The organism is Streptomyces sp. NPDC048257 (assembly GCF_043201855.1).
Taxonomy (GTDB): Bacteria; Actinomycetota; Actinomycetes; order Streptomycetales; family Streptomycetaceae; genus Streptomyces.
The window spans coordinates 212,078-269,748 of sequence record NZ_JBICZI010000004.1; the positions used below are offsets into that span (position 1 = coordinate 212,078).

Consider the following 57,671-nt stretch of genomic DNA (forward strand, 5'->3'; position numbering starts at 1 on the left):
TTGCCCGACGGGGTCGTCTTCGCGATCTGCATCAGGAACTCGGCGTTCGACTTCGTCTGCTTCATCTTGTCGAGAAGCAGCTCGATCGCCTGCTGCGAGTCGAGCGCGTGCAGCACCCGGCGCAGCTTCCAGACGATGGCGAGCTCCTCCGCGTTGAGGAGGATCTCCTCCTTGCGGGTGCCCGACGGGTCGACGTCGACGGCCGGGAAGATGCGCTTGTCGGCGAGCTTCCGGTCGAGCTTGAGCTCCATGTTGCCGGTGCCCTTGAACTCCTCGAAGATCACCTCGTCCATGCGCGAGCCGGTGTCGACGAGCGCGGTGGCCAGGATGGTCAGCGAGCCGCCGTCCTCGATGTTGCGCGCGGCACCGAAGAAGCGCTTCGGCGGGTACAGCGCGGTCGAGTCGACACCACCGGACAGGATGCGGCCGGAGGCGGGCGCCGCGAGGTTGTACGCGCGGCCCAGACGGGTGATGGAGTCCAGCAGGACGACCACGTCGTGACCCAGCTCGACGAGACGCTTGGCGCGCTCGATGGCCAGCTCGGCGACGGTGGTGTGGTCCTCGGCCGGGCGGTCGAAGGTCGAGGAGATGACCTCTCCCTTGACCGACCGCTGCATGTCGGTGACCTCTTCCGGACGCTCGTCGACCAGGACGACCATCAGGTGGCACTCGGGGTTGTTGACGGTGATCGCGTTGGCGATCGCCTGCATGATCATGGTCTTGCCGGTCTTCGGCGGGGCCACGATCAGGCCTCGCTGGCCCTTGCCGATCGGCGACACGAGGTCGATGATGCGGGTGGTCAGCACGCCCGGGTCGGTCTCCAGACGGAGCCGGTCCTGCGGGTAGAGCGGGGTGAGCTTCTGGAACTCCGGGCGGCCGCGGCCGGATTCGGGCGCCATGCCGTTCACCGAGTCCAGACGCACGAGGGCGTTGAACTTCTCGCGGCGCTCGCCGTCCTTGGGCTGGCGGACCGCACCGGTGGTGTGGTCACCCTTGCGCAGGCCGGCCTTGCGGACCTGAGCGAGGGACACGTACACGTCGTTGGGGCCGGGCAGGTAGCCCGAGGTCCGGATGAACGCGTAGTTGTCGAGGATGTCGAGGATGCCCGCGACGGGGATCAGGACGTCGTCGTCGGCGACCTGCGGCTCGGCCGGCGCGAACTCGTCGCGGCCACGGCGGCCACGGCGGTCGCGGTAGCGGCCGCGGCGGCCACGACGGCCGTCCTCACCGTCGAAGTCGTCCTGGGGACCGTTGTCCTGGCGGTCCTGGCGGTCCTGACGGCCCTGCTGACCCTGGCCCTGGCCCTGGCCACGGCCGCCCTGCTGCTGGCGGTCCGCGCGGTCCTGACGGCCGCCGCCCTGACCACCCTGGCCACCCTGCGCGCCCTGGCCCTGGCCGCCCTGGCCCTGGCCGCCCTGGCCCTGGTCATCGGCCTTGGCGCCGCGGTCACGGCGGTCGCGCTGGCGCTCGGTGCGGTCACCGCGGTCGCCGCGGTCACGGCGGTCGCGACGGCCACGGCCCTCGCCGTCCTGGCCCTGCGCCTGGCCGGCGGAGACCGCGGTGGCGGCTTCGGCCTTGGCCTCGGAGGGGGCGGTGGCGGCGGGGACGGTCTCGGTCTTCTGCTCGACCTGCACGGCGACGGGGGCCGAGGACTCCGGGCTGCCGGAGGGGGCCGTGGCCCGACGGCGGCGGCGCTCGCCTGCCGGGGCGTCGTCGCTGGCCGGCTGGCCCGGGATCTCGATCTGCGCCTGCGTGGCGGGCTTCTCGGCGGGCGCCTCGGCGGCGGCCTCGCCCGTGCGGGCCTTGCTGGTGGCGCGACGCTTCGGCTTGGCCTCGGCGGTGTCTGCGGCAGTGGAGGCGGCGGCCTTGGGGGCACCGCTGCCCGCCTGCGCCTCCTTGATGACCTCGATCAGCTGGCTCTTGCGCATCCGCGCGGTGCCCCTGATCCCGAGGCCCGACGCGACCTGCTGCAGCTCGGCCAGGACCATGCCGTCAAGGCCGGTGCCGGTGCGTCGACGCTTGGGTGCGGCGCCCGCGGCGGGGGCACTGGTGTCGACAGAGGTGTCGGCAGCGCCCATCAGATCGGTGGTGTCGCTCACGAAGGGTCCTTCCCTGGAGCGGACGTCGGCCTGTCTGGCTCGGCGACCGGTTGTGCTGTCCGACAACAGTCCTAGGTGTGGACCGTGCCGGGGCGGTGGTCCGCCGGTAGAAATACGGCGGAGAGAAACGTGCATGGCTGGTTCCGGCGAGAAGCCCCCGAGCTGAAAGCGTGGGAATGTCACGCCGATTCCGGAGCGTGCTCGAAACTGCTGGAAGTGATCAAAGCAGTCGGGGAGGCTCCCGGAAGAAATGCGGTCCCGAATGGGGACACTGAGCACCGAGCCATGGCGGCTTCCGATGCGCACTTGAGACTAACACTACCGGATCCAATAGATATTCCCCCTCTCAATCACCGGCAATCGCGCCCTTCCGCGCGGACGGCCTGCCCAGGCCGCCCGCCCCTGACCGGCTGTGCACTGCAGAAATGCGGCCTCAGCCGCCCTGGGTGCCCAGCGGAAGCACGCTCGCGCCCGCGGCGTCGAGTGCGAGCCGGTTGGCCGCCCACCCCTCGCCCGCGAGCTGCGCGACCTTGTCGGCCGCGCCGTTGTCGACCAGCGCGAGGACCGTGGGGCCCGCGCCGGAGATGACCGCGGGGATCCCGTCCGCCCGCAGCCTGTTGACGAGTGCCACGCTCTCCGGCATCGCCGGCGAGCGGTACTCCTGGTGGAGCCGGTCCTCGGTGGCCGGCAGCAGGAGCTCGGGACGCCTGGTCAGGGCTTCCACGAGCAGGCCCGCGCGGCCCGCGTTGGCGGCCGCGTCCACATGGGGGACGGAGCGCGGCAGCAGGCCGCGCGCGGTCTCCGTGAGGACCGGCTTGGACGGTACGAAGACCACCGGAACGATGGATTCGGCGGGCTCCATCCGGATCGCCTTGGCACTGCCGCCGTCCATCCAGGCGAGGGTGAACCCGCCGAGCAGACAGGCGGCCACGTTGTCGGGGTGGCCCTCGATCTCGGTGGCGAGCTCCAGCAGCGCCGCGTCGTCGAGCTTGGCCTCGCCGCCTATGGTCACGGCGCGGGCGGCGACGATGCCGGCGCAGATGGCGGCGGAGGAGGAACCGAGCCCGCGGCCGTGCGGGATGCGGTTGGCGCAGACGACCTCGAGGCCGCGCGGCTGGCCGCCCAGCAGGTCGAAGGCGGTGCGCATGGAGCGTACGAGCAGGTGGCTCTCGTCCCGCGGGAGGGTGTCGGCACCCTCACCCGCGATGTCGATGTTCAGGCCGGAGTCGGCCACCCGGACGACTACGTCGTCGTAGAGCCCCAGGGCCAGGCCCAGGGCGTCGAAGCCCGGGCCGAGGTTGGCACTGCTGGCGGGGACGCGCACCCGTACGGCGGCGGCGCGGAACGCTGGACCGGCCATCGTCCGATGACACTCCTTGTGACTGTGCGAGATCTTCGCTCTTCGCTGGCTCGCTGCGAATGTACTGGAGAACGTACGACACCCGAAGGCCCTCGGGGCAGCACCGCAGTCATATGCGCGGTGGCGGATGTGGGTACAGCGTATCGAAGGAAGGTTCTCTCGCGACATAGGGCGCACAGGAGGCGCACGCTGCGTGTCGCGGAATTCGACCGACTTCGACCGACTTCGACCGCATTTTTGTTGTCGTACGGGGCGAGTTGCCGGGTTCCGGAGGGTCTCGAGAAGGCCTCGAAAGACCTTCGGAAGCCCTCCGGGACCCGGCTCACACGGTGTTGCGGTGGTGAGGTCAGACCAGACCGAGGCGCACGGCGGCGGCTTCGGCGTCCACCGGAACGGTGACCGGCTGCGGAGCGCCGGCGATCGCCCAGTCGGGGTCCTTCAGGCCGTTGCCGGTGACGGTGCACACGATCGTCTGACCGGGGTCCACCAGGCCCAGCTCGGCGGCCTTGAGCAGGCCGGCCACCGAGGCGGCCGAGGCGGGCTCGACGAAGACGCCCTCCTGGGCGGCCAACAGCCGGTAGGCGGCGAGGATCTGGCGGTCCGTCACCTCGTCGATGAAGCCGCCCGACTCGTCACGCGCCTGCAGCGCGTAGTCCCAGGAGGCCGGGTTGCCGATCCGGATCGCGGTGGCGATGGTGTGCGGCTCCTTGACGACCTCGCCGCGCACGATGGGCGCGGAACCGGAGGCCTGGAAACCCCACACGCGGGGCGTACGGGAGGCCAGGCCGTCGGCCTTGTACTCCTTGAAACCCTTCCAGTACGCGGTGATGTTGCCGGCGTTGCCGACGGGCAGCACGTGGATGTCGGGGGCGTCACCGAGCGCGTCGACGATCTCGAACGCGGCCGTCTTCTGACCCTCGATACGCACCGGGTTGACCGAATTGACCAGCGCGACCGGATAGTTGTCGGAGAGCGCGCGGGCCAGGTTCAGGCAGTCGTCGAAGTTGCCGTCCACCTGGAGGATCTTGGCGCCGTGCACCAGCGCCTGGCCCATCTTGCCGAGCGCGATCTTGCCGCGGGGCACGAGCACCGCGGAGACCATCCCGGCGCGCACCGCGTACGCGGCGGCGGAGGCCGAAGTGTTGCCGGTGGAGGCGCAGATGACCGCCTTGGCGCCCTCCTCCTTGGCCTTGGTGATCGCCATGGTCATGCCGCGGTCCTTGAAGGACCCGGTGGGGTTCGCCCCCTCGACCTTGAGGTGGACCTCGCAGCCGGTGCGCTCGGAGAGCACCTGCGCGGGAACGAGGGGAGTGCCGCCCTCGCGGAGCGTCACCACGGGAGTCGTGTCCGTCACCGGCAGGCGGTCCCGGTACTCCTCGATGATGCCGCGCCACTGGTGGGTGCGATTGTTGCTCATGGGTCCTTACTCCCCTTCAACACGCATGATGCTGGCGACACCGCGGACGGTGTCCAGCTTCCGCAGCGCCTCGACGGTCCCGGAGAGGGCGGCGTCGGGTGCGCGGTGAGTGACGACGACGAGGGAGGCCTCGCCGTCCTTGCCCTGCTGCCGCACCGTGTCGATCGACACGCCGTGCTCCGCGAAGGTGGTCGCCACCTGGGCGAGGACGCCCGGCTTGTCCGCCACATCGAGGCTGATGTGGTAGCGGGTGACGACGTCCCCCATGGGACTGACCGGCAGCTGGGTGTACGCCGACTCGCCGGGCCCCGTTGCCTCGGCGAGCTTGTTGCGGGCGACGGCGACGAGGTCGCCGAGGACCGCCGACGCGGTGGGCGCGCCGCCCGCGCCGGGCCCGTAGAACATGAGCCGCCCGGCGGCCTCCGCCTCGACGAAGACGGCGTTGTACGCCTCGCGGACGGAGGCGAGCGGGTGGCTGAGCGGGATCATCGCCGGGTGGACGCGGGCGGTGACGGACTCGCCGTCGGCGGCGCGCTCCAGGATGGCGAGGAGCTTGATGGTGCAGCCCATCCGCTTGGCGGAGGCGAAGTCGGCCGCGCTGACCTCGGTCATGCCCTCGCGGGACACGTCGTCCAGGCGGACGCGGGTGTGGAAGGCGATGCCGGCCAGGATCGCGGCCTTGGCGGCGGCGTCGTAGCCCTCGACGTCGGCGGTCGGGTCGGCCTCGGCGTACCCGAGGGCGGTGGCCTCGTCGAGCGCCTCCTGGTACCCGGCGCCGGTGGAGTCCATCTTGTCGAGGATGAAGTTCGTCGTGCCGTTGACGATGCCCATGACCCGGTTGATCTTGTCTCCGGCGAGCGACTCGCGCATCGGGCGGACCAGCGGGATGGCACCTGCGACGGCGGCCTCGTAGTAGAGGTCCAGCCCGGCCGCCTCGGCCGCGGCGTGCAGCGCGGCGCCGTCCTGGGCGAGCAGCGCCTTGTTCGCGGAGACCACGGAGATGCCCTGCTCGAAGGCGGTGGTGATGAGCGTACGGGCGGGCTCGATGCCGCCGATGACCTCGATGGCGATGTCGATGTCACCGCGTTTGAGGAGGGCGGTCGCATCGGTGGTGATCAGGGACGGGTCGACGCCCTCGCGCACCTTGGAGGGGCGGCGTACGGCGACACCGGCGAGCTCGACGGGCGCGCCGATCCTCTGCGTGAGGTCGTCGGCGTGCGTCGTCATGATGCGAGCCACCTCTGAGCCGACCACTCCACAGCCCAGCAGCGCCACCTTCAGCGGACGCGTACGCATCATTCGACCTACGCCTTTCGATCTTCCATCAGTACCCCGCGGGCGGTTTGCCCGCCGGGTGGAACCAGTCTCACTCAATGGACAGCAGTTTCCATCCTCGGTCCATTGAGTGAGACACCTATTTCATCATCCGAGGTCGAGACGCAGGAGATCTTCCTCCGTCTCGCGGCGGACGATCACTCGGGCCTGTCCGTCACGCACGGCGACGACGGGCGGGCGGAGCGCGTGGTTGTAGTTGCTGGCCATGGAGCGGCAGTAGGCGCCGGTCGCCGGGACGGCCAGGAGGTCGCCGGGCGCCAGGTCCGCGGGCAGGAAGGCGTCCTTCACGACGATGTCACCGCTCTCGCAGTGCTTGCCCACCACGCGCACCAGCATCGGCGCGGCGTCGGAGGTACGGGAGACGAGTGCGATGGAGTACTCGGCGTCGTAGAGGGCGGTGCGGATGTTGTCGGACATCCCGCCGTCGACGGAGACGTACGTACGCAGTCCCTCCAGCGGCTTGATCGTCCCCACCTCGTACAGCGTGAACGCGGTCGGGCCGACGATGGCGCGGCCGGGTTCCACGGAGATCCGGGGCGCGCGCAGCCCGGCGCTCTCGCACTCGCGGGCCACGATCTCGTGCAGGGCCTTGGCGATCTCGTGGGGCTCGCGCGGGTCGTCGTTCGAGGTGTACGCGATACCGAGGCCGCCGCCGAGGTCGATCTCGGGCAGCTCCACTCCGTGCTCGTCCCGTACGGCGGCCAGCAGCTGCACGACGCGCTTGGCGGAGACCTCGAAGCCGGCCATGTCGAAGATCTGCGAACCGATGTGGGAGTGGACGCCGAGCAGCTCCAGCGAGTCGTGCCCGAGCGCCCGGCGCACCGCCTCGGCGGCGGAACCGTCGGCGACGGCGATGCCGAACTTCTGGTCCTCGTGCGCGGTGGCGATGAACTCGTGGGTGTGTGCCTCGACGCCGACCGTCACGCGGATCTGGACGGGCTGGCGTGCGCCCAGCTCACGGGCGATGTGGGCGACGCGCGCGATCTCCTGGAAGGAGTCGAGCACGATGCGCCCGACCCCGGCGTCGACGGCCCTGCGGATCTCCCCCTCGGACTTGTTGTTCCCGTGGAAGGCGATCCGCGCGGCGGGCATTCCGGCCGCGAGGGCGGTGGCCAGCTCCCCGCCGGAGCAGACGTCGACGTTCAGCCCCTCCTCCTTCAGCCACTTCACGACGGCCTTGGAAAGGAACGCCTTGCCCGCGTAGAAGACGTCGGCGTCGGGGCCGAAGGCGTGCGCCCAGGCCCGGCACCGCGCCCGGAAGTCCTCCTCGTCGAGGAAGTAGGCGGGGGTTCCGAACTCCTCGGCGAGCTTGGTGACTTCGATGCCGCCCACGCTCACGACACCGTCGCTGCCGCGCGTGACGGTCCGGGCCCAGACCTTCTCGTCGAGCGCGTTCAGGTCGGCGGGCGGCGGGGAGTAGTGCCCCTCGGGCAGGACGTCGGCGTGGCGGGGCCCGGCGGGGTGCGCGGAACGGCTCATCGGTATCTCTCTTCGCGGGTCACAGGCGTGTCGGTGCGTCTATGCCGAGCAGGGCCAGGCCGCCGGCCAGCACCGTCCCGGCGGCTTCGGCAAGAGCCAGCCGGGCGCGGTGGGCGGCCGAGGGTTTCTCGTCACCTTGGGGCAGGACGCGGTACTGGAAGTCGAGCAGCGCGCCGGCCAGCTCGACGAGGTGCCGGACGAGCCGCTCGGGCGCGCGGTGGTGCGCGGCGGCCTCGAGGACGAGGGGGTGATCGGCGAGGGCGCGCAGCAACTCGGGAGCATCGCCCACGTCCCCGGCCTCGGGCCCGAACCCCAGCTGAGCGGCATTGCGTACGAGGTCGTGGGCGCGGGCGTGGGCGTACCGCACCCGGAAGAACTCGCTGCCCTCCCCTTGTACGAGCAGCGCGTCACCGAACGTGGGCGTCTCCTTGGCCGGGACGGCGAGCATGGCCCACAGGGCGGCGTCGCGTCCGTACCGGGCGAGGACGTCCCCGTCCCGCTTGGCGACGGCGGCGACGGCGAGGCCGCCGACGTCGCTTCGGGTTCCCTGGGTTCCCTGGGTTCCCTGGGTTCCCTGGGTCCTCTGGGTGCGCAGGAGCCGTAGCACACAGTCGCGCACGACCCGCTCCCGCAGTTCGAGGGAGGGATCCGCCGCCTCCGCGGGCGGGAGGAAGGCAGCCCCTCCCCTTACATCGCGGATGACGATGTCGTCGATGATCCCCCGCGAGATGACGTCGGGGGCGGTGGGCGCCGGCAGCACGAAACACAGGAATCCGGGGCCGGTGACCTCGACGCGCTCGATCCCGGGCTCCTGCGCGAGCCGACGGGCGAGCACCTGCGCCACGGCGTGGGGCGCGCGGCCGGCCCGCTGGGCGACCTGGAAGGCGACGGGGGTGGCGTAGTCCCCCACCCCACCGGGCCGGGTCCGCTCGACGACGATCCGCTCGGGCACGACGGCTCCGGCGGCCAGCTCCCCGTCGGCGACGGCGCAGCGCACGGCGCGTACGACGGCACGGGGGAGGTCGGCGGGGTTCACGGTTCCCAGCCTAGGGGAGACGCCCCCTCATCCCGCGAAGGGTTTCGCCATGTGAACAGGAGACGCGGGCAGCACACCGACAGAAGCGGAGAAGGACGGGAAACCTACCCCCTCCCCCTCCCGGCGGGCGCCCCTTTCCTCCCGTCACGCCGGTCCTTGCGCTCGATCAGCCTGTGCACGACCCGAACCAGCTCGGTGGGCTCGAACGGCTTCGCGAGGAAGGCGTCCACCCCGGCGGCGATCCCGGCCTCGACCTCCTGCTGCGTACAGGCACTGACGATGGCGACGGGCACGTCCCTGGTCCGTGGATCGGCCCGCAACTGCGCGGCCGCCCCGAACCCGTCCAGTCGCGGCATGACCACATCAAGGGTGATCACATCGGGAGCCACCCGATGCACGACGTCCAGACACTCGGCACCATCGTTCGCGGTCACGACCTCGAAGCCCTCCAGCTCGAGATTGACCTTGATCAGCTGCCGGATGACCTTGTTGTCGTCGACAACAAGCACCCGGCCCGAGACGCCTGGCACAACTCGAGAGTAGGTCGAGCCGGGCCCCCGCGTCCGGGTTTTTGCCACTTCCACCCCCTGCGGGCGAACCACCCCCTCCTCCCCCGCAAAGCAGTTCCTGATCACCCCATGGAAGCTGGTAGTGTTCAACCCGTCGCCGCAACACCAACGACGCGCCCCCGTAGCTCAGGGGATAGAGCAACGGCCTCCGGAGCCGTGTGCGCAGGTTCGAATCCTGCCGGGGGCACTTCGCAGGAAGTGCCCAAAGACCCCGCCATCAGCGGTAACGCTGAAGCCGGGGTCTTCGCGTATGCGCAGCCAACTGCCGCCCTGCGCACCCGTATGTCAGACGCTGTGGACTATTCGTGGACAGGATCTTGGTCCATCGCCCCAGGTCAGCGGTAGAAACGCGGAAGGCCCCTGGACAGGTCCAGGGGCCTTGCAGCGTATCGCCGACTAGCGATCACTCGTACTCGCGCAGCAGATCTTCGATCCGACGGTTGGCCACCTCCTGGCGCCCGTCGAGGCACTTCGCGTACCGACTGAGCAGCACCTCCACGCTGTTGCCGGCGCGCTCGGCGACCTCGGTCGGGTCGACCCCGGCATTGAGCCACGTGAAGAGCGCCGAGTTCCGCAGGTCATACGGACGGTGGGTGAGCGGCGAGGCGGCGACGGCCGGCGGCGCCGTTTGTCAGGTACGAAAGGCACAGGTCGCGGTGGTACTCGACGTACTCGGGCTCCACCCGGTGCTCGGGGATGAGGGTGAGGGTTCCGACCTGCTCGCCGCTCCTGGTGTTCCGGACCGCCCAGTCCACATCGATGTAGATGCCGAAGTGGTCGAACTGTTTGTGGTGGTTGGGGCAGAGGCAGAGCAGGTTCTCCAGTACGTCAGGCCCCAGGTGCGGGCTGGAAACACCCTGGATGTGCGCGGCCTCGCTGTAATGGCTGTCCCGTGTCTCCAGCTGCTGGCCGCACACCTGACACCGGTCCTCGTGCAGGATCTTGACCTCGTCGGGCAGACTGCGGTCACGGTCGGGCCGGGTGCCTGTCGCCGGGCGGCGAGCGACGGGGCCGGGTGCAGCCGGAGTGTCCGTACGCCGTCCACTGGCGCTGCTGTACCCGTCGAGGCCCACCCGGTCGAGAAGTACGTCCTTGTCGATGCCGGACTCGGCGAAGTACGTCGAGTGCAACCGGCGTACCGCCTGGGCCCGGGTGAGGGCACGCTTGAGACGCTTCGCCGCGTCGCTACTTAAGCCTGCTCGGGCCTTCGCTGCGCGCAGGGCCGCTGCTGTGGGCTTGAACCCGCTGTCTTCGACGCCCTGAACCTCCCACAGTCCGCTGCTCCGCAGGTGCCAGAACGGGTACTCGGGTGTCCTGCGGTCATGTTCCCCGCCGAACTCGTCCAGCAGGGAGCCGACTTCCGCCTCGAACTCCTCCCAGGGCGCGAGCCTCTCCTGCCCGGCCGTAAGCCGGCCGATCGCCCAGAGCAGGGCCAGCGGCTTGTGACGGGCGGGGCCGTCGGGTTGCGAGTAGGTCTGCAGGTTGCCGAGGATGCGCAGCAGGTCCTCGCTCCCGAGCCGGGGCGCGGCCCGTTGCCTCCGCTTCTGCTGCGGGATCACCGGCTGTTCGGGCAGCGCCAGTGTCTGATCATCTGGATGGTCCAGCAATGGGCGGAGGCGGAGCACATGTGCGGCCGCCACCTGGATCAGAGACTGGACGTGGCCACCCTTGTAGTCCAGCTTTGCCAGGATCCGCCGGGCCGGGACGCTGATCTCAACGACGTCGTCGAGGGCGACCATGTACTCCCAGGGATTGCCGTCCTTGTCCTTGTCCCAGATCTTCTCGGCCAGAGCTCGGTTCCTGAAGGCGGCCACGACCGTAGCCCGAGCGATGAACGACCCTCTGGCGTAGAACAGCACCTCGTCGCCCGGACGAGTACCGTCGATCGCCTTGTTCTTGCCGTGGCTCTCCTTTTTTGCCCGCACCGACCCCCAGAACCGAGCGCGCCCCCCGGGGAAGAGCGTCTTGAGTTCATCCGCCTGGTCGCCGAGCTCGGCCGCGTAGTCGGCGAGCTCCACTCCCTCCCGGACGGAATGCTCGAAGTGCTGGGGTCCGCGCTGGGCGGCCTGCCCGATCGGCTGCAGCAGCCACTTGATGTCCGTACCCTCGGCGGGCGCCTGTGTCATGTGCTCCCCTCCCACGGTGATCACATTAGTAATACGGTCCGACAACGAAGATGGGTTAGGTCAAGATCATCCAAGTCTGAGCCGTTACTGGATGCCACCCGATAGGATTCGAGGCGCGGAAAAACGCCCGCGAGCAGTCACAGACCCCCAAGAATCACCACAAAGAGGGAAGCCATACATGCGGGACGGCCGGTGGGTGTCGGTCACCGAATCCGAGTTTCCGCACGAGCAGCGCGGCCTCGAGGCCATCCGCGAGAAGCTCCGCGACAACGACCCTTGGCGCGCCTGGTCGAACTTCACGTTCACCGCGGGCACGGGCCACGTACGCGAGGTCGACCTCCTGGTGATCGCCCCCGGCGGGGTCCACCTGATCGAGCTGAAGGACTGGCACGGCAGCGTCGAGTCCCGCAACGGCACCTGGCTGCAGACCCTGCCCGGCCCGGGCAACCGGCAGCGCACCCACGGCAACCCCCTTCACCTGGCGAACAAGAAGGCCAAGGAGCTGGCCTCGCTCCTCAAGGACAACGGCGAATCGGTCTGGGTCTCCGAGGCGGTCTGCTTCACCGACAGCTCCCTGCGGACCCGGCTGCCCGCCCACGACCAGCACGGTGTCCATACCGTGGACCAGCTCATCCAGATGCTGGAGGAGCCCCCGCGCGAGGAGCGCCGCCGGATCGACGGCCCTCGCTCCCGGAGGATCGCCGCGGCACTGAAAGACATCGGGATCGCCCGCAGTGACGCCGAGTACAAGGTGGGCCCGTACCTGCTGAACCGGAAGTCCTTCGACTCCGGCCCCACCTGGGCCGACTACCAGGCTCAGCACAGCGAGCTGCCCGAAGCCGCCCGTGTCCGCGTCTACCTGCGCGAACGCGGCTCGGATGCCGCGCAGCGTGCCTCGGTCGAGCGCGCGGCCCGGCGCGAAGCGGCGGTGCTGCGCGGGTTCAAGCACCGGGGTGTCGTGCAGCTCAAGCAGTACGACCCGACCGGTCACTCCGCCGGCCCGGCCCTGATCTTCGACTTCGATCCGCGCACGCTCCGGCTGGACGAGTACCTGTTCCAGTACGGCGAGAAGCTGGACGTCCTGTCCCGCATGGCACTGGCCCGCCAGCTCGCCGAGACCATGCGCTCGGCGCACAGCCGCCGCCTCTACCACCGCACCCTGGCGGCCCGTGCCATCCACGTCACCCCGGGCGGCCGGGACCGCGGCGAAGCCGGCTGGCTGACCCCGCACCTGCAGATCTCGGACTGGCAGATCGCCGTCCAGCGCGGAGCCGGTCAAGAAGGCGGGCCGAGCGCGGGGGCCGAGCGCTTCGCTCCGACCACGTTCTCCAGGGCCGGGGCTCATCTCTCGGAGGGTGCCGACCCGTACCTCGCGCCGGAGCTGACCGCCCCCAAGGCGGATCCGGTCGCGCTGGACGTCTACGGCCTGGGCGTCCTCACGTACCTGCTGGCCACCGGCAAGGCCCCGGCCGCCAGCCAGGCCGAGCTCATGGCCCGCTACGAGGCGGGTGAGGGGCTTCGCCCGAGCGCGGTCGTGGACGGCCTCTCGGAGTACATCGACGAGCTGGTCCAGGCCGCCACCGCGTACCGCGTCCTCGACCGGCTGACCTCGGTGGACGACTTCCTGGAGATGCTGGAGGTCGTCGAGGACACCTTGACCGAGCCGCCTGCCCAGCCTGCGGTCGCCGAGCCCGTTGCTGCCGCCGAGCCGATCGTGCCCCCGGCCGTCGCCCCAGCGGCGCCCGAACCCGAGCAGAAGGCGGAGCCGGAACAGGCGCAGGAAGAGAAGGACCCACTCGAAGCAGTAGCGGGCGATGTCCTGGCCGGCCGCTGGGAGGTCCGCCGTCGGCTCGGCACCGGGTCGACCAGCCGTGCCTTCCTCGTCCGCGACCTCACCGCGGGGTCCGACGTCCCCTTCGCGAAGTCCTTGGCCGTCCTCAAGGTCGCCGTTTCGGAGCGGAGCAATGAGGTCCTCGTCCGCGAAGCCGCGGTCATGGAGCAGCTTCGCCCGCACTCCGGCATTATCCGGCTGATCAAGCCCGAGCCGCAGAAGATCGGCACGCGGAACGTCCTCGTCATGGAGTACGTCGGCGACGAACGCGACCCCGGTGACGAGCCGGCGGTACCCGGGTCGACCAGGAACCGCCGCCGCGAGGAGACCGTAGCCCGCCAGCTGCGCGAGTTCGGACGCCTCTCCGTGGACCAGCTGGAGGCCTACGGCGACTACCTCTTCGGGGCGGTCGACTTCCTCGAGGGCGAGGGCGTCTGGCACCGCGACATCAAGCCGGACAACATCGCGATCCGCATCCGCCGCAACCGCACGCGCGAGCTCGTACTGATCGACTTCTCGCTGGCGGGCTTTCCCGTGCAGGAGACCGAGGCGGGCACGGAGGGCTACCTCGACCCGTTCATCGGCACACTCACCGACCGCTCGGTGTACGACGCCCACGCGGAGCGGTATGCCGTCGCGGTCACCCTGCACGAGATGGCCTCGCGCGAGCTGCCCGTATGGGGTGGCGGACGAGTGGTCCCGCGCCAGACCGACCCGGAGGTGGAGCCGTACCCCGCGATCGCCGCCGACGCCTTCGACCCCGCGGTCAAGGACGGGCTGGTGGAGTTCTTCCGCACGGCCTTGCACCGGGACGCCGCTCAGCGCTTCTCGGACCTGAAGCCGATGCGGGACGCCTGGAAGCGGATCTTCCTGGCCATGGACCAGGCCAAGCCGTCGACGAAGTCGAAGCGGCCGGGCCAGCAGCCGGTGACGGCCCCTGCTCAGACAGCTGCCGAGCGCGGGCCGGCTGCCATCGCCGACGCCGAGGAAGAAACAGCGGAGGATCTACGTGACCAGCAGGCCGGCGCAGTGGACCGAGAGACCAACCTCTCGGCAGCCGGCCTGAGCCCGGCCGCCCAGTCCTTCGTGTTCGGGTTGGATGTGGAAACGGTCGGCCAGCTGCTGGACTACAGCCAGCGGACTCTGGTCAACGCGCCGGGTCTGGGTCCGAAGACCCGTAACGAGGTACTGGCCCGGATCAAGCAGTGGCGCCGGCTCCTCGCCGAACAGCCCGCCGCACCGCTCACCCCAGCGGGCCGCAAGGCCGCGAAGGAAGAGCTGTCGGCGGCGGAGTCGGCGGTCGCGGTCTCCCTCGTGGGCACGGACGCGGCACGGGAGCTGACCGAACGGGCCCTGCGGACCATCAGCCTGGACGCACTGGCCACGGTCTTCGTGCCGGAGCTGAAGAAAAACGAGTCGAACCGCAGCGAGTGCGAGGCGGTACGGCTGCTGCTGCGGCTCCCCGACGAGCGCGGTGTGCTGCCTCAGATCGGTGTCTGGCCAAGGCAGAAGGACGTGGCTGCGGCGCTGGGGCTCGATCCCAGCACCATCTCGAACCTGATCAAGGAGCAGCGCAAGCGCTGGGCCAAGCAGCCTGCCGTCCAGACGCTGCGTACCGAGATCCTGGAGTTGTTGCGCGAGCTGGGCCGGGTCGCCTCGGCCGCCGAGATCGCGGACGCGCTGGCGGTGCGCAGGGGCACGGAGCTCGCCGAGCCGGAGCAGCGGCGGGCCCTGGCTCTGGCGGCGGTGCGTGCGGTGGTGGAGGTCGAGGCAGCCGACCCCACCGACTTCCAGCACTCGCCCAACCGCAATGCCTCCGACGAGGCCATGGGAGGCGGGCTGCTGGCCTTGGAGGTCGCCGAGGACGATGCCCCGGACACCCCGTCGGCTCCTGGGCTGCTGGCGTACGCGCTGCGGCTCGGGAAGGTCGCGGATCGGCTGGCGAAACTGGACACGCTGCCGACGGCGGCGACCGTCCTCGGCGAGCTGAGCGATGTCCCGCAGCCGAGCGCGGCGGTGGACTGGGACGAGCGCCGCATGGTCGAGCTGGCGGCTGCTGCCTCGCGTAATGCGGCGGCCACCCCGCGCCTGGAGATCTACCCGCGCGACCTGCCCCTCGTACGGGCACTGCGACTGACCCAGGCGGGGCTGATCCGCCTGACCCCCGGCCTGGACCGCGACCGCCAGCCCGGCCTGGCGCCTTCGGACGTACACGACCGGGTCCGCGCCCGGTTCCCGGAGATCCTGGACGCGCGCGGCGGCCACACCCTGCCGGTGGGCGGTCCGCTGACCACAGCGCTGCGGGAAGCCGGATTCGACCTGGACCTGGAGACCCGGGCGGGCACCTCGGTGGTCCGCTACCTGCCGACGAAGCGCAAGGACGACTCGAACTTCCTCACCTTGGGCGACCGGCGGCAGCCGACCGCCACCCTGTCGGCGCACCGCTACGCGGACGACCCGCAGGTGGCGGAGGCAGTGGCGGCGCAGGAACGGCTGCTGTCGTCGGCGCCGCGGGACGGCTTCCGAGTACTGACCGTACGGACCGGGCTGGCGCCGGAGGCGGGGACGGCGCTGGTGGGCGAGCAGTTCGGCGCGGAGCCGGTGTCGGTGACCGAGCTGTTCCTGGGAGCTCTGCACGAGCTGGTTGACGAGCGGCCGCTGCCGACATGGGAGACGATCCTGCGGGCGGACGTGGCGGAGCCGGGCACCAAGGGCGCGCTGAAGTTCGCCGAGTACGCGCGGACGGCGTGGGGCACGGTGGAGCCGCGGCTGGCGGAGCAGCTGGAGGGAGGTCGTGCTGCCGGCGTCCCGCTGCTGCTGACCGACGGTGGTGTGCTGGCGCGGTACGACGCGATGGGCGTGCTGGAGCGGCTGGCGGAGCGGGCGCGGGGAGGCGGGCGCGGGCTCTGGCTGCTGTGCCCGCAGAGCGACCCGGCGCGTCCGCCTAGGCTGGGAAGTGTGGCCGTGCCGTATCAGGCGGGGCTCGGTGAGTGGATTCCGCTGCCGGACGCGTGGGTGAGCGATCAGCGCCGTTCGGGGCTGGGGGAATGATTTTCGTGGGACTTACGGGAGACGAGGCGAAGTGATCGACCGCGATGCGCTGAAGGCCGACCTGATCAAGCAGGTCAAGGCGGTCGAGTCCGACCTTGCGGCGCAGGTCGCCGACGGCGACAAGGTGGCGAAGCCGCTGCGCGCCGAGCACGCGAAGCTGCTGAAGACCGCTGCACCGGGGGCGAAGCCGGGCCAGTGGGCCGACTGGCTGGAGCCGCAGCTTGCGGGCATGCCGGACGACCACGCGGAGCGAGCTCGAGTGGCGGGCCGACTGCGTGCGGAGTACGACCAGGCGTTCAAGCTGGGGCGTACGGCAGCAACGTGGAACGAGTGGCTGAAAGATCGGGTCACGCAGGTCGCGGTGGCGTGGGTGTTGGGCACGGTGTTCGTGCGCTTCTGTGAGGACAACCGGCTGATCCCGGAGCCTTACCTCGCTGGCGTGGAGCCGGAGCGGCGCGACTTGGCAGAGGCGCGGTACGCGCAGTACGTCGCGGAGGAGCAGGACCCGACGTACCGCGGCTGGATGGAGCTTGCCTTCGAGGAGCTGGGCGCGGGCGACGCCGGCAGGCTGCTGTTCAGTAGGCGCCACAACCCGCTGTACCAGATCCCGCTGTCGCACGACGGCGCGCGGGCGTTGGTGGAGTTCTGGCGGGAGCGGGACGAAGCGGATGTCCTGGTCCACGACTTCACCGACCCGCTGAATGATGACGGTACGGAGGGGTGGGACACCCACTTTCTGGGTGACCTGTACCAGGACCTCTCGGAGGCGGCGCGTAAGACGTATGCGCTGCTGCAGACGCCTGAGTTCGTGGAGGACTTCATCCTCCAGCGGACGATGGACCCGGTGGTACGGGAGATGGGTGGCCTGGTCGGCGACCTGAAGATGATCGACCCGACGTGTGGGTCGGGCCACTTCGTGCTGGGCGCGTTCAAGCGGATGCTGAAGGCGTTGGAGGCGAAGGGGCTTGGGCAGGACCCGCACGAGCGTGTGCGGCTCGCACTGAACGCGGTGCACGGCGTGGACCTGAACCCGTTCGCGGTGGCCATCGCCCGGTTCCGTCTGCTGATGGCGGCGATGGCGGCGGCCAACATCCGGACGCTGAAGGCTGCGGCGCGATACGACTGGCCGGTACACCTAGCGGTGGGCGACTCGCTGATCAAGGCGCGACAGCTTGAGTTCGGCCTGGTGGGCGCCGGAGGCCAGGGCGAGCTGGAGTTCGTCGATTCGGAGGAACAGCGGGACGAGCTTGCGGAGTTCTCGTACGCCACGGAGGACGTGCACGAGTACAAGGGCATCCTGGACCAGGGGCGCTATGACGTGGTGGTGGGCAACCCGCCCTACATCACGGTCAAGGACAAGAAGCTGAATGCGCTGTACCGGGAACTATATAAGTCCTGCGCAGGAACCTACGCCTTGTCGGTGCCCTTCGCCGAGCGCTTCTTCCAGCTCGCAAAGACGGGAGAAGCAGAGGGGCGCGGCTATGGCATGACTGGCCAGATCACGTCAAATTCCTTCACGAAGCGTGAATTTGGCACAAAGCTTATCGAAGAATATTTCGCACATAAAGTTGAGATCACGGAAGTAATCGACACTTCAGGCGCATACATTCCAGGACATGGCACTCCCACCGTAATCCTTATCGGGCGGCGCCGATCAGGAAAAGCACGTCAAGCCACGGTCCGAACAGTGCGTAGCGTCCAGGGTGAGCCTTCCGCACCGGCAACGGGCGATCAAGGGCTCGTCTGGAACGCCATTTTGAATCAAATCGACAAGCCGGGCTCAGTGAGCCAGTGGGTTTCCGTGGATGATCTTGCGCGCGGACGATATTTTGGCAGTCAACCTTGGATCCTGGCCGACGGCGGCCTTGAGATGGTTGAGCAACTCGATCGAGCCCGCTCTCAGCACCTCAAGGCTGCCATCGAGCCGCCTATCGGGCGGGCCATCCGGGCAGGTGCGGACGAGGCATACATTCGCCCTCGCCGCAACAGCTACCGCACCGCGGCCGACCCGAACGGCTTGCTTCCCCTAGTGGTTGGAGAAGTCGTCCGCGATTGGGGTGCCCAACCCGAAGATTCGATTTGGTTTCCCTATGCCAAGGAGTTGAAGTCGGGGTCTTTGGAGACCGAATTGTGGCCGTTGAGACGCATGCTTGAAGTCCGGCGAACCTTCCATGGCGACATCGCCGATGCCGGGCTCAAGTGGTGGCACTACATGCAATACACCCCGTCGGCTCACGAAACCCCAACCTCGATCACATTCGCAGAAGTCGCTTCACATAACCACTTCTCCCTCGATCGTGGTGGAAAAGTATTCAAGCAGACGGCACCGATAATCAAGCTAAAAAAAGAAGCAACCGAGACGGACCACTTGCGTCTGCTGGGGCTTCTCAATAGCTCAACTGCCTGCTTCTGGCTCAAGATGCGCTGCTACCCAAAGGGTGGCGACCCGATGGGAAATGACGGCGCACGCGTCAGTGCACAGCCATGGTCTGACCGGTACCAGTTCAACGGCACGAACGTTGCCGAGTTTCCGGTTCCAGCCGAATATCCCATTCGCCTCGCCGCGGAACTTGACAGCCTCACTCAAGAAATTACACGCGCTAGCGATTTTGTGGTCGATGTCTCCGCCCCCACTGCCACCGCTGTTCATGATGCCCGAGATAACTGGAAATCAACCCGCGCACGGATGATCGCACTGCAGGAGGAGTTGGATTGGCAGGTGTACTCGCTCTACAACCTCCACTCCGAGGACCTGCGCGCGCCGGAAGGCGACGTACCTGAACTCGCACTGGGTGAGCGTGCCTTCGAGATCGTGCTCGCTCGACGGGTCACGGCCGGTGAGGCATCCGATGAGTGGTTCAAGCGGCACGGGTCGACCCCTATCACGGAGCTGCCCGAGCACTGGTCGGACGCCTACAAGGCCGTCGTCCAGAAGCGCATCCACGTCATCGAAACCAACCGGGCCATCGGCATGGTCGAACGTCCCGAGTACAAGCGACGCTGGGCAACCGAGGGCTGGGATGCGCTCCAGGACAAGGTTCTACGCTCGTGGCTGCTCGACCGGATCGAGAAGCGCGAGCACTGGTACGACGAGAACGGGCAGCCGGCCATGCTCACCCGCGCCCAGCTCACCAATGCGCTGTCTCGGGACGAGGACTTCGCCTCCGCGGCCGAGCTCTATGCACCCCGCAAGGAACTCGCGGACGTCGTTGCCACCCTCCTCGCCGACGAGCATGTGCCCTTCCTCTCCGCACTCCGCTACAAGGCCGCCGCTCTGAAGAAGCGGGCCGACTGGGAGCATGTCTGGGACCTCCAGCGCAAGGAGGACGCCATCACGGACGAGGAGGAGAAGCGGAAGATCCGCGACTCCATCCCCGTCCCGCCGAAATACGCCCAGGCCGACTTCCTCAAGCCGTCCTACTGGCGCGCCCGTGGCAAGCTCGACGTGCCCAAGGAGCGGTTCATCTCGTACGCGACAGGGGCGATCTCCGGTACCCCCGAACTCTTCGGGTGGGCCGGCTGGGATCATCGGGAGCAGGCACAAGCGCTCGCCGCCTACTTCACCAACCACGGCGAGCTGTCCACCGAGGAGATCACCCCGCTCCTCGCGGGCCTCCTCGAACTGCAGCCATGGCTCACCCAGTGGCACAACGAGTTCGACATCAACTACAGCGGCTCCCCCGCGGCCTTCTTCGAGGGCTACCGCGCCACCCAGCAGGGCGAGCGGGGCCTGACGGACGACGACCTGCGCAACTGGTGTCCCCCGGCCGCCCGCAGAGGACGGCGAGCAGCCACGAGCTGATAGCCGGAGTGTCCTCCTCGCTCCACCGGCGAGGAGGACACTCGGCCGTCAGCTACCCGGCTGCGTGCCGTAGAGGGGAAGACCTGACGTGGACAGGTTGCCGCCGAGCTCCTCGGGAAGCGGCACATCCTCGCCGTACTTTCCGTGAACGACACCCCTGTATTCACCTTCTCCGGGTCGGGTGAAGAGGGACCAGGTACCCGTGCGCGGGTCGACCTGCAGAAGCCGGGAGACTCCCGCCGCCGCGTACCACGCGGTCTTCTCGTTGATCCCTTTCAGTCGCTCGTTCGGTGAGATCACTTCCACCGCCAGCGCGACCTCGTCTGCATCGAGCAGCCAGTCGTCCTCTTTCTTGAACGCGTGCGGTCCGATGGTCAGGTCCGGAGTCGAGTAGTCGTCCGGATCGTCGAGGATCGGGACGGATACGTTCTCGTACGCCTCGCATTCGGCCGCGAGGCCGGTGCGAATTGCGTCGCGCAGGTCGATCACGATCCCGGCGTGCTTGCCGTTCTGACTCGGGACGATCACGAGTGTTCCACTGATGATCTCCACGCGCGTCCCCGTGGCCTGTTCGATCTTCTCGGCAGCTTCACGCAACCGTCCTCGGCGGACAGGGATCGTATGATGGGCAGGGGTGGTCAGGAGGACTCCTCCTTGCTTGCGAGGACGAGTCCACAGTGCGCCTGACCTCTGGCACTGGGGCCGTTGCCTGTGGTTCCGGCGCCCTCATCCGTACCGCGAGAGGCTCCCGGCCGGCACCCTCAGCGGCGGACCTTCGTCCAGCCCCAGCACGACCGCCAGCCCACCCGCAGCGTGCCGCTCCGACCTCACACTGCGGACCATGCGCCACGTGCCCCATGCCCGTACCGATTGCCCGGCCTGGACCGCGATCGCCGCGATCTCGCGCGTCACTGGTGCGGGAACGAGGTCGGGTGCCTTCAACTCGGACCACACCGTTTTACCGATGCCGCCGACACGCCCGCTCACGCCCCACCGGTGGCTGAGCGCCTCCACGACCCATAGGCCCCGGCCTTTGGTTTTGTCCGCCTCCGGGTGCCTGACCTCCGGCCTGCCCGTTCCTGCGTCGCTGACCTCCAGCCGTAGCAGCCCGTCCGTCGACGAGTGCGCGATGCGGACGCCGACCTGGCGGTCGCTGGGTACCCGTACGCGCAGGGCATTGGTGACCAGCTCGGAAAGCACCAGCTCTGCGGTGTGCAGCAGCTCACCGCACGCGCCCCAGTCCGCCAGCACCGCGTGCAGCGCCGACCGCGCTCTCGGCACGCTGCGTGGTCGGCGGGACAGCCGGAAAGAGAGGTCGATCAGTGCAGCCATGACAGCTCCCAGAGGATCGGTAGGCGCCGAGCAACCCCCTTGCGGGGGAGGCGGGTTCGGACCGCGACACCAGGAAGTTGCCCGGGAGACAGCTACTCGCGCAACGTTGAATGGGTGCCTGGCTCGTAATTCACCAATTCGGGTGGATCGCCACCACCAACTCCCCGTGCTCTGATATGGAGTTACCTATGCCAAACGTGAAGCCATCCACGGTGCTGGGCCGCCAGCTCGGCGACGAGCTGCGACGGTCCCGAGAGGCGGCCGGTCTCACCACCGCAACCGCCGCTGAAGTGCTGGATTGCACCAAGGGAAAGATCAGCCGAATCGAGAACGGCCACGTCCCGGTTCGTACACCGGACCTCGTGGCCCTCATGCAGGCATACGGCGTGTCCGACGAGGAGTCGCGGGAGCGCCTGGCCTCCCTCGCCCTCCGGGCAAACCGGCGGCGACGTGAGGGCTGGTGGCACGAGCACGCGTCCGTCCTCAGTGATGCCTACCGCGACCAGATCGAGATGGAATCAATCTGCGCCAGCATTCGGACCTATCAGGTGCAGCTCATCCCTGGCCTTCTTCAGATTCCCGAGTACGGGCGCGCGGTGACCGTGGCCTCACGAGCCTGGCAGACGGCCGAGGAGATCGACCGCTTCGTCCAGGTACGGCTCGCGAGGCAGGAGCGGCTAACAGATGAGGAGCCGATCGAGTTCTGGACAGTACTCGCGGAGGGCGTCCTGCGACAGCAGGTCGGCGGGCCTGACGTCATGCGTGCCCAGTTGGACCACCTGCTCACAATGGCGGAGCGCCCCAACGTCACCGTCCAGATACTGCCGTACTCGCGCGGCGCCCACTCCGGCATGTTCGGCCCCTACGTGCTGCTGAGTTTCCCCCAACTCGCGTCGCTCGACCTCGTTCTCACCGAAGCCCCCACAGGCAACATCTGGATGGAGCGGGAACCGGAAGTAGCCTGCTACCAGACGCTCTTCGATGATGCCCGCATGGCAGCATTGCCATCGACGGAGTCACTCGCGCTGATCCGGCGCGTCGCCAAGGAGCACAGAACATGAGCAACGACGTCCGCACCGCGGCCACCTTCGAGACGGCGATATGGCGCACGAGCAGCCACAGCGGAGGCCAGGGTGATTGCGTCGAGGTCGCCAACAACATCCCCGGCCTCATCCCCGTCCGCGACAGCAAGCGTCCCGCCGGCCCCGTGATCGGATTTGACCCCCACGCCTGGCAGGCATTCGTCGCGCACCTGGGCTGACAGCCGACCGAAGGCGTCCAGGCTGGGCCGCGCACCGGTTCTTTTCTATATGCACCGGTACGATCGAGCGTGGCCCGCAGTCCGCCCAGGCTGCGACGCCCTACCGGCAGCCACCTACCGGGACCGTCCGCGCACCGTGCGTGAAACCCGGTGGTCGGCGCTGCCGCGCAGACGCCCACGACAACGACGCCGGACAACAGGAGACGCGAACAGACATGGCCTCGACCGCCAACGCCGCCACGGCCCCCCTGCTTCGCGATGTGATCGACATCAAGAAGTCGATCTCCACCTCCGACTTCGTCCTGAAGCTCGCCGAGGCGGTCACCGACGAAGGAGCCGAGCGTGCGCTGCGCGACTACGTCGTCACCGAGCGCCTCCTGGAGAACTTCGATGAAGCCCTCGGTCTGATCAAGGCCACCCTCGACGGGCACACTTCGAAGGCCGCGTACCTCCACGGTTCCTTCGGTTCCGGTAAGTCGCACTTCATGGCGGTCCTCCACGCCCTTCTCCGCGGCGACCGGGCCGCACTCTCCCGCCACGAGTTCGACCCGGTCTTGGCCCGCCATGAGTGGCTGAGCGTCGAACGCAGGCAGTTCCTGCTGGTCCCGTATCACATGCTCGGCGCGAAGTCCTTGGAGCAGCGGGTCCTCGGCGGATACGTCAGCCACGTCAAGGCCCTCCACCCGAGCGCGCCCACCCCCCAGGTCTACCGCACCGACTCCCTCTTCGAGGACATCCGCTCGCACCGGCAGCGCATGGGCGACGAGGCCTTCATCAACGGGCTCAGCGGGGCCGAAGGCGGAACTGCCAAGGGCGACGAGTGGGGCGACGCCTTCGCCTGGACTCCCGCCCTGCTCGACTCCGCGCTCGACGCCGAGGAGCTGGACGGAGGCGAGGTCAACCTCAATCTGGTCAACCCGTCCACCCCCGCCGAGCTGCGCGCCAAGCTGGTGCACGATGCCAGTACCACGTGGTTCCCCGGCTTCGCGAAGAACGCCGCCGAGGACGAGCAAGGGTTCATCTCCCTCGACGCCGGCCTGGCCGTGATCGCCGAGCACGCGAAGTCGCTCGGCTACGACGGCCTGATCCTCTTCATGGACGAATTGATCCTCTGGCTCGCCAACCGCATCCACGACCAGCAGTTCGTCTCCCGCGAAGCCGACAAGATCACCAACTTCGTCGAGGGAGCCGACGCCCGCCGCGCCATCCCGATCATGTCGTTCATCGCCCGCCAACGCGACCTCCGCGAGCTGGTCGGTGAAGAAACCTCCGGCGCCGCCGAGAGCGCGATCCAGCAAAGCCTCACCCTCGCCTCCGGCCGCTTCGACAAGATCACGCTGGAGGACCGCAACCTCCCCCAGATCGCCCACGCCCGTCTCCTCAGGCCGAAGGACGCCGAGGCGGCAGCCAAGCTCAACGACGCCTTCACCCGGATCAAGCGGGTCGGTCCGCAGGTCTGGGACACCCTGCTCGGCTCGGACGAGGGGACAACGGGCGCGGACGAGGAGTCGTTCCGGCTGACGTACCCCTTCTCCCCCGCGTTCATGGACACCCTCGTCCACATCTCCTCGGCCCTCCAGCGTTCCCGCACGGGCCTCAAGCTCATGGGCCAGCTGCTTGCCAGCCACCGGGACGAACTCACACTCAACGACCTCGTCCCGCTCGGCGATCTCTACCCGGTGATCGCGGACGGCGGCGACAAGCCCTTCGTGGACAGCCTGAAGGCCGAGTTCCAGGCCGCCGACAAGCTGTACCGCACCAAGCTGCGCCCGCACCTCCTGGCGACGTACGACGTCACCGAGGAGGATGTCGAGCGCTACCGGCACCGCCGGGAAAGCATCACCGAAAAGCAGCTCGCGGACCGCTGCAAGGCCTTCGTCGGCGACAACCGGCTGATGTGCACCCTCCTGCTGTCAGCCCTCGCACCCAGCGTGCCCGCCTTGCGGGACCTGACCATCCGGCGCCTCGGCGCGCTCAACCACGGCTCGGTCGTCTCGCCCATCCCCGGCGCCGAGGTGGGCACCATCGCGGCGAAGGTGGCCGACTGGGCCAACCGCAGCGCTGAGATCAAGGTGACCGGCACCGGCCCCAACGCCATCGTGCAGCTGGAGCTGGCCGGAGTTGACGTCGACTCCGTCATCGCCAATGCCAACGTCAACAACAACCTCCCGAACCGCCGGTCCCTCGCCAAGCGCCTCCTGGAGGAGGAACTGCGGCTGAACCGCCAGGACCAGCTCGGCTCCGACGAGCTGCGGCTGGTGTGGCGCGGGACTAACCGGACTGCCGAGGTGGTCTTCGGCAACGTCGCCGACCCGGACTCGATGCCCGACCACGACTTCGCCCCCGGCACGCCGGGCCAGTGGCGGCTGGTCATCGACCTGCCCTACGACGAGGGCCAGAAGGGCCCCCGTGAGGACGTCACCCGCATGGAGCGGCTGCGCGAGCGCCCCGGCGCGGCGCCGCAGACCGTTGCATGGATCCCGACCCACCTGTCGAACGCCCGCTTCCAGGACTTCCAGCGACTGGTCACCATCGACTACGCGCTCGCCGACCAGCGCCGCTTCGACACCCAGTACGCCCAGCACCTGAACGCCGACAACCGGGCCCGGGCCAAGGCCCTGCTCGAAGGCCAGCGCGACTCCCTCATCAAGACGATGAAGGCGGCTTTCCGGCAGGCCTACGGCTGCGCAGCCAAGCTGCCCGCCGATGTGGACGTGTCCTTCGAGGACCACTTCGCATCCCTGCGCGAGGTGCCGGACCTGAAGGTCTCCGTCGGCCAGACCCTCGCCGACGCGGCCCGGCACATCGCCTCGAAGCTGCTGGCCCAGCAGTTCCCCGCGCACCCGGACCTCGATCCCGACAACACCCACACCGCATTCAAGCCCGCCGACCTACGGACCGTCTTCGGTCACATCCGGGCCGCTTCCGAGGCCGGCGACCGGCAGGCCGAGATCCCGGCAAAGGACCGCATCGCCATGCGGCGCCTCGCCGAACCGCTTCAGCTCGGCCAGCAGAAGGAGGCGTACTTCCGCCTCTCGACCCGTTGGGTGGAGCACTTCGCGCTGCAGGCTCGCGCAGAGGGCGGCCACGGGGACCTGACCGTCGTACAGCTCACCGACTGGATCGACCGGCCCCAGCCGATGGGGCTGGAACCGCTGCTCGCCAATCTAGTGATCGCCGCGTACGCGGAAATGGACGACCGGGTATGGGTGCGGGGCGGATCCCCACTGGATCCCGCACCCGAGCCCGCCGGCATCAAGCCCATCGATGCGTTGCGCTCCCAGCCGCTGCCCGAGCCGGAGGTATGGGAGGAGGCGGGCCGCCGCTTCCTGGACATCTTCGGCGACAGCGCGCCGACCCTGCGTCGGGGCCGACTCGTCGGCCAGTTCGCCCGGCAGATCACCAGCGCGGCCAGGAACTACCGCGATGACGTCGACGCGCTCGTGACCCAGTTGGAGAGCCACTCCGTCCTGCTCGGCCTGGACAGCACGGTCGAGGACGGACGGCTGGCCCTGGCCCGGCGCTCCCGCGACCTGCTGCACGAACTGTCGGGCCTGGAGCAGGGCCCGTCCGGTGCTTCCTCCGCAGCCAAGCAGATCATCACCACCTTCGCTTCCTTCGACCTCCGCGGCGTGCCCGCCAGCCGGTACAGCACCTCGGTCAAGCAGGCGCGCGCCGTGGCCAAGGCCTTGCTCGTCGGGCCCTGGAAGCTGCTGGAGCGAGCACACAAGTACGGGGCGGCCGGCGAGGCCGTGCTCGAAGCCCTGCACGCTGCCGCGCAGGCCGATCAGCGCACGGCCAAGCTGGAGGACGCACTGGCCGACGCCGAGGCGGCCATGCACACCGTCCTCGACCGAGCCGAGGCGGCTGCCGCCCCCGCCAGGACAGCGCCCGCCGCCGAACCGACGCCCACGCCGGACCTGCCGCGCGACCCCAATCAGATCGATCTCAACACCGAGACCAGCCGGCCTCCGGTACCCACCACCCACCCCACCGGCACCGGTTCCGGCCGGGCCGCGCGCCGCTCCGGCGGTGGCCGGACCAAGGCGGCCAAGGCCGTGGCCGAGCTGCATGCCGAGCTGGCCGAGCTGCTGGCCGCCGAGCCGGACGCGACCGTCGAGATCAGCTGGCGGGTGGTCGAGTGACCCCCGAGGCCCCGGAGCCGGTGCCGGCGTCGTCCCCGTCCGCGTCGCGTACGGCTACGACAAGCGCGGTACGGCTCAACGCCGCCACCATCACCCAGTACCTGGCAGCCCAGCCCCGCCTCCGGTCCTCCACCAAGCGTCGCGCGGTGCTTCTGCGGGCCGCGCCCCAGTGGGACGGCCCCGCCGAGGTGGTCTGGGGGGAAGCCCGGCGCGCCCGCGTGGCCGCCGCGCCCTCGCCGCTCGCCGTGTACGAGGAGGTCCTCGCCCACCTGGCACCCGGGGCCACCGGCCCCGAGGTGCTGACCATCCTGGTGGACCGGGAGGAGTCGGAACTGGGCCCCGACGTCCTGGCCAAGGTTTACAAGAACCGGGTCAACGCCGTCGACACCTGGGACGTCGTACGCGAGACCTTCGCCGCGGCTGACACCGATCCGCGCCTGCTGAACTCCAACTGGGCCGCGGAAGCCCTCCTGGACGCCGCACCTCCGGGCGGTTGGCCGGCGGTGGCCGGCGGCATGCTGGAGCGGCGGGACACCCTCGCCAAGCTGGCCCTGCGGCGGCTCGGCATCGGCCGCTACGACCCCGACCATCCCGCCACGGGATCTCAGGCGGACGTGGTCGACGTGCCCGCACTGCTGAGCTGGTCCCTGCAGCCCGGCGGACCGGACCGTTTCCTCGCGCTGCGCATCGACGAGCGGAAGGGGCTCGCCGAGTTCCTCGCGGAGGACGAACAGGCCGGGAAGGCCGGCCAGTCGCTGTTCGCACTGGTGAGCGCCGAACACGGGGCGGACGCCGTGGCCTTCGGGCTGCTCTGTGCAGCCCTCTGGAACCACGCCGACCCGCAGGCCGACGCGGAGGTCTACCGTGCCCGCGGCCGGGCCGAGCGCTGGTTCGGGGAGGAGTCCGAGGTCCGGGGCGAGGCGCTCGACGCGCTGGCCGCCGCCTTCGGGCGGGCTTGCGAGGAGTTCGTCTCCGGTCTGCTGCTCACCGACCGGACCGGGCAGGCGGACAGCGGCGATGCCCCGTACGACGCGCGCCGGATGTCCGCGACCGTGCTGGACCGGGCCACCTCCCTGGTGCGGCAGTTCGGGGCGGAGGCGGCCGGTCGCCGTAGCCCCGTACTCCGGGAAGGACTGGAGGCGCGCTTCGCCGATGCCGGTGCAGCGCTGCGCTCCGGTGCTGGGCAACAGGTGCGGGAAGCACTGGACGCGCTGCGGAATCACAGGCTCGCGCCCCGGCAGGACGAGTCGGTCCGTATCGAGCGGGTCGCCATGGCCGGACGCCTGGCGCAGTGGCTGGCGGACGGGCCGGACACCGACGTGCCCCACGTGGGCGAAGCCGTCGCCCGGCACATGCGCGAGACCAGCTGGGTGGACATGGCCCTGGAGCATGTCCAGGCGGGCGGGGACACCGAGCCGGAGCTGAAGGCAGCGTACGACGCTGTGTGCGGCAAGGTACGGGAGAAGAGGCGGGCCATCGACCGGGCCTTCGCGCGGACGCTGGCGGTACGGACCGAGGCGGCCCAAGGCGCGGGCTCGATGCTGACCGTGGAGACGTTCCTGCCGGAGGTCATCGCACCCCTGGTGAAGGACAAGAAGCGGCGTCTGCTGCTCCTGGTACTGGACGGCATGAGCGCCGCCATCGCCGCCGAACTCGGCGAGGAACTCCGCGAGAGCTGGGCGGAGTACGACCCGCTGCCCGAGAGCCGGACCAAGGACATTCCGCGCCGTCGTGGCATGGCAGCCGCTCTGCCCACCGTCACGGCCGTCTCGCGGACCTCACTGTTCGCGGCGCGGTTGACGCTCGGCTCGCAGAAGGACGAGAAGCGGCTGTTCCCTGCGCACCGTTTCTGGGGTGAGCAGAAGGCAGCCGTCTTCCACAAGGACGACCTGCGGGCCGACAGCGGCGGTGACTGGCTGGGCCCCGAGCTGCTAGCGGCGTTGGAGGGCGACGAGACGCACGTCGCGGTCGTGCTGAACACGGTCGACGACAGGCTCTCCAGTGAGCACAAGCTCGGCGACGGTGCCTGGCGACTGGCCGACATAGGGGCACTGCGCGACCTGCTGCGCTACGCCGCACGGCAGGGCAGGGGCGTGGTCCTGACCAGCGACCACGGGCATGTCGTCGACCGGCACGGGTACCGGGTCTCGGCCCCGAGCATGGAATCAGCCCGCCACCGCAGTGCAGGTAAGACCGGGGAACCCCTCGCCGAGGCTGAAGTGCGGCTGTCCGGGCCCCGCGTGGTGGCGCCAGAACCAGGCGGCGAGATCATCGCCCTGTGGGATGCGGACGCGCGCTACAGCTCGCAGCGGGCCGGATACCACGGCGGCGCCGCACTCTCGGAGTTCACGATTCCCGTGCTGGCCTTCCTGCCGTTCGGGGCGACGCCGCCGAAGGGCTGGCGGGAGCTGGGCAGCCAGCGGCCGGCTTGGTGGGAGCCGCGGGTGGGACGTCCGGAGGCTGCTGCGGTGGCCGTTCATGTTCCTGCACCAGCACCCACGAAGTCCGGTACCGGCAGGCAGTCGAAGGCAGAGGCCGAGCTGGCCAAGAGCCACGACTCGCTGTTCGATGTGGCGCTGGTACCGCCCTCGACACCCTCGGCCGACGGTGCGTTGCTGTCCGTGGAATTGGTCTTGCCCGACGATGCGCTGGTCAGCGGACTGCTGGCGTCGGAGATCTACAAGGCGCAGATCGGCATGCTGGTGAACAAACCGACTTCGGTACAGGTCGAACGAGCACTGCGGGCCCTGCTCGAAGCGAGCGGGACGCTCCCCATGTCTGCGCTAGCCCAGCGGGTGGGTATCAAGCCGCCACGACGCCCGGAGGGCTTCGCCGCCGTCCTGCGGCAGCTGCTCAACTACGACGGCGTGCAAGTGCTGGAAACGCTGCAGGACGGTCGGACACTGCGCCTGAATCTTGCGCTGCTGCGGGAGCAGTTCGAGCTGAGGTGACCGGGGCGTGGGGCTCGGCGAATGCCCAGCCCCACGCCCGGTCCTAGTGGTCCGGAACGTACTGGCGCAGCATCTGCACGAACTTGCGGAGTTCCTCTGTCATCGAGTCCGGCAACGGCTGCGGATCGAAGTGCGCAATCCGGTTGCGGATATCCCGCACCCGGTCGAGCTGGTGCACGAACCCGACCCGGTCTACACCACCCCAGCCAAGGTCTTGCCAATTCTGATCTGCTTTGGGGCGCAGGGACTCTTCCCTCTGCTGGCCGTCCAGCAGGCGCACGTAATCCCCGAACATCAGATCGGAGATCTGCCCGGTCTGCCGCTTCTTGGGCTGCACAGCGCGAATCGCGTCAGGATGGATGGCCCGGCCGAGGCACTTGCGGATCCGGAATTCGATCTCACCGACCATGAAGAACGGGCGCGCAGTGACGCTGAAACGCTCCGTGATGTCCGAGGATGTCACAATCCCCTTGAACACTCCGTCGTTCCCCCGCACAAGCACGTAGCCGCTCTCGCTCAACCGCGGCAGGATCGCGAAGAACTCATGGTGCTCCTCGACGACCGGAACAACCGTCTCCATGGCGTTGGCCAAGGTCGGCTTGAGGTTCGTCTCGTAGAGCTTGGCAACGGAGCTCCAGGTGATGACTCCGTGCAACGTGTTGTTCGACTCCACGATGGGCAGCTGGGAGTATCCGTGCCAGCGCATGAGATGCGTGGCCTGGATGAGTTGCGCCGTGGGTCCGAGCGAGGTGAATCCGCTCTTATCCATGAGGATATCGCCGACCCGCAGCGCGTGTTGAGGCAGGGCGCCTGTCGGAAGCTCCTCCTCGTCGGCCTCGGGGTCGGGATCCGCAGGAGCGTCAGCCTCCTGCGCCAGCTGTATGTGAAGAGGTGTGCCGTGGCCACACGTCGCGAAGGACGGGACAGCGGTCAGTCCCGCTGCTTTCAGCGCCTGCTCGATGAGTAGGACGGCTTGGCCGTCGCGGATACGCATCCCGAAGAGGGCGAGCAGTTCCGTCACGTGGACCGACTTGCCCTTGAGCGCGAGGATGTCTGCGGACGAGGGGTTCTGAGCCATGATCTGTCTCACCTCCCCTGGGCGTCGCGGTACACGGTCCGCTTGCCCATCGCCGTTTGCACAAGATCCAACAACTGCTTCGCCCGGTTGTCATAGAACTGGTCGAAGTCAGGCTCGTGAACCAGCGCAGGGTCGATCAGGTGCGTGGCAAGAACGTCGTCGAACCACTCCGAACGCAGACCTGATTCGAGCTGAAGAGTCTTCAGGTAGGAACTGGGGGCCCCGGCCATGCTGCGGCCGGCACGGAGGGACAGCGGAGTCTTGTTGACGATGGAGGTCGCGTGCATCTTGTGGCGTCCGGAGGTCTTGGCCACCCAGTTCTTCGGGAAGATCAGCCGTACATCGACATTCTGCGCAATGATCTGTGACGCCTTGAGCGGGCCCTCGGTGAAGTACCAGTCCACCGCTCCCTGCTTGATGAGCAGCGCGTAGATGCCCTTGTAGGCGGCGCTGTTCCGGGTAGTGAGGGTGTCGAGTCGATCATCCAGGAAGACGGCCTCGGTCACGGTCTCCGGCACCACGCTCGGCTCGCGTCTGATCCAGGCAACGAGTTGCTCCACATCACGTGAGACACGGGTCTCGGTCGACTGGCCGTACATCTCCCCCAGCACACCGTTCCAGTACCACTGGTCGATCCGCTCCTCCCCTCCCGCCGCGTCGGTCTCCTCTCCGACAATGGCGCGGACAGCGGCGAGCGGTACCAACTGCGAGCGGTACGGGAGGTCCCCCGCCCGGACAATGCACTGCCTTTCCAAGAACTCGCCGACCCATTCGAAGGCATCGGTGATCCGCGGAGCCAACCGGCGGAAGTCGGCCAACGGGAGGTTCAACAAGTCCCGGCGCTTACAGGAGACGGCGGCGGCGTCCCCGGCCTGCTTCAACTCCCACGTGCGCAGGAGTGCAACGGCCTGGAGGAAGTCACTGCTACTGAGACCGTCGTCAGAGCCCGCTTCCGGGCTGCCGAACACGGGAAAACGGTTGGAGAGCCGCTGCTTCGCGGCCTCCCAGACGGTCGGTAGCTGGTAGTAGTCGCCGAACTCGGAAACGTGCTCCTGATTGCCTGCGAACGTCGCAGTCAGCAGCTCAAAGACGTTGAGCGGCACGCCTCCAGTGTTGACGCGCTCGAACACCGCACAGACGGCGTCCATGGTGGTCGCAGCCGGAAGATTGATCATGGGTGCGACGAATGAGTTGACGTGGTTCAGCACGCGGCCCTGAAAGGCCGACCAGCGCGGCCAGTTGGCTGCGTCCGACGTCACATACGCCTGCTGCCACGCCGTGGTCCGGTCCGTATCGAACACGATATTGAGCGGGAACATCCCCGCATTGCATTCGAGCTCGGTCGTACTCAGGTCGAGACTGATCCGCTGCGCCGAGCCCGTCGTCAGCACCCGGCTCTCGGGCACGGAAATGATCGCCTCATCGCGGTCGGCGGGAGACCCGACAGCCTTGGCGATATCGATGTAGTACCAGGCCCTCATGTCGTTGCCCCGGCCGTCGACCGTGTCGACGGGCTCGTCCCGGTACAACGCCTGGAAGAGCGAAGTGAGCCGCTGCTGGCCATCCAGCAAGAGCAGATCAGGCGTACGCCCTTCGCAGCCCTCTGCTCCGCTGAGCGGTCGGGCCCGGAAGCGAGTGGTGTCTCCGGTCTGGAGCGCCATGACCACACCGAGTGGGTAGTCGAGTGTCACTGTGGCGATGATCGCCTTGATGCGCTCGTCGTCCCACTTCCACTTGCGCTGGAAGTCGGGGAGCTGAAGGGCTCCCGAGGCCACATCCTGAAGCAGCTTCTTGAGCTGTGGACTGTCAAGCGACACGCTCGTCGATCCCCCACCAATGGCGCGTGAAATGTGCAATAGGCAATTGCACCAATGCTCCCCATCTCGCGTCAACGGCTATTTTCAGCCTTGATCAGCTTCAGCTCGTTCGGCCCATCCCCTGACCACGGGATGAAACACTGATCCCGTGAGCACCGAACAGCCCCACCGCCCCGCTTCCGTCAGTGCGGCGCGCCGCCGTGACGTCATCGACGCACTGCGCCGCGGAGCCGTGCCCGAATCGGGGCTAGACCTGCTGGCCACGGGACTCGACCGGTTTGAGGCCGCGCTCGACACGGAACTGGAAGCGGTCGCCTCCGGCTCCTCCGTCTTCAAGGCCGTGCGCGGAGAGTACGGGTCCGGCAAGACCTTCTTCACCCGGTGGCTCGGCGAGCGTGCCAAGAGGCGGAACTTCGCAGTGGCCGAGATCCAGATCTCCGAGACCGAGACCCCGCTGCACAAGCTGGAGACCGTCTACCGGCGGCTGACCGAGCGGCTGGCGACGCCCGGGTTCCCACCGAGTGCCCTGCGGCCCGCGGTCGACGCCTGGTTCTACACCCTGGAGGAACACGCACTCGCCGCCGGGGTGACCGACGAGGAGCTCGCAGGTCAGGTAGACCGGTTGATGGCGGCCCGGCTGGCCGAGGTCTCGCGGCACGCACCCTCGTTCGCGGCCGCATTGCGCGGCTACCGCACCGCCCAGGAGACGGGCGACGAGGCGACCGCATCGGCTGTGATGGCCTGGCTGGGCGGGCAGCCCCACGTAGCGGCCTCCGCACGCCGGGCCGCAGGGGTGCGCGGCGACTTGGATCACTTCGGGGCGTTCGGCTTCCTGCAGGGGCTCCTCACCGTGCTGCGCGATTCGGGTCATGCAGGGCTGTTCCTCGTTCTGGACGAGGTCGAGACGCTGCAGCGGGTCCGCTCCGACGCCCGCGACAAGGCGCTCAACGCCCTGCGCCAGCTCATCGACGAGGTCCACTCGGGCCGGTTCCCGGGCCTCTATCTCGTGATCACCGGGACTCCTGCCTTCTTCGACGGCCAGCAGGGGGTGCAGCGACTCGCACCGCTCGCCCAGCGGCTGGCCACCGACTTCACCACCGATCCCCGCTTCGACAATCCTCGCGCGGTGCAGATCCGACTTCCGGGCTTCACCCAGGAGTCTCTGGTGTCCCTCGGGCTCACGATCCGCGATCTGTACGCCAGCGGATCCGACGCGCCGGACCGGGTACGCGCAACCGCAGACGACGCGTACGTCGCCGACCTGGCCAAGGCCGTCGGCGGGGCTCTGGGCGGGAAGGTGGGTGTGGCACCCCGGCTATTCCTAAAGAAGCTGGTGGGCGACGTCCTGGACAGGATCGACCAGTTCGAGGACTTCGACCCGCGGACGCACTACGCGCTGACCATGAGTCCGTCGGAGATGAGCGTGGTGGAACGCAACGCCGCCGCCGGCAGCGCCGACGAGGTCGAACTGGAACTCCCATGACCCAGAGCACTGATCCGCTCGACCGGCTGCACCCGGGGCTCCTGCACCACATCGTCAACACACTTGGCTGGCCAGGGCTGCGCCCCCTCCAACAGGAGTCGATCGAGCCGCTGTTGGAGGGCTCGGACGCCGTACTGCTCGCCCCCACCGCGGGCGGGAAGACAGAGGCGGCCTCCTTCCCCCTGCTGTCACGCATGGCCACGGAGCAGTGGACCGGCACATCGGTGCTGTACGTGTGCCCGCTCAAGGCTCTGCTCAACAATCTGCTGCCGCGGCTGGAGACGTACACCTCGTGGCTGGGGCGAACGGCCGCTCTTTGGCACGGCGACGTACCGCAGGCACGGCGCAAGAGGCTCCTGCGTGAGCGGCCGGACGTGCTGCTGACCACGCCGGAGTCGCTGGAGTCGATGCTGGTCAGCACCAATGTCGATCACCGGGCGTTCTTCTCCGGGCTGCGCGCCATCGTGGTGGACGAGGTGCACGCCTTCGCCGGTGACGACCGCGGCTGGCATCTGCTCGCCGTGCTGGAGCGGCTGGAGCGGCTGGTGGAACGGCCGGTCCAACGGATCGGGCTCTCGGCCACCGTGGGCAATCCAGAGCAGTTGGTGCAGTGGCTTCAGGGATCGGGGGCAGCCAAGCGGCCCGCTCGGGTCGTCGCCCCGCATCTGCGCGAGGAATCCCCGACGCTCCCGCCGCCCGGGGACGTACAGCTCGACTACGTGGGCTCCCTCTCCAATGCCGCCACGGTGATCGCCGCACTCCACCAGGGCGAGAAGCGACTGGTGTTCTGCGAGTCACGCAAGCAGGTCGAGGAGCTCGGGGCCGGCCTGCGGGCCAAGGGCGTGACCACCTTCCTCTCGCACGCCTCCCTTTCCGCGGACGAACGTCGACGGGCCGAGGAGGCTTTCGCCGAAGCCAGGGACTGTGTGATCGTCTCCACCAGCACCTTGGAGCTCGGGATCGACGTAGGTGATCTGGACCGGGTCATCCAGGTCGACGCACCGAGCACCGTGGCTTCCTTCCTGCAGCGGCTCGGACGCACCGGCCGACGGCCCAGGTCCACGCGAAACTGCCTGTTCCTTGCCCTGGACGAGGACGGACTGCTGGCCGCAGCCGCGCTGCTCCTCCTGTGGGGTCGCGGCTGGGTAGAACCAGTGACCGCCCCACCCGAACCTCGGCACATCGCCGCTCAGCAGATCCTCGCGCTCTGCCTGCAAGAACACCAGGTGGGCGATCAGCTCTGGCAGGAGTGGTGGGGAGGCCTCGGCCCGTTCGGCCCGGCCGCCGAACCGGTGGTACGGCACCTCGTCTCGGAAGGCTTTCTGGACCAGGACGGCGGCATGCTCTTCATCGGGCCCGAGGCGGAGAAGCGGTTCGGATACCGCCACTTCATGGACCTCACCGCTGTATTCACAGCGGCCCCCGAGTTCACCGTGCTGGCCGGCCGCACCGAGATCGGTACGACCGATCCGGCGCTGCTGACCGAGGAGGTCGCAGGTCCGCGCCGGCTCCTCCTCGCCGGCCGCAGTTGGCAGGTGACGTACATCGACTGGTCGAGACGCCGCTGCTTCGTGGAGCCGGTGGACAGTGGGGGGCGAGCCCGCTGGGGCGGCCTGGGTATGGCCCGTGCCACCTCGTACGAGCTCACCCGTGCCGTACGCGACGTGCTGCTCGGGGCGACCCCGCCCGTCACCCTCACCCGTCGCGCACAAGGGGCGCTCACCCAAGCCCGGGAGGAAAACGGCGAACTCGTCCACACCGGGGGAACAGTGATCGTCCGCGGAGGCCGAGACACCAATATGCGCTGGTGGACATGGGCCGGGTACCGAGCCAATGCCACCCTCGCCGCCAGCCTCGGCCCGGTCACAGACCCACTGCAGCGCCCGACGGCCGCATACCTGCGGTTGCGTGAAGACATCACGCCGCAGGAATGGGCGAAGGCCGCGGCTGACGCCTCCGAGCAGCTGTGCCTGCCCTCAGTGGACTCGCGGGCACTGACGGGCCTCAAGTTCAGCACGGCGCTGCCACCCCGGCTCGCGGAGGCCACACTCGCTGCCCGACTGGCGGACCTCGACGGCGCCGCCGAGGTACTGCGGGAGCCGACGAGGTTCGTTGTTCACACGCACCCGTAGAAGCGACCGCCCGTAGTTCGGCGACAACTACGCCTAGTTCGGCGACGACTCAGTGAGTCGGCCTGACCCGACGGCGGGTGGCAGGGCGAGGGGCAAGCGAGAGTATGCGCAGCAAGCTTCCACTCGCTGCCTTGAGCTACGGCCGCTACCCCGCCGCGGTGAGTGCCGCGGCCAGGGTGCGGGCGCTTGGTGGGGTGCCGTGGGGTGCAGCGACGTACGGGCGGTGGGCCTCGTCCAGGGTGGGCATGAGGCTCGGGGCGCGGTTGTTGGGGGCGCGGTCGAGGAGCGTGGTGCCGGTCTCGGCCTCCTGAGTGGGGGCGTAGCCGGCCGTGCGGAGGGCTGACAGCGTCTCCTCCGGCGGGGCTGTGGAGATCAGGACGGTTGGGGCGATTCGGCGCAGGCGGAGTTTGGTCAGGCCGCGGGCCTGGGCCACCTCGGCGATCAGGGCGGTGTCGTCGGAGCGGATGCAGCAGGCGGAGCGGACGACCTTGAGCTGTCCGTGGGTGCGGGCGGTGTCCTTGATCGTGTAGGCCAGCGGCTGGGGGAGGGGGGTTTCGCGCTCGCTTGCCGCCGTGAGGCGGTCGAGGAGTTCGTCCGCGCTCCAGCCGGCGTCCAGGGCCCGGCGGATGGAGGTTGCCGTGATGCGCCAGACCACCGCGTGCCCCTCGGACTCGATGTCGCCGACGGCGGAGAGCAGGTCGGCCAGGGCGGGTGCGGGCGCACCGGTGACGGTGGCGGTCAGGTCGCTTTGGAACCGGGCCCTATCGCTGGGCTCGGGCAGCGCTGCGTACAGGTCCTCGCGCAGGGCGGTCACCGCCTTCGCCAGGATGGGGCGGAGGGACAGGTCCTCGCTCAGGCCCTCGGAGCCGCGGGCCGACGGGTCCGTGTCCGCGCCGGGTACGGCCGGGTAGTGGTGGGCGGCGCCCGCCTCCAGCAGGCGGCACAGGGACCGGCCGACGGGGGTGAGCGCGCCGTGGGCGACCACGCCGAGCAGGGCCGCCTCGGTCAGGGTGGCCGCCATGCGGTCGAGGACTCCGTCCGGGCCGGTCAGCTCCCCCGTGGCGTCTGCGGCCAGGTGAGCGCGCAGGGCGGGCTGGAACCATGCGGCCAGGGAGAGCAGTTCGGTGTATCCGCGCGCGTTCGCGGTCAGCCCGTGGCCGTCGGGGAGGGTGGCGAGCGCTCGTAGGACCCCGGTGCGGAGGGTCACGGCGTCCTCGTCCTGCGGGCTGATGAGCGCGACCGGGGTCTCGTCGGGGTCCGGCCAGTGGCTGAGAACTGCGGGGACCACAGCCCAGGCGGCCAGCAGCGGGAGCAGCTTGCCCGCTGCGGGGGCGGCGGCCCAGGCGTCATAGCGGTCGCTCGGCAGCAGCCGGGCGGAGGGCTTGGGGCCCTTGGAGTTCCGGCGGCCCCGGGAAGCGGGGGCCGGTTCGTCGTCCTGGGGTGCGGCCAGGCCGGCGTTCACCGCGAGGTCCAGCCACAGCCGGGTGTCGGCCTCATCGGCCCCGGCCGCCCTGGCCAGCCGGCGGGTGTCCCGTACGGCGATCCCGCCTGCCTTGCGGATCGCGACCGGCTCGGCGGCCAGCGCCCGCAGGACGAGTTCGGCCCGCCAGGCGGCCGCCGCGGCGGCCGTGCCGCCCTCGCCCTCCCATCCGGGCGGCAGCGGCGCGGTGGCGGTGAGCGGCTCCGCCTCCAGCCGGGGGCTGGGTGTCGCACCCTCGTGACGGAGCGCACGGGCGACCTCGTACGGGAGCTCCACCAGGTCGAGGCCTACGGGGACCACGAGCCCGCGCGCGGCCAGCCAGTCCGTGCCCTCGTCGCCGCTGCCGCCCTCCCGGAAGACGTACTTGGAGTCCGGGGCCGCGTACTGCGCCCCGTACCGGCTGACGAAGCAGTGGGTGCGCAGCAGCGGCGGGCCGGGCACCACGTGGTCCAGCAGTTCCTGAGCCCGGGCCGGGGCGTCCGCCACGAGAGCCCGCACCAGGGCGGGATCGGCGAGCATGGCGGTGATCAGCTCCTGCGCCTGGTCACGCGTACGGGCCGCGCCCTCGCCGAAGAGGGTTGCGGCGATCCGCTTGACCTCGGGGGCGTTGTAGGCGGAGGTCAGCAGCCGGTCGGCGGTGCGCCCGTAACCGTCGAATCCGGCCGCCCGGACGTGCAGCAGCGGCGGCAGCGCCAGTTTCCCCTTGGGCGCGGGGAGCAACAGCGCGCGCTCCCGCAGTCGGGCGAGCGTGTGCTCCGCCCGCTGCCGCTCCGCCCCCGGCTCGAACCAGGCCAGTACGTCCCGCTCGGCCACCAGCCGTTCGGCTGGCTCCACCGGCGCCACGGGCCGGTGAAGCTGCCAGGGATAACGGGAGCCGTCCTCAGTCTCGCCGCCGGCCACGGGTCCGTGCCGCTCCAACGCCAGGGCGGCGATGGAAGCCAGCAGTTCCAGTTCGCCCGCGGTGCCCGCCATCAGGCCGTGGGCCACCGACTCGTCGGTGAGTAGGTGTTCGGCCAGTTCGCGGAGTGTGGTGATCCGCCGGTGCTCGGCGGCGAGCGGCAGATCCCGCTCTTCCAACAGGGCGGTCAGTCCCTCGGAATCCAGGGTGCCGAGCCATTTCGCCAGGGCGGTACGCGCGTTCACCCGGCCAGCCTAGCCCCGGCCGGCCACCCCGCGAGGGTGAACCCCGCGGGGGTGAAACAGGCAGCATTCCGAGGATCACCGCAGCTTGGCGATGTCCCAGCTCCTCCCCTGCGCGCGCTGTGCCCCTGACCCGGTCGCCGCTCTCACCGCCGCATGGGACAGCGGCCGCCACCCGGCGTCGCGTATACCGGGCACCGGCGCCCTCGGCGGGCGGCGTCACGCGAACGGCGCTGATCCCGGGTGGTGGAGCTGGCCGCAGCGTTGGACAGCGGTTACACCGCCGCGCGTAGGGGCTTCGATGTCCGGAAGGTTCTCAGAGGGCGGTCGATGCCTACTGCCACTGGCGCCCGAGGTAGGTACATCACCATGACCACCCTGGCGGTTTCCCTGACTACCGCCAGGCACGAACAAGGTCTTCCGGACCCCAGTGCGCCGCAAGAGGCAGACCGGCCTCAACACCACAACGGGACACCGCCACCAGCGCCGTGCCCGGCTCGGCACCAGGGACGGCGAGCATGTCCCGCACCAGAGCGTCGTACTCACGCCGGCCGACCGGCTGCGACTCCAGCCACTTCACCGAGCCGATGAAGTGGACCTGCCCTGCTACGGGTTCGCGGTCGGCTCCGATCAGGTCGATCTCAGGGTTGTTCTGCCGGTTCCACCAGCCGCCGATCGCCTCTGTCTGCGGCCACATCTCGTCGGGCAGCAGCCGCAGCAACGACTCGCGGACGACCGGCTCGACGGCCCGGCCCCGCCAGGTCGCCCACGACCGCTCAATGCGCTCCAGCGCCAGATCACCGCGGCCACGCTCGATGAGCGGAATCCCGCGCTGCAGGAAAGCCAGCCAGAACCGGAGATACGGATCGGCGATGCGATAGCGCTTGTTCTTGCTGTCCGCCTTGACCGAGAGCGGCAGGTCAGCAGCCAGGACCCGCTTGGCCAGCAGCGTGTTCAACAGCGGAGACAGCGTGCCCGAGGGCAGCGCACCCGCAGCGCCGGCCTGTGCGGCAATGGTGGAGAAGGTCCGCTCGCCACTGCCGACCGCTTCCAGGACCGCGCGCGAGTGGGACGCCTGGGGAAACTCCCCCAGCAGCGACAGTTCGCCCGCCACCAACAGCGGAGCCAGCGGGTTGGCCACAACCTCGCGCAGGAAGTCTCTGCGGCCCATCCCCGGCCGCCAGGACTGAACGATCTCCGGGAACCCTCCGGTGATCAGCAGCGCGTCCACCGCTTCCGCCGCGTCAAGGCCGGTCATCGCCTGCACATCGGCCAGATGCAGCGGCTGTACGGTCATCTTGGCCGCCCGGCCGAAGAGCGGGCGCCCATAGGACTGCAGCGCCTCCATCACCGACATGTCACTGCCGACCAGGATCAACAGGACCGGCTTGGCGGACAGGTGCCGGTCCCAGACCGTCTGCAGCGCCCCCTCGAACTCCCCGTCCTGCTCCACCAGCCACGGCACCTCGTCGAGCACCGCGATACTCGGGGCATCGTCCGGAACTGCGACCGCCAGGGAACGCAGTGCCTGGTTCCAGTCGGCGGCCTGCAACCCGGCCATCAGCTCAGCCCCGGGCAGAGCGGAATGCGCCAGCGTTGCGGCGAAGTCCGCCCGCTCGGCCACGGCGTTGCGTCCCCGGGTCGCTTGGAAGACCACGTACGGAAGCCCGGAACGGTCGCAGAACTCCTGGACCAGACGAGACTTGCCCACCCGGCGCCGCCCCGTCACGATCACAGCCTGACCACGCGTGGCGCCCGTACCGCCAACCACCAGGCCCAGCTGCCGAGCCAGCTGATCCAGATCAGCAGACCTGCCCTTGAACTCCATCAGCGCCCCTTCCCAGCATCCATGAAACATAGATTCGATGTTACGTAGATTGATTCTTACTTAAATGTTAGCTCTCTGTCTGACGTTGCTACCGGTGCCACCGGCCGGGACGGCGAGGAAGGCATCCGCGCGGCGGCGCTTCAGCCACCGGGCCCACGCCCACCCACCAACGCCCTCTAGGAATCACCCCCGGGAGCTCGGACAGCCCGCTCCGAACGCCAGTGACGCAGAGCGTCCGGGCGGTGACTCTTACAGCTGCTTCACGCCTCCGTCGGGGACGCTCAGGCTCCGGGATGCAGGGGCTCCGTATGCGGGTGCTGCCCGGTGGTGTGGCAGTGGGAGGGGAAGTCCTATCGCGTCCGTCCTCGCCCCGGGACAAGGCGAGCAGCAGGTGTCGCACACGACGGCTTCGGCCCCTCCGTAGGGGGCGGATGGCGCCGAAGGCCTGTCCGGCCGGTGGGAGATCGCTAGCGTGGGGACCGTTCGTACGAGGGAGGGGAGCCCATGAAGGCTGACACCGTTGATCTGCGGCGGATCTTCGGCAGGGACGTCCGGTACACGGTGCCGCTGTTCCAGCGTCCGTACGTCTGGGACCGGGACGACAACTGGGCCGCCCTGTGGGAGGACATTCGCCGGGCGGTGGAGCGGGCGGAGGAGTCGGTGCAGTCCGGGGATACCGTCGCGCCGCACTTCCTCGGCGCCGTCGTCTTCGACGAGGCGCCCCACATGTCGTCCGATCTTGAGACCCGGCAGGTCATCGACGGGCAGCAGCGCCTGACGACGCTCCAGTTGTTCCTCTTCGCGGCGAGGCTGTCGGCCACCGCCCGGGACCACGAGAAGTCCGTGCGGCTGCTCGGCAAGTTCCTGGAGAACGACGAGGACCTGTTCGACCGCGGCCGGCACCCCGACCACCTCTACAAGGTCTGGCCCACGAACGCCGACCGCGAAGAGTTCCGTTCCGTCATGCTCGGCAAGGGCGGCAGCGGCCGGCTGACCCAGGCGGTCGACTACTTCCGGCAGGAGATCGACAAGTGGCTGGCCGAGGCGCCCGAACCGCACGAGCGGCTCGGGGCGCTGGTGCAGACGATGCGTGAGCACCTGCGCCTGGTCGTCATCGACCTGGAGGAGCACGACGACGCCCAGGTCGTCTTCGAGACCCTCAACAGCCGTGGCACTCCGCTGGAACACGCGGACCTGGTCAAGAACTTGCTGTTCCGGGACGCCGAGCACGCCGGCGCGGACATCGACCGCCTCTACCGGACCTACTGGGCCCCCTTCGACCAGGCCGAGTGGCGGACCGAGCAGACGACGGGCCGCATCACGCGCAGCCGCCTCGATGTCTTCTTGACCTACTGGCTGACCATGCGCACACAGCGTGAGTTCACCTCTTCGGCACTGTTCAAGGAGTTCGAGCGCTGGCTGCGCTCCGCCTCCGTTCCCACCGAGCAGGTGTTCGCGGAGCTGACGCGGTACGCCGAGATCTACGAGCGACTCGACCAGTACCCCTCGCACGGTCTCGAAGGCCGGTTCCTGTACCGGATGAAGGTCATGCAGATGTCGACACCGATGCCTCTGCTCCTCTTCCTCTACGGGCTGAGCGAGGAGGTGCTGTCACCCGAGCGCCGGCGCAACGCCATCCGCGCCATCGACAGCTACCTCGTGCGGCGGGCGATCCTCAACCTCAGCAACCGGGACTACAACCACGTCTTCCGCGACCTCGTGGCCGCGGCGGCCCGGGAGCCCGGGCGAGCGGACGAAGTCATCATCAAGACCCTGACGGGGATGCACGGCCAGCACCGGAACTGGCCGACCGACGCCGAATTCCGTACGGCCCTGGAGCAGGATCCCCTGTACGCCCGGCTCTACCGCCACCGCGTCCGCATCCTCCTCGAGGCGCTGGAGGACGAGCTGCGCACCGACCACACGGAGCAACTCACCGCCCCGATCGGCGAACAGCTCGGTTCGAAGCTGACGATCGAGCACGTGATGCCGCAGAGCTGGCGCGACAACTGGCCTCCCCTGGCCGACGATCCGGACGAAGGGGCGGGCCGCGACGAGCTGGTGCACACCCTCGGCAATCTGACCCTGGTCACGGCCCGTCTCAATCCCACCCTCGGCAACATGGCGTGGGGCAGCAAGCGCCAGTGGCTCGGTGAGCACAGCCTCCTGCGCCTCACCCACGGCACGCTGCTCAATCCCCCGCCCGGTTCCGGCATCGACGCATGGGCCTCCTCCTGGGACGAGGACCGGATCCGTGCCCGGGGCGCCTATCTCGCCTCGGTGGTCCTGGACATCTGGCCGTCGGCCGGCGGACTGCGCGCCGCCGAGACCGTCCCTGCCGTCCCGGCCGCCCGGGTCTCCGGACACTGACCGGCCGCCACCACCTGCGGAACACCGGGATGCCGGGACGCCGGGGCGCCGGGAGCCGCTCGCGTTCCGGTGGTCCGTACGAGGGCGGTGGGGGTGGGTCTGTGGGATTTGGGGGGTGGGGTGGGGGGCGGTGGGTGCGTACGTTGGGGGTGAGCCCGCCGTGTGGCGCCGGCCGGGTGCGTACCAGGGCTCTGTCGACGAGGAGGGAGCCGGGATGCGTGAGCTGGTGGAGACGGCGCGGCAGTGGGTGGCCGAGGGGCGGGCCGGGTATCTGGCACGGCCCGTGACCGAACAGGGCTTCGGGCCCCGGGATCCGGGCGGGGCCCTGCTCGTCGATACGCGGGGGGAGTGTGTCGGCACCCTGTACCGCGGGGTCTTCGACGCCGAGCTCGCCGCCGAGGTCGCGGCCCTGCCGGCCGGGGTCACGGCGCGGGTGTGCGAGGTGTCCGTGCGCGCCGCCGAGGCCGTCGCGGCAAAGCTGACCTGCGGCGGGCAGGCCGAGGTGCTGCTGCAGCCGCTCACCGCGATCCCGGTCGAGTGGTGGGAGCTGCTCGGCGACGGGGTCGGGGTGGCCCTGGTGACCCGGCTGAACGAGGCCGCGGACCAGGCCGTCAGTGAGGTCGTACGGGCCACCGACGCGCCCGGTGAGGATGCCGGGCGGCGGGCGGGGGAGCTGCTGGCGACCCGGCGGGCCGGGCGGGACGCGCTCTACGCGGAGTCCGGGCTGGTGCTGGTCGAGGCGTTTCCGTCGGCCCCGTACGTGGTCATCGGGGGCGGCGGTGAACTGGCCGAGATCATCGAGCGGCAGGCGCGGCTGCTGGGCTGGGAGGCCGCGCTGGTCACCGCCCCGGAGGAGGCCGGCAAGCTGCTGGAGGCGCGTCGGGACGCCGCGTGCCTGGTCATGCTGAGTCACGAGGAGTCGTTCGACGTGCCGACGCTGCGGGTGGCACTGGCCCAGGAGGTGCCGTACGTCGGCGCGCTGGGCTCGCGCAAGACCCAGGCCCGGCGGCGCGAGGGGCTGCTCGCGGCCGGGGTCACCGAGGCCGAACTGGCCCGCGTGCACGGCCCGATCGGCCTGGACCTCGGCGCCCGTACCCCGGCGGAGACCGCGCTGGCGATCTGCGCCGAGATCCTGGGGGTGCTCGCGGTGCGCACGGCCGCCGGCGCCCTGCGGGACACCGAGGGGCCCATCAACACATAGGGCGGCTACTCGCCGAGGGCCCGCTTCAGCTGCGCCTTGTTCATGTCCGAGCGGCCGTGGACGTTGCGGCGCCGGGCCTCGGCGTAGAGCTGGTCGTACGTGGGTCCCTGCGGGCCCGAGTGGGAGTGCAGGCCCCCGCGGCGGGACGAGGAGATGTCCTCGAGGGATTGCCTGCTCGCGGTCCGGGATTCGCCGGCGCGGGCGCGTTCCTTGTTCACCGTCCGGGCGGCGATCTCCTTTGCCTTCTCCTCGGGCTCGCCGCGCTCCTCCAGCCCCTCCTTGATGTGCTCGTACTGGCGTTCGCGCTTCGGGGAAGATCCGCGGGGCATGGCCGGGCCTCCTTCTCGGACTGCGTACATCCGGGGCATTCGCCGGGCGCGTGCCCCGGATGGCCCAAGATATCCGCGACATAGCAGAGCATATCGGACTCGCGTGCGGGAAAATGGTCGGTATGTACACGACCTTGAGCGTGGACTCGACCCTCACCGACATCGCCTGGTTTCTGGTCGTCGGAATCCTCGTCGCCGGCTTCCTGCTGGGCGGCTTCATCCTGGGCAAGAAAGTCCGCAACCAAGAGCCACCTCCGCCCACCGCCGAGAGCCAGCCACACCTGCCGGAGGGCGGGGCGGTCTACGAAGTCCGCGAGGAGCGGGACTCGGTGGAGATCCCGGAGGGCGGCCTGCGGCCGCACGAGATGCAGGGCTACGGGAACTTCGGCTCCACCACCTCCAGTCATCCGGAAGAGGTCCGGGCGGAACGGGAGTCCGGCTACGAGCTGCCGGAGGGCCCGGGGCCGCATCCGCAGCCGGGGGCTCCCCCGGACGCCGGACGCGGCGCACACTCCTAGCGCACGCTCCTGGCGCACGCTCCTGCGGCAGGCTCCTGGGCGCACCCACTTCGTCGGCCTCTGACCCGTGCCTCCCGCGCGGGTCAGAGGTCCGTCCGCAGCCGGAGCACCTCGGGCGGCGGGTGCCGGGCCGAGGTGTGCCGGACCTCCGCCGTGAGCGGTGGGTCGAGCGGCCGGAAGGGGACCTCCCCGAACCCGATCGCCGTGACCGTGGCCAGGGAGGGCGAGGCCGCCCCGCGGGCGGCCAGCTCGGCCGCCAGCTCCGTGCGCAGCGCCGCCGTCAGCGGGCTCGACACCAGCGGGGTCTCGTCCCCGACGGGCAGGACGAGCACCAGGGCGAGCGGCCGGCGCGGGGTGCCGGTGAAGCCGACCACCGCCGCGTCCCGGACGTCCGTGTGCCGCAGCTTCTGCCAGCCGCGCCGCCCGGCCGGGTAGGCCTGGTCCAGCCGTTTGACGACGAGCCCCTCGATTCCGCTGGCCGGCAGGGTCTCGTACCAGGTGGCGGCCAGTTCCGGGTCGGTCGTCATCGGCACCGGCTGCAGCGGCGGCCCGAGCGGCAGGAGCAGGTCGACGAGGAGGGCCCGGCGGCGCTCGTACGGGCGGGCGCGCAGGTCGAGCCCGGCCAGTTCCAGGACGTCGAAGGCGGCGTACGAGGCCGGCAGGCGCTGCGCGAGGACGGCGGCCCGCGCGGCGGTGGCCGCCGCCCGCCGCTGCACCAGCGCGAAGTCCGTACGGCCCGCGTGCCAGACCACCACCTCGCCGTCGAGGACGGTGTCGGCGGGCAGCAGCAGCGCGGCCGCGGCCAGGTCGGGGAAGGCGCTGGTCACGATCCGCCCGGAGCGCGCCTGAAGGGTCACTTCGGTCGCCGAGCGCAGTACGACGAGCCGGTGCCCGTCGAACTTCGGCTCGTACGCCAGCCCCGCCCCGCGCGGCAGGGTGCGTACGGCAGCGGCCAGCGCGACGCGGATCACGGCGGGTTCCCGGGGAGCGGGCGGGCCCGCGCGGGGTCGGTCAGCGGGCCGAGGAGATCCCCGTCGCGGGCGAGCCGCGGGGCGATGTCGTCGGCGAGGAAGACCAGGGCGGCGGGGGTGCGGCAGGCCTCGACCTCCGCCCAGGAGACGGGCGCGGACACGGTGGGCCGGGCCCGCGCGCGCAGGGTGTACGGGGCGGCGGTGGTCTTGGCGGCGGCGTTCTGGCTGTGGTCGACGAAGACCTTGCCGGGGCGCAGGGCCTTGGCCATGCGGTGCACCACCAGGTCGGGGAGCTCGCGCTCGGCCTCCTGGGCGAGCCGCTTCGCGTACGCGGACACCCGCTCGGAGGGGGTCGGCTCCAGCGGCACGGCCAGGTGCATGCCCTTGGAGCCGGAGGTCTTGGCGTAGGCGTGCAGGCCGTCGGCGGCGAGCCGCTCGCGCAGCCAGAGCGCGGCGGCGCAGCACTCGACGACGGTGGCGGGCGGGCCGGGGTCGAGGTCGAGGACCATCCGGTCGGCGAGGGCGGGCTGGCCGGCGGGCCACTGGGGGGTGTGGAACTCCACGACGAGGTTGGCGGACCACATGAGGGTGGCCATGTCGGCGACGACCACCTGTGCGGCGGACAGGTCCTCGGAGCGGGGCACGGGAGTGGTCTTCACCCAGGCGGGCGTGCCGGGCGGCGGATTCTTCGTGAAGAAGAGCTGGCCGTCCGGCCCGTCCGGATAGCGCAGGAAGGACACCGGCCGGTCGTGGATGTGGGCGAGCAGCGGCTCCGCGACGGTGGCGTAGTAGTGGAGCACCTCGCCCTTGGTGAAGCCGGTCTCCGGGTAGAGAACCTTGTCGAGATTGCTGAGCGCGATGCGACGGCCCTCCACCAATGTGATCGGCGTCATACGATGAGACTGCCACGAAACGGGAGGAACCGTGCGATCCATTTGGAACGGGGCGATCTCCTTCGGCCTGGTCAGCATCCCGATCAAGCTCGTGAACGCCACCGAGAGCCACTCGATCTCCTTTCGCCAGATCCATGTGAGTGACGGCGGACGCGTCCGGTACCGCAAGGTGTGCGAGCTGGACGGGGAGGAGGTGCCGAGCGCCGAGATCGGCAAGGGGTACGAGGAGGCCGACGGGTCGATCGTCCCGATCACGGACGAGGACCTGGCGCAGCTGCCGCTGGCGACCGCGAAGACGATCGAGATCATGTCGTTCGTACCGGCGGAGGAGATCGATCCGCTGCAGATGGACGCGGCGTACTACCTCGCGGCGAACGGGGCGACGGCGGCGAAGCCGTACACGCTGCTACGGGAGGCGCTCAAGCGGAGCCGGAAGGTCGCGATCGCCAAGTACGCGCTGCGGGGGCGGGAGCGGCTGGGCATGCTGCGGGTCGTGGACGACGTGATCGCGATGCACGGGCTGTTGTGGCCGGACGAGATCCGGGCGCCGGAGGGGGTGGCGCCGGAGGTGTCGGTGTCCGTGCGGGAAGCCGAACTCGACCTCGCGGATGCGCTGATGGCGACGCTGGGGGAGGTGGAGATGACCTCGCTGCACGACGACTACCGGGATGCCGTGGAGGCGATGATCGTGGCGAAGTCGGGTGGGGCGTTCGAGCCCACGGAGGCCGCCGTGGAGCCGGCCGGGGGGCAGGTGATCGACCTGATGGCGGCGTTGGAGAAGAGCGTGCGGGCGGCGAAGGCCTCGCGGGGGGAGGGGGCCGGGGCTGCCGGGGCGGGCGGGGGCGAGGCGGGCGGGGGCGAGGCAGCGGCCGCGGCCGAGGTGACTCCGATTCGGCGGAAGCGGGGTGCGGGGGCCGGGGCCGGTGCCGGTGCGGGTGCGGGTGCCGGTGCGGCGGCGCCGAAGGCCGTGGGTGGGAAGAAGTCGACTGCGACTTCGGCCAAGAAGACGGCGGCGGCCGCTACGAAGAAGAAGGCCACGACGGGCAAGTCGGGTGCGGCGAAGTCGACTTCGGGTGCGGGTGCGGGTGCGGGTGCGGGTGCGGCCAAGTCCACGAGCAAGAGCACGGCCAAGACGGCGGCGGCGAAGAAGGCCGGGGCGGCCGCGAAGAAGACGGCGACGCCGCGGAAGCGGACCTCCGCCTGAGGGGTGGTGGTGGGGGGGGCGGGGCCTGCGGCGCTCTCCCCTACCCGCCCCTTCCCGAAACCGGGGCTCCGCCCCAGGCCCCGCGCCTCAAACGCCGGCGGGGCTGAGATGGGTGGGGCGGCTCCAACACCGGCGGGGCTGGGATGTGCGGCCGGAGCGCGTAGACCGGGGTGGGCGGGGGCGCCTCGAACGCCGGCGAGGCTGGATTGGGCGGCGGGAGCGCGCGTAGACCGGGGTGGGCGGAGGGGCCCCTCGAACGCAGGCGAGGCTGGATTGGGCGGCGGGAGCGCGTAGCGCGGGGTGGGTGGGGGCTCCTCAAGGGGTGGGCGTGCCGGGGTGGGGGGTGAGCCAGGTGTGGGTGTTGCGGGCTTCGGTGAAGAGGGCTTCGATTTCCGGGGGTTTCAGGGTGGTCGGGGAGGTGGCGAGGGTTGGGAGGGCCGTCGGGGGCTGGAGGATGCGGATGTCGCGGACCGTGGGGGTCGTTTCGACGCGGACGGCGTCGACCACCGCCAGGGCCGGGGTGGCCTTCGCCGTCAGGGCCGTCGTCGCGAAGGCCGCCGCGCGGCGGATCCAGCGGGGGTCCGGGCGGGGTTCCGCGCGGCCCACCGTAAGCATGAGGTCGCCGACCACCGCGCGTTGGCGGCGGCTCGGGACCGTACGCACGCAGAAGATCCCGGCCGGGCCGATCAGCAGGTGGTCGATCTGGCCCGGCCCCGGGAGCGGGACGCAGTGCAGGACCCGCCAGCCGTCACATTCCAGGGCGTCGAAGGCGTCACCCATCCGCTGCTGCGCGGTGAGGTCCTGGCGCAGCCGGTGCCGGGCTCTGGTGCCCGCCGAGCCGTGTTCCAGTTCGCCCAGCAGGGTCTCCCCCGGGCGGTTCGGGGCCAGGTCCGCGTCGGGCGACAGGGCGAGCCGTCGCAGGTCGGCCGCCGTGGGGACCGGGGGCGGGCCGATCGAGACCGTTCCGCTCAAGTAGGGCCGCAGCACCGCCAGGATCGCCTCGCGGTGGTCGTCCGCGAGGACGCTGATCCGGTTGGCCTGCCGGTCGTACCAGGCCACCGCCTGCCCGTCGGGCAGGTTGACGTACAGCCGGCCGCGGCCGGGCCGGCCGCTCGGCAGTACCTTGAGTCCGCGCATCGCCCTCACCCCCGCCGTCCATGGGAGCAGCCGGGGCGCCGCACGGCAATCCCTCGGATGTGTAACGACTCCGACGGAACGTTGCGACTCCGCTGTTACACGAACGGGGCGCTGCCGCAACGGCCGGGCCCTAGGTTTGACCCACCTGGATGGCCCAGACCCCGACCGGCACCGAAGGATTTCCCCGTGAGCACCGTCAGCCGCCGCACTCTCGTTCGCGCCGCCGCCGTGACCGCATGCGCCGGAAGTCTGCTGGCCCTGCCCACCGCCGCCGCCCTGGCCGAGGGGGTGCCCGCGGCCTCGTCCGCGCGTTCCGCGGCCCCGCAGTGGAGCCTCGTCAAGAGCCTCTCGCTCGCGGACGGGGTGTCCACGGCGAAGGTCTACCGCACGGCCAAGGGCGCGTACCAGGCCGAGATCCTGGCGGCCGACGGCACCAAGGCGGTCACCCTGACCAGCCGTGACGGGATCACCGACTTCGGCGGCACCGGGGATCTGCACGCCTCGCTGGACTCCACCGGGCGGCTCACCTCCTGGGTGGGCGACGCCCCGGCCCGGGGCACCGACCACACCGTGGCGGGCGACGGGCACAAGACGGGGACCCGCAACGGGACCCCCGGTGGTCAGGTCGTGCCGGCTTCGGTTCCGCAGAAGGCGGCGACCGGTGACGGCCGCGCCGTCGCCGAGGGCCCCAGCGCCGGCCGGCGGCTGAGTACGCTGGCGGACGGTCCGGGCGAGGGTGTGCTGCTGCTCGCTGCGGGCGGCGGTATCGCGGCCGTCGGCGCCGCCGGGCTGGGCTTCGCGATGCTGCGCCGGGGGCGCACCGACAGTTGAGACCTCCGTTGAGACCTGGGCCGGGACCTCGGCCGGGACCTCCGCCGAGACCTCGCGGTAAAGGTACGTACCTCCGCATATGGTTGACGTGATCGACCGTCGACGTACCGCGGGCAGAAGGGCAAGGGCACAGGGGCTGTGAACAGGTTGCGCTTCCGTGTCCGGGCCGGCGTTCGCACGACGCTCCCCCTGCTCGCGCTCGTTCCGCTGCTGGCGGGCTGCGGGGACACCGGCGGGCTGGTGAGCGCCGGTACCACGCCGACCGCGAGCGGGCCCGTCCATCTGTGGCCCGATCGCCGCGGGGCGTCCGTGCCGCCCGCCGATCCGGGTGGCGCCCCGCCGGAGTACGTCAAGGGGATCCCGGCGGTACACGACCAGGACGTGCACGCCGTCGACCCGGTGGCCCTCGTCCAGGCCGAACTGCAGGCTCATCCGAACACCGTGAGCGGAGCCGACGGGATGCCTCCGAGGACGGCTGCCGCGATCACGGCGTGCGCGAAGCACGGGGACGAGGGCGACGAGGAGCCGGAGTCGTGCCCGGTGCTGAAGCCGTACTACCGGGACCTCACGGGCAACGGCAAGGACGAGCTGATCGTCGGCATCGAGTTCCCGGACAAAATGATGTCCGTACGGGTGTACACGGCGGACCCGGACGGGCGGCTCAACCGGATCATGGCGACCACCGAGACCGTCATCTCGGTGGAACTGGCCGGGGGTGACGTGATCCTGCGGGTGCCCAGCGGGAACCGTGGCTACGAGCTGATCACCGCCTGGTCCTGGGACGAGAAGCAGCTCACCATGCTGCCGACGCGCGAGCAGATCGTACGGGTGCCCGGCAATCCGCAGGGCCAGGGACCGGGCCAGGGCCAGGGCCCGGGAAGCCGGGAGCCCGCTCCCGTGCCGGTACGGCCATGAGGCTGCCCTCCTGGACGGCCACGCTGACCTGGAAGTCGGCGTGCTTCATCGTGGTGATGTGCTGCTCGCTGGCGGCGGTACTGGGTGCCCTGGTGCACGTGGAGGTGACCCGGCAGACGGTGGCCACGGCGCGGGAGAAGGCGCTCGGCAAACTGCACGACGTCTCGCGCGCGTACGAGGCGGGCGAGCCGCTTCCGCGCGATGCCGGGCTGGATCCCGCGGGGCTGCCGCCGGAGCTGCGGGCGCTGGCCGTCAGCGGGCGCCGGGGCACGCTGGTGGCGGATCACCGGGGCCGCCCGACGATGTGGGCGGCGGCTCCCGCGGACGGCCGGGCCCTCGCGGCCGCCGTCGACTACGGGCAGAGCTCCCGCACGATCAGCGGGCTGGACAACGCGATCATCGGGTCGTCGCTGCTGGCGATCGGCGGCACCCTGCTGGTGGGCGCCTTCGCGGTGACCCGGGTGACCCGGCGGCTGCACCTGACGGCGACCGTGGCGCGGCGGATCACCCAGGGAGACCTCGACGCGCGGGTGGACGACCCGCGGACGAAGACCCCCTCTCGGCACCAGGACGAGGTGGCGACGGTGGCGGCGGCGCTGGACACGATGGCGGGAAGTCTGCAGTCGAAGCTGGAGAGCGAGCGGCGGTTCACGGCTGACGTGGCGCACGAGCTGCGCACGCCGCTGACGGGGCTGCACGCGGCATCGGAGCTGTTGCCGGAGGGGCGGCCGACGGAGCTGGTGCGCGAGCGGGTACGGACGATGCGGCAGCTGACGGAGGACCTGCTGGAGATCTCCCGGCTGGACTCGGGCAGCGAGGTGGTGGAGACCGATCTGCACCAGCTGGGGCGGCTGGTACGGCGTGTGGTGCGGGCGTCCGGAACGGACACGGAGGTGGTGGTCGTCCGGGATGCGCACGTGGAGACGGAACGGCGCAGGCTGGAACGGGTGCTCGGGAACCTGGTGGCCAACGCCCACAAGCACGGGCGGCCGCCGGTGGTGCTGACGGTGGACGGACCGGTGGTGACGGTACGGGACCACGGCGACGGGTTCCCCGCGTACCTGGCGGCGCACGGCCCGCAGCGCTTCCGGAGCGGTGGCGGCAAGGGCCACGGGCTGGGGCTGACCATCGCCGTGGGGCAGGCGGCGGTGATCGGGGCGCGGCTGGAGTTCCGGGAGGCGGAGGGCGGCGGCGGCCTGGCGGTCCTGACCCTGCCGGGCTCCTAGCCGGAGGCTCGGCGGGGACGGGGGCGGGGGCGAGGCGCCGGGCGCGGGCGGAGCGGCGCGGGTCGCGGGTCGCGGGTCGCGGGTCGCGGGTCGCGGGTCGCGGGTCGCGGACAGAGCCGTACGCGTCGGCCGGTACCCGGGGCTCCGCCCCGGACCCGCGCCGCGAACGCCGGCGGGGCCGGCCCCTAAGGGGTTTTCGGGCTCTTGGTCCAGGGCCAGCGGATCTTGGGCTTCGTGCCCGAGGGCTGGTAGGCGTACTTCCAGCCCTTCTGCAGGCCGAGCCGCTTGGAGTACCCCGCCGGGACGCGTTCGTACAGCAGCACCGTCGGCGGGCCGCCGTCCGGCGTGGGGACGGGGATCTCGTACCACTTCGGGGGGTGTCCGGTCGGGCCGAGCAGGACGGGGAGGACCCGGCCGTCCATCGGCCCGCCCTCGAACGGGGTCGGTTGGCTTCTCACCCCACCAGTGTCACAGCAGGTGGGCGGCCTCGGACACCACGGGGATCACCCGGCGGGCGAGGACCCCGACCGGGCCGTCCGCCGATTCCAGGGCGAGGGCGGCCCGGGCGGCCGCCGCCGTCTCCGGATCCGTGGCGGCGGTGGCGGTCAGCAGGGCGATGAACTGGTCCAGCAGCCAGTCCCGGAGGCGCTCGACCTCCGGCTGTTTGCCCTCGTCGATCCATATGAGGGAGGCGGCCTCGACCGCGGTGATCCACGTACGGACCATCATGCGCAGCCGGGGTCCGGGCGCCGGGACGCCCAGGTGGAAGAGGATCTGGTCGGCGGCGGCACGGCGGATGCCGTCCACCGTCGCCGTCGTGCGGGAGGTCTCCACGACGCTGCCGCCCTGGAGGAGGGCCGCGAAGCCGGCGTCGTGTTCGTCGACGAAGGCGAGGTAGCGGTCCAGGGCCCGGGACAGGCGCCGGGTCAGGGGGCCCTGCTGGGGTTCGGCGAAGCAGAGTTCGAGGACGTCCGCCGCCGAGCGGAGGGCGGCCTCGTAGAGCTGCTGCTTGCCGCCCGGGAAGTAGCGGTAGACGAGCGGGCGCGAGACCCCGGCGGCCTCGGCGACGTCGTCCAGCGAGACCTCCTCCGGTGCCCGGTGCGCGAACAGCGAGAGGGCGGCGTCGAGGAGTTGGGCTCGCCGCTCCTCGACGCTCAGCCTGCGGTACGCGCGTACGGTCATGTCCGCAGGGTAGCCCCGCGGGGGCGCCGGACGGGTGGGTGTCCTGTCGATCAGGCCCGATCCGGGCCGGTGGCAGGCCGGCCGCGGGCCGGTGACAGACCGGCCCGCGGGCCGGCTCCCTACGCCAGCAGGCCCGAGCTCTGCCACAGCTTCCGGCCGACTCCGCGCAGTACGCCGATGTCGTCGAGGAAGTCGGTGAGCCGCTTGGCACCGCTCTGCATGACCTCGCGCCGGTGGCCGCTCGCCTTCACCTGGGCGACGGCCTCGCGGCGGTCCAGTCCGATGTTGTCGTAGACGGCCGGATTCACGAAGGCGAGCGAGAAGACGCGGGCGGCCTCGCCGCAGCTGATCCGGGTGAGCTCCTGCTCCCAGCGCGGGGCCGTCAGCATCTGGCGGCGCAGTTCCTCGCGGGCGTACCGGACGTGCCGGGCCTCCTCGATGACGTGGATCCGGGTGACGCCGCGGACCAGCGGCTGGATGCGCTCGTCCGGGAAGGTCAGGCGCTGCATCCAGTCCAGGACCTCCTCGCCGAGGAGGGTGCAGGCGAAGGAGCCGGGGGTGGTGGAGACGGTCTTCAGGATCCGCGCGAGGTTGTGGTTAACGCGGGAGACCGGGTACTCGGGGGTGCCGGCCTTCTGGATCATGCGGGCGAACATCATCGAGTGGCGGCACTCGTCGGCGATCTCGGTGAGCGCGTAGCGGACGTGATTGCTGGTCAGGGACTTGTCGTAGATGTGCCGGACCAGGAGCTGCATCAGGATGATCTCGAACCAGATGCCGAGGGAGCCGAGCGCCGCCGCTTCGTGGCGGGAGAGGTCGATGCGCTGCTCCTCCCCCATCTTCTTCCACAGCGGGGTGTCGTAGAGGGAGAGCAGTTCCGGCGGCCAGTAGTACTTGCCCTCGATCGGCGGGGCGTCCCAGTCGAGTTCCTTGTCGGGGTCGAAGGAGTGCTTGGCCGAGGATTCGAGCAGTCGCTCGGCTATCTGCTCCCGGTCCTTGAGCAGGCCGAGGGCGTCCTGGAGCGCGGCTCGTTCGGTCACGGTCGTCATGGGTTCGGACACCTCGTCGTCGAGTTACCGGCGGTCACTTCTTATGAGACTGCCTGTCAGCAAGGTCGTCAATCCCCCGCGCACGACTTGTTGACCCCGTGTCTACCAACGTGTGACGCTGCCAACTGTCCGGTCCCACACGGCAGTACGTGAGACGAGGGGGCGTCAGTGTCGACGCACGAGCTCTACACCGAGAACCCGGGCGAGAGGGTCTGGCAGGTCCCCGCCTCCGGCTCCGCCCGCTTCAGCTGGGAGTACGCCGACGGCCGCGAGCGGCTCCTCGCCCTCTACCAGAAGGGCAAGGACAAGCAGTGGGACGGCGGCAAGCGCATCGACTGGGACGTGGAGGTGGACCCGTACGATCCGCTGGGCACCCCCGACGAAGCGCTGCCGCTGTACGGGACGCGGCACTGGGCCAAGCTCACCGAGAGGGACAGGGGCGAGCTGCGCCGGCACTACACCTCCTGGAACTTCAGTCAGTTCCTGCACGGCGAGCAGGGCGCGATGGTGTGCGCGGCGCGGATCGTGGAGTCGGTGCCGGACCTGGACGCGAAGTTCTACTCCGCCACGCAGACCATGGACGAGGCCCGGCACGCCGAGATCTTCGGGCGCTTCCTGCACGAGAAGGTCGGGATGCTCTACCCGATCAACGACAGCCTCCAGGGGCTGCTGGGCGACACCCTGCGCGACTCCCGCTGGGACATGCCCTACCTCGGCATGCAGGTGCTCATCGAGGGACTGGCGCTGGCCGCCTTCGGCATGATCCGTGACACGACCGCGCAGCCGCTGCCGAAGCAGCTGCTGGCGTACGTGATGCAGGACGAGGCCCGGCACGTGGCCTTCGGGCGGATGGCTCTGCGCGACTACTACAAGCAGCTGACGGACGCCGAGTTGCGCGAGCGCGAGGAGTTCGTGATCGAGGGCTGCCATCTGATGCGGGACCGGCTGCTCGGGGTGGAGGTGCTGGAGAACTTCGGCATCCCGGCCGAGGAGGCGGTGCGGCTGAGCGAGCAGTCGGAGTTCACGCACCTGTTCCGCAGGCTGCTGTTCAGCAGGATCGTGCCGTGCGTGAAGGACATCGGGCTGTGGGGCGAGCGGCTCCAGCGGGCCTACCTGGACCTGGGCGTCTTCGACATGGGCGACTCCAACCTGGACCTGCTGATGAGCCAGGACGAGGAGATCGCCGAGGCCCTGGACCGCGAGCGGTTCGCGGCCGAGGAGTCGGCGCGGGTGGCGGAGGTCGAGGCCGCCATCCGGGAGGGCGGGGAGGACAGCCCTTAGGCGTTCTCCGGCGGGAGGGACGGCGGGGGGAGGCGACGGGAGGGACGGCGGGGGGGCGGCGGGAGGGACGGCGCGCGCCCGGTTCGCGGCGCGTGTCAGCCGGTGGCCAGAGCCGCCTGCATGACCGCCCGCGCGATCGGCGCCGCCGCGCCGTTGCCGCTGATGTCGCCGCGGTCCGCCGACGCGTCCTCGACCACCACCGCGACGGCCACCTGCGGCAGGGCCGTGCCCTCGGCCTGGGCCCAGGAGATGAACCAGGCGTACGGGGTCCCCGCGTTGCCGACCCCGTGCTGCGCGGTCCCGGTCTTGCCGCCGACCACCGCGTCCGGGATCGCGGCGTTGCGTCCCGTCCCGTTCTCCACCACCTTGACCATCAGCTCCTGCAACCGGAGGGCGGTGGCCGGGTTCATCGCCCGGCCGAGGCTGCGCTGGTCGCCCCGCCTGACCTGGGAACCGTCGTCCTGGGTCGTCCGTTCCACCAGGTAGGGGTACTTGAGCTCGCCGCCGTTCGCGACCGCCGCCGCCACCATTGCCATCTGCAGCGGTGTCGCCGACGTGTTGAACTGCCCGATCGAGGAAAGGGCCAGCTGGTCCTGGCTCATGTCGGTGTCGAAGTTCGAGCGGGACACCCACGAGGGCACCCGCAGCCCCTCACTGTTGAAGCCGAAGCGCCGCGCCGCCTCCACCATCCCGCGCAGGCCGACCTGCACCCCGATCTTGGCCATCACCGTGTTGCAGGACCACTGCACCGCGTCCGCCATCGAGGCGTCCTCACAGCCCGTGCCCGCGTTCGGCAGCAGGGTGCTGGTCCCCGGCAGCGGGTAGGGGTCGGGGGTGCTGGTCGGCGCGTCCACGTCGGTGACCACGCCGGCGTCGAGGGCGGCCGCCGCCGTCACGATCTTGAAGGTGGAGCCGGGCGGGTACGTCTCGCGCAGTGCCCGGTTGAGCATCGGCCGGGCGGGGTCGGCGTTCAGCGCCGCCCAGGCCTCCTTGACCTTCGTACCCGTCCCCGAGAGCACGGCCGGGTCGTACGAGGGGCTGCTGACCAGCGCGAGGATCTTCCCCGTGGCCGGCTCGACGGCGGCCACCGCACCGCGCTTGCCCGCGAGCCCGGTGTACGCGGCCAGCTGCATGCCGGAGCGGACGGTGGTGGCGGCGTTCCCGCCGGCGGGGCGGCCGCGGGCCAGTTCGTACCAGAGCGGGAAGGCCGAGAGCCCCGGGTCGGTGCCCGACAGGACCGCGTCCTCGGCGCGCTCCACGGAGCTGGTCCCGTACGTCTGGGAGGAGAAGCCGGTGACGGGCGCGTAGAGCGGGCCGTTCGTGTAGGTCCGCTCGTAGCGCAGCAGTTGGCGGCTGTCGCGGGAGCCGGTCACGGGGCGCCCGTCTACCAGGATGTCCCCGCGGGGTTCGGCGTAGCGCTCGATGGCGGGGCGTTTGTTGGCCGGGTTCGCGCCGTAGGCGGCGGACTCCCAGACCTGCACGCGGGCGATGTTGACCAGCAGGGCGACGAGCAGCAGGGCGCAGAAGTACGCGCACCAGCGGATGTAGCGGATCACTCGGCCGGCTCCTCTGTGGGGCGGGGTCTGCGGGCGCTGTCGCTGAGCCGGACCAGCAGGGCGACGATGATCCAGTTGGTGACGACGGAGGAGCCGCCCTGGGCCAGGAAGGGCATGGCCATGCCGGTGAGCGGGATCAGCCCGGTGACACCGCCCGCGATGACGAACACCTGGAGCGCGACGATCGAGGCGAGCCCGGTGGCGAGCAGCCGCCCGAAGGGGTCGCGCAGCGCGAGGCCGGCGCGGAAGCCGCGGG

Annotated in this window: 39 protein-coding genes, 1 tRNA gene and 1 pseudogene (2 of these 41 running past the window's edge); 17 read left to right on the plus strand and 24 right to left on the minus strand. The window is 70.2% G+C overall.

Annotated elements, in window-relative coordinates; all coding sequences use genetic code 11:
• The 7 genes from rho to ACGFZK_RS11585 form a co-directional block, all read right to left on the minus strand.
• On the minus strand, positions 1–2,099 hold the 5' portion of the coding sequence (gene rho, locus ACGFZK_RS11555) for a transcription termination factor Rho (protein ID WP_393848659.1). Its footprint begins 13 nt before the window's first position; 2,099 of the gene's 2,112 nt are visible here — the first part of the coding sequence; its start codon is at positions 2,097–2,099; its stop codon lies beyond the left edge, outside the window.
• Between the two features lie 433 nt (positions 2,100–2,532).
• A complete protein-coding gene (gene thrB, locus ACGFZK_RS11560) occupies positions 2,533–3,459 on the minus strand; it encodes a homoserine kinase (RefSeq protein ID WP_393848660.1) in 927 nt (308 codons plus the stop codon).
• 346 nt (positions 3,460–3,805) lie between these two features.
• On the minus strand, positions 3,806–4,876 hold the full coding sequence (gene thrC, locus ACGFZK_RS11565) for a threonine synthase (protein WP_393848661.1): 1,071 nt from the start codon (positions 4,874–4,876) through the stop codon (positions 3,806–3,808).
• Between the two features lie 6 nt (positions 4,877–4,882).
• Positions 4,883–6,172, minus strand: a complete 1,290-nt coding sequence (locus ACGFZK_RS11570) for a homoserine dehydrogenase (protein WP_393848936.1) — start codon at positions 6,170–6,172, stop codon at positions 4,883–4,885.
• A 126-nt stretch (positions 6,173–6,298) separates the two neighbouring features.
• Entirely contained in the window at positions 6,299–7,690 is a 1,392-nt protein-coding gene (lysA, locus tag ACGFZK_RS11575) for a diaminopimelate decarboxylase (RefSeq protein ID WP_393848662.1), read from the minus strand.
• A 19-nt stretch (positions 7,691–7,709) separates the two neighbouring features.
• Complete coding sequence (gene nrtL / locus ACGFZK_RS11580) at positions 7,710–8,726, minus strand: ArgS-related anticodon-binding protein NrtL (protein ID WP_393848663.1); 1,017 nt, start codon at positions 8,724–8,726, stop codon at positions 7,710–7,712.
• 104 nt (positions 8,727–8,830) lie between these two features.
• Entirely contained in the window at positions 8,831–9,304 is a 474-nt protein-coding gene (locus tag ACGFZK_RS11585; RefSeq protein ID WP_393848937.1) for a response regulator, read from the minus strand.
• Positions 9,305–9,410: 106 nt separating this feature from the next.
• On the opposite strand from ACGFZK_RS11585, the gene ACGFZK_RS11590 reads away from it, so the two are divergent.
• Positions 9,411–9,482, plus strand: a tRNA-Arg gene (locus ACGFZK_RS11590).
• A gap of 216 nt (positions 9,483–9,698) precedes the next feature.
• Here the strand turns inward: ACGFZK_RS11590 and ACGFZK_RS11595 are convergent.
• A pseudogene (locus tag ACGFZK_RS11595) lies at positions 9,699–9,917 on the minus strand (site-specific integrase); the annotation flags it as partial.
• A complete protein-coding gene (locus ACGFZK_RS11600; protein WP_393848664.1) occupies positions 9,874–11,421 on the minus strand; it encodes an HNH endonuclease in 1,548 nt (515 codons plus the stop codon). The pseudogene ACGFZK_RS11595 and the gene ACGFZK_RS11600, both read right to left, overlap by 44 nt.
• A gap of 178 nt (positions 11,422–11,599) precedes the next feature.
• Here ACGFZK_RS11600 and pglW point away from each other — a divergent pair, with 178 nt between their 5' ends.
• A complete protein-coding gene (pglW, locus tag ACGFZK_RS11605; protein WP_393848665.1) occupies positions 11,600–16,303 on the plus strand; it encodes a BREX system serine/threonine kinase PglW in 4,704 nt (1,567 codons plus the stop codon).
• Positions 16,304–16,334: 31 nt separating this feature from the next.
• Positions 16,335–20,105 carry a BREX-2 system adenine-specific DNA-methyltransferase PglX gene (gene pglX / locus ACGFZK_RS11610; RefSeq protein WP_393848666.1) on the plus strand — a complete coding sequence of 1,257 codons (3,771 nt, stop codon included), beginning with the start codon at positions 16,335–16,337 and terminating at the stop codon, positions 20,103–20,105.
• A 48-nt stretch (positions 20,106–20,153) separates the two neighbouring features.
• Here pglX and ACGFZK_RS11615 read toward each other — a convergent pair whose 3' ends face one another.
• Together ACGFZK_RS11615 and ACGFZK_RS11620 are read right to left on the minus strand one after the other, a co-directional pair.
• Entirely contained in the window at positions 20,154–20,702 is a 549-nt protein-coding gene (locus ACGFZK_RS11615) for a Uma2 family endonuclease (protein WP_393848667.1), read from the minus strand.
• Between the two features lie 129 nt (positions 20,703–20,831).
• Positions 20,832–21,437, minus strand: a complete 606-nt coding sequence (locus tag ACGFZK_RS11620) for an ATP-binding protein (RefSeq protein WP_393848668.1) — start codon at positions 21,435–21,437, stop codon at positions 20,832–20,834.
• Between the two features lie 188 nt (positions 21,438–21,625).
• Here ACGFZK_RS11620 and ACGFZK_RS11625 point away from each other — a divergent pair, with 188 nt between their 5' ends.
• From ACGFZK_RS11625 to pglZ, 4 genes are all read left to right on the plus strand, one after another.
• A complete protein-coding gene (locus tag ACGFZK_RS11625) occupies positions 21,626–22,498 on the plus strand; it encodes a helix-turn-helix domain-containing protein (RefSeq protein WP_393848669.1) in 873 nt (290 codons plus the stop codon).
• Positions 22,495–22,698 carry a DUF397 domain-containing protein gene (locus ACGFZK_RS11630; RefSeq protein ID WP_393848670.1) on the plus strand — a complete coding sequence of 68 codons (204 nt, stop codon included), beginning with the start codon at positions 22,495–22,497 and terminating at the stop codon, positions 22,696–22,698. The genes ACGFZK_RS11625 and ACGFZK_RS11630 overlap by 4 nt, the downstream gene beginning before the upstream one ends.
• 215 nt (positions 22,699–22,913) lie before the next feature.
• Complete coding sequence (locus ACGFZK_RS11635) at positions 22,914–26,843, plus strand: phage resistance protein (protein WP_393848671.1); 3,930 nt, start codon at positions 22,914–22,916, stop codon at positions 26,841–26,843.
• Positions 26,840–29,794 (plus strand): BREX-2 system phosphatase PglZ, encoded by a 2,955-nt coding sequence (gene pglZ, locus ACGFZK_RS11640; protein ID WP_393848672.1) that lies wholly within the window; start codon positions 26,840–26,842, stop codon positions 29,792–29,794. Before ACGFZK_RS11635 ends, pglZ begins: the two co-directional genes overlap by 4 nt.
• A gap of 43 nt (positions 29,795–29,837) precedes the next feature.
• Here pglZ and ACGFZK_RS11645 read toward each other — a convergent pair whose 3' ends face one another.
• Together ACGFZK_RS11645 and ACGFZK_RS11650 are read right to left on the minus strand one after the other, a co-directional pair.
• Complete coding sequence (locus ACGFZK_RS11645; RefSeq protein ID WP_393848673.1) at positions 29,838–30,872, minus strand: HPP family protein; 1,035 nt, start codon at positions 30,870–30,872, stop codon at positions 29,838–29,840.
• A gap of 8 nt (positions 30,873–30,880) precedes the next feature.
• Positions 30,881–32,689 carry a DUF262 domain-containing protein gene (locus ACGFZK_RS11650; RefSeq protein WP_393848674.1) on the minus strand — a complete coding sequence of 603 codons (1,809 nt, stop codon included), beginning with the start codon at positions 32,687–32,689 and terminating at the stop codon, positions 30,881–30,883.
• 148 nt (positions 32,690–32,837) lie between these two features.
• Here ACGFZK_RS11650 and brxD point away from each other — a divergent pair, with 148 nt between their 5' ends.
• Together brxD and ACGFZK_RS11660 are read left to right on the plus strand one after the other, a co-directional pair.
• A complete protein-coding gene (gene brxD, locus ACGFZK_RS11655; protein ID WP_393848675.1) occupies positions 32,838–34,172 on the plus strand; it encodes a BREX system ATP-binding protein BrxD in 1,335 nt (444 codons plus the stop codon).
• A complete protein-coding gene (locus tag ACGFZK_RS11660; protein ID WP_393848676.1) occupies positions 34,169–36,304 on the plus strand; it encodes a DEAD/DEAH box helicase in 2,136 nt (711 codons plus the stop codon). The genes brxD and ACGFZK_RS11660 overlap by 4 nt, the downstream gene beginning before the upstream one ends.
• A gap of 145 nt (positions 36,305–36,449) precedes the next feature.
• Here the strand turns inward: ACGFZK_RS11660 and ACGFZK_RS11665 are convergent, their stop codons facing one another.
• Both ACGFZK_RS11665 and ACGFZK_RS11670 read right to left on the minus strand, forming a co-directional pair.
• Positions 36,450–38,927, minus strand: a complete 2,478-nt coding sequence (locus tag ACGFZK_RS11665; protein WP_393848677.1) for a helicase-associated domain-containing protein — start codon at positions 38,925–38,927, stop codon at positions 36,450–36,452.
• Between the two features lie 391 nt (positions 38,928–39,318).
• Positions 39,319–40,752 (minus strand): ATP-binding protein, encoded by a 1,434-nt coding sequence (locus tag ACGFZK_RS11670; RefSeq protein WP_393848678.1) that lies wholly within the window; start codon positions 40,750–40,752, stop codon positions 39,319–39,321.
• A 504-nt stretch (positions 40,753–41,256) separates the two neighbouring features.
• On the opposite strand from ACGFZK_RS11670, the gene ACGFZK_RS11675 reads away from it, so the two are divergent.
• Together ACGFZK_RS11675 and ACGFZK_RS11680 are read left to right on the plus strand one after the other, a co-directional pair.
• On the plus strand, positions 41,257–43,122 hold the full coding sequence (locus ACGFZK_RS11675) for a DUF262 domain-containing protein (RefSeq protein ID WP_393848679.1): 1,866 nt from the start codon (positions 41,257–41,259) through the stop codon (positions 43,120–43,122).
• Between the two features lie 214 nt (positions 43,123–43,336).
• Positions 43,337–44,323 carry an XdhC family protein gene (locus tag ACGFZK_RS11680; protein ID WP_393848680.1) on the plus strand — a complete coding sequence of 329 codons (987 nt, stop codon included), beginning with the start codon at positions 43,337–43,339 and terminating at the stop codon, positions 44,321–44,323.
• 5 nt (positions 44,324–44,328) lie between these two features.
• Here the strand turns inward: ACGFZK_RS11680 and ACGFZK_RS11685 are convergent, their stop codons facing one another.
• A complete protein-coding gene (locus ACGFZK_RS11685) occupies positions 44,329–44,652 on the minus strand; it encodes a plasmid stabilization protein (RefSeq protein WP_393848681.1) in 324 nt (107 codons plus the stop codon).
• Positions 44,653–44,774: 122 nt separating this feature from the next.
• Here ACGFZK_RS11685 and ACGFZK_RS11690 point away from each other — a divergent pair, with 122 nt between their 5' ends.
• Positions 44,775–45,170 carry a DUF6479 family protein gene (locus tag ACGFZK_RS11690; protein WP_393848682.1) on the plus strand — a complete coding sequence of 132 codons (396 nt, stop codon included), beginning with the start codon at positions 44,775–44,777 and terminating at the stop codon, positions 45,168–45,170.
• Positions 45,171–45,253: 83 nt separating this feature from the next.
• Here ACGFZK_RS11690 and ACGFZK_RS11695 read toward each other — a convergent pair whose 3' ends face one another.
• On the minus strand, positions 45,254–46,138 hold the full coding sequence (locus ACGFZK_RS11695; RefSeq protein WP_393848938.1) for an ATP-dependent DNA ligase: 885 nt from the start codon (positions 46,136–46,138) through the stop codon (positions 45,254–45,256).
• Complete coding sequence (gene ligD, locus ACGFZK_RS11700; RefSeq protein ID WP_393848683.1) at positions 46,138–47,034, minus strand: non-homologous end-joining DNA ligase; 897 nt, start codon at positions 47,032–47,034, stop codon at positions 46,138–46,140. The genes ACGFZK_RS11695 and ligD overlap by 1 nt, the downstream gene beginning before the upstream one ends.
• A gap of 31 nt (positions 47,035–47,065) precedes the next feature.
• On the opposite strand from ligD, the gene ACGFZK_RS11705 reads away from it, so the two are divergent.
• Positions 47,066–48,238 carry a Ku protein gene (locus tag ACGFZK_RS11705; protein WP_393848684.1) on the plus strand — a complete coding sequence of 391 codons (1,173 nt, stop codon included), beginning with the start codon at positions 47,066–47,068 and terminating at the stop codon, positions 48,236–48,238.
• A 315-nt stretch (positions 48,239–48,553) separates the two neighbouring features.
• Here the strand turns inward: ACGFZK_RS11705 and ACGFZK_RS11710 are convergent, their stop codons facing one another.
• Positions 48,554–49,375, minus strand: a complete 822-nt coding sequence (locus ACGFZK_RS11710) for a nuclease-related domain-containing protein (RefSeq protein WP_393848685.1) — start codon at positions 49,373–49,375, stop codon at positions 48,554–48,556.
• 186 nt (positions 49,376–49,561) lie between these two features.
• Between ACGFZK_RS11710 and ACGFZK_RS11715 the strand changes: the two genes are divergently transcribed.
• From ACGFZK_RS11715 to ACGFZK_RS11725, 3 genes are all read left to right on the plus strand, one after another.
• Positions 49,562–50,206, plus strand: coding sequence for a hypothetical protein (locus tag ACGFZK_RS11715; RefSeq protein WP_393848686.1), 645 nt, complete (start codon positions 49,562–49,564; stop codon positions 50,204–50,206).
• A 138-nt stretch (positions 50,207–50,344) separates the two neighbouring features.
• Positions 50,345–51,121: a hypothetical protein gene (locus tag ACGFZK_RS11720; RefSeq protein ID WP_393848687.1), complete on the plus strand. Its 777-nt coding sequence runs from the start codon at positions 50,345–50,347 to the stop codon at positions 51,119–51,121.
• Positions 51,118–52,347, plus strand: a complete 1,230-nt coding sequence (locus ACGFZK_RS11725; protein ID WP_393848688.1) for a histidine kinase dimerization/phospho-acceptor domain-containing protein — start codon at positions 51,118–51,120, stop codon at positions 52,345–52,347. The genes ACGFZK_RS11720 and ACGFZK_RS11725 overlap by 4 nt, the downstream gene beginning before the upstream one ends.
• Positions 52,348–52,532: 185 nt before the next feature.
• Here ACGFZK_RS11725 and ACGFZK_RS11730 read toward each other — a convergent pair whose 3' ends face one another.
• From ACGFZK_RS11730 to ACGFZK_RS11740, 3 genes are all read right to left on the minus strand, one after another.
• Positions 52,533–52,805, minus strand: coding sequence for a hypothetical protein (locus tag ACGFZK_RS11730; RefSeq protein WP_393848689.1), 273 nt, complete (start codon positions 52,803–52,805; stop codon positions 52,533–52,535).
• Positions 52,806–52,815: 10 nt separating this feature from the next.
• Complete coding sequence (locus ACGFZK_RS11735) at positions 52,816–53,529, minus strand: TetR/AcrR family transcriptional regulator (protein WP_393848690.1); 714 nt, start codon at positions 53,527–53,529, stop codon at positions 52,816–52,818.
• A gap of 119 nt (positions 53,530–53,648) precedes the next feature.
• Entirely contained in the window at positions 53,649–54,578 is a 930-nt protein-coding gene (locus tag ACGFZK_RS11740; RefSeq protein ID WP_393848691.1) for a diiron oxygenase, read from the minus strand.
• Positions 54,579–54,746: 168 nt separating this feature from the next.
• On the opposite strand from ACGFZK_RS11740, the gene ACGFZK_RS11745 reads away from it, so the two are divergent.
• On the plus strand, positions 54,747–55,859 hold the full coding sequence (locus ACGFZK_RS11745) for a ferritin-like domain-containing protein (RefSeq protein ID WP_393848692.1): 1,113 nt from the start codon (positions 54,747–54,749) through the stop codon (positions 55,857–55,859).
• Positions 55,860–55,954: 95 nt separating this feature from the next.
• Here ACGFZK_RS11745 and ACGFZK_RS11750 read toward each other — a convergent pair whose 3' ends face one another.
• Both ACGFZK_RS11750 and ACGFZK_RS11755 read right to left on the minus strand, forming a co-directional pair.
• Complete coding sequence (locus tag ACGFZK_RS11750) at positions 55,955–57,415, minus strand: penicillin-binding transpeptidase domain-containing protein (protein ID WP_393848693.1); 1,461 nt, start codon at positions 57,413–57,415, stop codon at positions 55,955–55,957.
• Positions 57,412–57,671, minus strand: the 3' portion of a protein-coding gene (locus ACGFZK_RS11755) for an FtsW/RodA/SpoVE family cell cycle protein (RefSeq protein WP_393848694.1). It continues 1,111 nt past the right edge of the window; the window shows 260 of its 1,371 coding nt (coding positions 1,112–1,371); its start codon lies off the right edge, out of view — the gene reads right to left on this strand; the stop codon is at positions 57,412–57,414. Before ACGFZK_RS11755 ends, ACGFZK_RS11750 begins: the two co-directional genes overlap by 4 nt.

Bases quoted from the DNA above. Each gene is read 5' to 3' on its own strand.
- thrC (WP_393848661.1), bottom strand. From the start codon at position 4,876: ATGAGCAACAATCGCACCCACCAGTGGCGCGGCATCATCGAGGAGTAC.
- ACGFZK_RS11645 (WP_393848673.1), bottom strand. From the start codon at position 30,872: ATGGCTCAGAACCCCTCGTCCGCAGACATCCTCGCGCTCAAGGGCAAG.
- ACGFZK_RS11670 (WP_393848678.1), bottom strand. From the start codon at position 40,752: ATGGAGTTCAAGGGCAGGTCTGCTGATCTGGATCAGCTGGCTCGGCAG.
- ACGFZK_RS11660 (WP_393848676.1), top strand. From the start codon at position 34,169: ATGACCCAGAGCACTGATCCGCTCGACCGGCTGCACCCGGGGCTCCTG.
- ACGFZK_RS11600 (WP_393848664.1), bottom strand. From the start codon at position 11,421: ATGACACAGGCGCCCGCCGAGGGTACGGACATCAAGTGGCTGCTGCAG.
- ligD (WP_393848683.1), bottom strand. From the start codon at position 47,034: ATGACGCCGATCACATTGGTGGAGGGCCGTCGCATCGCGCTCAGCAAT.
- ACGFZK_RS11740 (WP_393848691.1), bottom strand. From the start codon at position 54,578: ATGACGACCGTGACCGAACGAGCCGCGCTCCAGGACGCCCTCGGCCTG.
- ACGFZK_RS11635 (WP_393848671.1), top strand. From the start codon at position 22,914: ATGGCCTCGACCGCCAACGCCGCCACGGCCCCCCTGCTTCGCGATGTG.
- ACGFZK_RS11680 (WP_393848680.1), top strand. From the start codon at position 43,337: ATGCGTGAGCTGGTGGAGACGGCGCGGCAGTGGGTGGCCGAGGGGCGG.
- ACGFZK_RS11690 (WP_393848682.1), top strand. From the start codon at position 44,775: ATGTACACGACCTTGAGCGTGGACTCGACCCTCACCGACATCGCCTGG.
- ACGFZK_RS11570 (WP_393848936.1), bottom strand. From the start codon at position 6,172: ATGCGTACGCGTCCGCTGAAGGTGGCGCTGCTGGGCTGTGGAGTGGTC.
- ACGFZK_RS11685 (WP_393848681.1), bottom strand. From the start codon at position 44,652: ATGCCCCGCGGATCTTCCCCGAAGCGCGAACGCCAGTACGAGCACATC.
- lysA (WP_393848662.1), bottom strand. From the start codon at position 7,690: ATGAGCCGTTCCGCGCACCCCGCCGGGCCCCGCCACGCCGACGTCCTG.
- ACGFZK_RS11710 (WP_393848685.1), bottom strand. From the start codon at position 49,375: ATGCGCGGACTCAAGGTACTGCCGAGCGGCCGGCCCGGCCGCGGCCGG.
- pglW (WP_393848665.1), top strand. From the start codon at position 11,600: ATGCGGGACGGCCGGTGGGTGTCGGTCACCGAATCCGAGTTTCCGCAC.
- ACGFZK_RS11625 (WP_393848669.1), top strand. From the start codon at position 21,626: ATGCCAAACGTGAAGCCATCCACGGTGCTGGGCCGCCAGCTCGGCGAC.
- ACGFZK_RS11725 (WP_393848688.1), top strand. From the start codon at position 51,118: ATGAGGCTGCCCTCCTGGACGGCCACGCTGACCTGGAAGTCGGCGTGC.
- ACGFZK_RS11620 (WP_393848668.1), bottom strand. From the start codon at position 21,437: ATGGCTGCACTGATCGACCTCTCTTTCCGGCTGTCCCGCCGACCACGC.
- ACGFZK_RS11630 (WP_393848670.1), top strand. From the start codon at position 22,495: ATGAGCAACGACGTCCGCACCGCGGCCACCTTCGAGACGGCGATATGG.
- thrB (WP_393848660.1), bottom strand. From the start codon at position 3,459: ATGGCCGGTCCAGCGTTCCGCGCCGCCGCCGTACGGGTGCGCGTCCCC.
- ACGFZK_RS11675 (WP_393848679.1), top strand. From the start codon at position 41,257: ATGAAGGCTGACACCGTTGATCTGCGGCGGATCTTCGGCAGGGACGTC.
- ACGFZK_RS11735 (WP_393848690.1), bottom strand. From the start codon at position 53,529: ATGACCGTACGCGCGTACCGCAGGCTGAGCGTCGAGGAGCGGCGAGCC.